Source organism: Pseudoalteromonas sp. M8, assembly GCF_018141365.1.
Classification (GTDB): Bacteria; Pseudomonadota; Gammaproteobacteria; order Enterobacterales; family Alteromonadaceae; genus Pseudoalteromonas.
The window spans coordinates 1,543,015-1,600,685 of the sequence record NZ_CP047240.1 but is presented as its reverse complement, the minus strand read 5'-3'; the positions used below and the strand labels follow the sequence as shown (position 1 = coordinate 1,600,685).

Genomic DNA, 57,671 nt, shown 5'->3' with positions numbered 1-57,671 from the left:
TACCACTTCGGTTGGCGATACAATATTCGCCATCGCGGGGTTAACCTCGGAGTCAAGATATTCAAACGACACATCCATAACCGGTGCCCAGGCTTCTTTGTAATCTTCAAAGATGATCTTAAGTAGCATCTGAACGATACGACGTTCTGTAGGTGTAAACTCACGCCCCTCGATCTTGGCATGATAACGACCATCTCCACCAAAAAAGTTGTCTACAAGGATAAAAACCAACCGGGCTTCCATGGTTATCAGGCCAGTACCTTTTAGTGGCCTAAAGCGCACCATATTCAAGCTGGTAGGAACGAACAGAGTATGAATATACTCGCCAAACTTAAGCATTTGCACACCATTGATAGACACTTCAGCGGTGCGGCGCATCATGTTGAAAAGGCTTATCCGCATATGGCGGGCAAATCGTTCATTAACGATTTCAAGCGTCGGCATCCGCCCACGCACAATCCTATCTTGAGACGAAAAGTCATACTGTAAGGCACCAGCGCCTTCGCCGTCACCACTATCACCGATTTCGTCTTCTTCGACTTCATCTACACCATGGAGTAGCGCATCAATTTCGTCTTGGGATAATAAATCGCTCACAAATACTACCTTATTGCATTACAAAGCCAGTAAACAACACACGCTCGATTACTTTGCTACCTTCAACCCCTTCCATCGCAGCTTGGACTTTATCTAGCGCCGTTAAGCGCAAAGTTTCTTTACCTGCACTTGTGCTTAACTCATCAGCGGTAGTCGTTGAAAACACGCTAAGTAAAGTACCTTCAATCAAGGGAATATGCTTCTTTGCTACTTCTTCATTAACATCACCGCGAACCAGCAGCTGAACTTTAATTTGCACAATTCTATCGCGACTTGCACCAGGTACATTGAAAACAAAGGGACGGGGCATGGCAACGTACAGTGCACTCCCCATTTGCGCAGCGCTACCTTGCTCCGCTTTAACTTCGCTTGCTGTCGTTTCTTCTGCTAAGGATTCTTCTGGCGCATCTGAGCCTGAAAATAAGAAAAATCCTGCGACACCGCCGAGCACCAATACCGCAGCGACAATAATGATAATCAGCTTTTTCTTGGAACCACCCGTTTCTTCTATTTCTAAGTCGGTTTCTTCAGCCATAGCAAGCCCTTATGATCTTTATTAATTACAATAATAGCAGGTGTTAGGCATAGTAATCTATTGCAGAATCAGTATTTCTCTTTTGTGATGGTTGTGGATTGTCAGAAACCCCCGATTCATCACCTAGAGTTTGCTGTCCACTCGTATTGCCACCAGCAGTTTGCGACTCTGATTCAGTATTTCCACCTTGCTGATGTGATATTTGGCTGTCACCCAGTTCAATACCCTGCTCAGCTAACATTTCTCTTAGTCTTGGCAGTGATTGCTCTAGTAATTCTTTAGCTTGCTGATTTTGCACCACAATATTCACTTGAGCCTGCTCTGCATCGCTTTTTATTCGAATTTGCATCGCCCCAAGCTCTGGCGGGTCTAAGCGAATCTCAGCTTCCTTATTGTTAAGGTTAAGCATCAACCCTACCCGTTGATGCAGCTCTTTAGCGGCATCTTGACGTGCTATGTTAATCGCCTGTTGAAGATTAGCATCTGTCGCTTGCTTTGTCTGTGTTGTGCTTTGGTTTGTTGGCTGAGACTGTTGAATTTGCTGAACTTCTTTCAGTGTTTGGTTTAGTGAGCTAGTGTCTTGCGATACACTTACAGGACTTGCTTCAGGCTTAACTTGATTTGGTATCGCTGCTGCAGTATTAGCCGATTGACGCTCATTTTTAACCGCCTCTTTCGCGATGCTTGCTTCCGCTTGCATCAGCTTACTATTTTCTTTATCAACTACCTTTTCACTTATTTGTTTTTCTAAGCTCTGTTTTTCTGAATTTTGCTTTTCTGCTGCTAACTTTTCATCGCTAGCCAATTTATTTACAGCTATATTTTTTTCAGCACGTTCACCCTCTTTAACTACCACGGCCTGCTGCTCACTATTGTTAGACTTTTCTTGCGCGCTATTTACATTAAAAGACGCTTGGGTAGTATCTTTAACATCCGTAGCAGCTTCTTGCGGGGTGTTTGTTGAAGTTTGTGTTACGACAGAGGATGGCACAAATGCTTTAAATTTCTGTACATTTTCGATATCAACACCTTTACCAATTAATTGAGCTACGGCTTTTTGTACACTTGGTGACGCATCATAAATATCCAGCTTACCAGCCATCACGGCTTTTAATTCTTGTTGTTGCTGTACGGTCAACTTTTCTACCATGGTTTGCACATCTGTAGTGCTTTTTGTACTTACTGCGTTTTTGTCTTTCGCGGTTTGTGTACTCGCCTCAGAAATGATTTGCTTTGTTTCTGATTGCTTAGCTTCAGATGAAGAAACAGATTGAGCAAGCTCTGATTTCTTAGCGGCTAAGAGTCCTTTCTGTTGCGCGGTTTCAGACTCACTTTCAACTTGAGACTCGACTGGCTTATTAGCGCTTGGATCCCGTTTTTCTATGTTTGTATTGGTAACCAAGGCTTGAGTGCTAGTATCCTTTTGCAACTTAGGCTGTAATGTTTGTTCTTTAGCTTCTGAACTGTCATTCAATAACGAAGGTTTAGCAACCTCACCTTCTGAGTCTTGGCTGTCCATAGAAGTTGCCTGCTGTAATAACGAGGTTGGCTTAGTGCCGGCGTTTTCAGTTTGGCCTTTCCCCCCTCGAATGAGTGGACTGGCTTCGTCTTGTAGCTGCTCCTGAGATAGTGCACTATCGCTAGCTACAACCTCTTCATCAGCCGCAGAAGCATTGCCCAACGCTTCTTTGACTGATTGCGCAATTGCTGTTGGGGTTTGGCTCAATGAAGTGCTCTGCTGTTTTGCAGCGTTGATCTGAGCATATAAGTCATTATCCGGGGGATCAGGAAGCGGTTTGTCCGCAACTACCAGGCCTTTGTCAGTGTAGCTAACAGTAGAAGTTGGTACTTCCCCTTGCAGCTTAGAGGAAGAGACTTGTGCTTTACTATCTGACTGCGGAGCATCATCTGATGCGACTTCGCTATCTATTGGCGCATCCAGCTCTGAGGTTACAGGATCTGCAGACTCTTTTACCTGCTTGTTTGCACTCTCTTGCTCGGCTAACTCAGCCATTAAAGCACTAAACCCAGAGCTGTCCTCAGAACCCTCAGCATCTGTCTCTTGGGATTTTTCTTTAATATCAACCTCGTTACTGCCTCGTTGCAGTATGGATGCAAGCATTAGATTCATCTTAAAGCTACCTCATAAAGTGGCAATGTCCTGCCGTTGTAATACACCATTAAAAACCAACACTATGAATATTAGTGACTTTTACGAGTGAACTACCTAAATAATAAAACGCTAATTATTACGAAGCATATTTCGAGCCAACTTACCAAGCACGCTCTCTTCGTACAAACTGATTCGTTGCAAACTCATCAAGCATCTTTTGCTCTGCTTTGGCTAGACGAGTTTGCTTCGCGAGAGCTTGCTTCTCGATAAGCTTTTCAATTGCCTTCGTTTTAGCCTGCTGTGCTAGCCATAGCTTGCGGCGTTGTTCAACCACCTGCTTCGCGGTGTTGACCGTTTTTGCTTGCTGATCAATAGCCTGCTCAATCTTATTAATAAAGTTATGGTATTGATTGAAACCGCCACTAGACAGACCAACTTGTGCTTTACTATGAAGCTGCATGCTGTATTCCAGACGGAAATCGTTTAGTCCCGATAACCGTTGTTGGTTTGTTGCTAAGTGCTGCTGCGCTTGAACAAAATTCGCTCGAAGGTTATCTTCTTTGTCTTTTTCTAGCTTAAGCAATAAAGTCAGTTTGTTATTTGCCATTATGCTTGTCCTAGTAGCTTAGCGAGGCCTTGTAAACACTCGTCATAATTGATCACGTCTTTCATGCCTTGCTGAAGGAAGTTATTCACAGCAGGCATCATGCTTATCGCCTGATCTAGCATCTGGTCACTTCCGCGTTGATAAGCACCTAAGGTGATCATGTCTTTATTTTGCTGGTACATTGAATAGACTTGCTTGAGCACTCTGGCTTGCTGCATGTGTGCCTCTGACACCACTTGCGGCATGACTCGACTAATGGACTTTTCAATATCTATCGCTGGATAATGACCACTATCGGCAAGCTCTCGTGATAACACAATATGACCATCCAAAATAGCTCGCGCGGCATCGGCAATAGGGTCTTGCATATCATCACCTTCACTCAATACCGTAAAGAATGCGGTAATTGAGCCTTGTCCCTCACCACCATTACCTGCGCGTTCAACCAACGCTGGGAGCTTTGCAAACACGGAAGGCGGATACCCTTTTGTGGCTGGCGGCTCGCCTACAGCAAGCGCTATCTCACGTTGTGCCATGGCATAGCGCGTCACCGAATCCAGTAACAACAGTACATTTAATCCTTGATCGCGAAAATACTCCGCAATAGTCACAGCACTCTCACAGCCTTTTAAGCGCATCAGCGGTGAGGCATCGGCGGGAGCGGCAACCACTACGGAGCGGCGTCTACCCTCGACGCCCAAAATCTCATCGATAAATTCTTTCACCTCACGACCACGTTCACCAACCAAGCCAACGACAATAACATCCGCTTCACTGCCTCGTGTCATCATGCCAAGCAATACCGATTTACCCACACCACTCCCTGCAAACAGCCCCATACGTTGGCCTTGACCCACTGTCACGATCGAATTTATCGCACGCACGCCTACATCCATTGGTGAGTCAATTGGGCGTCTTGCAAGTGGGTTGATTTGCGCTGCGGCAAATTTTAGATGCTTCTCAGCGTCAATGGCACCAAGACCATCTAGTGGTCTACCAAGTCCATCAACTACACGGCCAAGTAGACCCATTCCGACAGGTAATCCAGCATCCTTAACTTTTGGGATCACTCGCGCTCCAGGAAGGACGCCTGTAATATGGTCGTTTGGCATAAGATAAAGCGTTTCTTGATTGAAACCGATGACTTCTGCATCAATAAAGCCGCCCAGCGTCTCGATTTTACATTGACTGCCGACGGGAGCACTTAGCCCCCTAGCTTCAAGGGTGAGGCCAACCACACGGGTGAGGCTGCCAGCAACCGCAACCCCATATGGTTTGATAAATTTCTGATACTTACTGATGCGCTCGCTCATTGCAGCAGATGTCGACATGTTCGCAATTACCTTAGGAAAGCATCGTTATCTTGATTTGATTGCTTCGCTTATCTTGATAACAGTGCAGTATTATTGGTTTATACCGCTATCCTGCAAAAATGATTCCAACACTTCGCTAATACGGTTTTTAAGCGTCATATCAATGGATGACTGTGGTGTTTTCACCTCGCAGCCACCTCTGTCCAACGTCGGCTCTGGAAGTAACTGCCAATGCTGTGATTGTATATGTTCCTCGCCGTACATGGCTTGCACTAAAGCTAAATCTTCGGGGTGCAAATGGATGCGTACTGATTGATCTTTGACAGGCAGCGCGTCCATCGCTTTTTTCAACGCGTTTAAAATGAGCTCAGGCGTGGTCTTGAGCTCTTTAAAAATAACCTGCTCTGCCAATAAATTGACGAGTACAACCAGCTGCTTTTCACACTCATCATCAACCTTTTTCAGTGGCGTTTGCATGCCATCTAAAATAGTGGATAGCGCTTTCATCCTTTCTTCAATGAGAGGTTGTGCTTCCTCAAGTCCCTTTTCTTTACCTATTTCTACGCCTTCTTTATAACCGGCTTCTTTACCTTCAGAAACTCCTTTGTCAAAGCCTTCAATATAGCCTTGTTCGTGGCCTTGCTTTATTCCTTCGTCGTAGGCATCCTGACGGATCTGCTCTAATTCTTCAATGGTCAAAGTAGGGAATTCAGGCTCTTGCTGCTCAGGTTCTGCGCTCACCTCTCTCTTAGTATACAACTCTTCCAACGGCGTACCGAAGGCCGTAGAACGACCTCGGTATTTTTCGGGCTTATCCGTAACATCTGGAATGGGCCAGTTTTCTAATAACTCATCCAGTGCTTCGGTGCTGACTGGGCGGCCTTTATACAACTTTTTATCGACCATGGTTTATAGGAACTCCTCACCACCGCCGCCACCAAGCATAATTTCACCTGAGTCAGCCAAACGTCTAGCCGTTGCCAAAATTTCTTTTTGTGCAGCTTCCACTTCACTGATCCGCACTGGAGGCATAGCCTCAAGGTCATCTTGCATCATCTCAGCAGCACGCTTAGACATATTCTTCATAATCTTTTCTTTTAAAGATTCGTCCGCGCCTTTAATTGCTTTCATCAGTACGTCTTGCTGTACTTCACGCAGAATAGCCTGGATACCTCTGTCTTCGACATCCATCAAGTTTTCAAACACAAACATGAGGTCTTGAATTTGTTGCGACATTTCTTCGTCATGTTCTCGGATTGAATCCATCAACTGACCTTCAATATTGGTATCCAAGTAGTTCATGATATCTGCAGCGGCTTTTAAGCCACCCATTTTCGCTGCTTGTGCACCAGCTTGACCAGCGAACTGCTTCTCCATGATCTCGTTGAGTTCTTGCAGTGCCGCAGGTTGTACTTCTTCTAAGTTTGCAATACGCATTGTTAAATCTAAGCGTACTTTCTCAGGAAACTGAGACAAGATTTCGGCGGATTGCTCAGGCTCGAGATAAGACAATACAATCGTTTGGATCTGCGGGTGTTCGTTGCGGATAATATTGGCAACTTGCTTCGAGTCCATCCACTTCAACGAATCCAACCCTTTTGCACCAGATCCCATCACAATTTGGTCAATAAGACTTGCCGCTTTGTCTTCACCAAGCGCTGCAGTTAGCGCTTTCTTAATAAAGTCTTCAGATTGGAAACCTATCGTACTAAAGCTTTGAATTTGTTCGATAAACAAATTATGCACAGCTGCAATTTTAGCCTGAGATAGGTCATCCATGGAGGCCATCGCCATACCGACCTTTTGCACTTGCTTCGGCTCTAGGTGTTTTAAAATCTGAGCCGCATCTTCTTCAGTCAAACTAAGCAGTAAGATGGCAGCCTTGTCGACGCCATCTAGCTTGTCAACGTCAAAGGCTGCGGGCAATTGTTTTTGTTCTTGATCAGTCATCTTCTGTCAACCACGCTTTCACAACTTGTGATGAGAGTTCTGGTTCGTTAGCAACTAAGGCACGTACTGCTTTGAGTAAGTCCTCGTCGCCATGTAAGTCTGGCAATTGTAATCTACCGTCAGAAGAGAAGCCAACCGCAGACTCATCGAATTCGTTATTTAGCATATCGAGTGTACTGTCACCTAAATCTACACCACTGGTCAACGCATCTTCATCAAAATCTTCAAGCGTATCATCTGGGTAAATTAGACGCTTAAGCATAGGTCTTACTACCGCTAAGATTAGCACAATGATCACTAAGGTACCTGCTGCAAGACGGATTGTCTTTTGGAACCAATCTTGCTCCCAAAGTGGTATCTCTTGCATTTCAGTGAGGTCTTCACGCACGAATGGCACAGTCACTACCTCTAGTGCATCACCTCGCTGCATATCAAAGCCCACACCACCTTGTAGCAAACGACGGATGTTATTTAGCTCTTCTTGCGTACGCGGCGCCATTGCCATGTTACCTTCAGCATCAGGTTTTGCGAGGTAGTCAACGGCCACACTCACACTGATCCGGCGAATAACACCTGTTTGCTGACGTTTATGGCTAATAGTGGTGTCTAATTCATAGTTACGGGTTGCTTCTTTTTGATTACTGCTTGGTGTTGCACTTTGACCATTGCCGCCTTGCCCAGCAACCTCTGGGATATTTGAGTTCACTGGAGGCTGATTAGTCAGCGCACCCGGAATACCGACAGCTAAACCACCAATATTATTTTCTTCATACGTTGTTTCGCTGCGAACCGCAGGTAAATCTGGGTTATAACGTTTTTGCGTTTCTTCAACTGCGCTGAAATCCATCGTTAAGTCAACCTGCGCGGTAAAGTTACCAAGACCTACAGTTGGGATCAGGATACTATCAATTTTTTCTAGATATTCTTGTTCACGCTTACGTTCGATTTCATACTCTTTTCTCGAGCGCGCAGCTAAAGAGTCTTGAGAACCAGAGTTGAGTAGACGACCGTTTTGATCGGTGACAGTCACGCGTGAAGGCTCTAGGCCTTGTACCGCTGATGCCACAATGTCTACGATTGAATCAACTTCTTCGCCGCCAAGCGTTTTGCCACGTTTAAGGGTAATAACTACGGTTGCAGAGGGCTTTTTCTCGCGACGTGCAAAGACGTTTTCTTTTGGAATTGCAAGTAACACTTTTGCACGATTTACGTCTTGTAACTCTTCAATTGTTCTCGCAAGTTGTTGCTCACGGCTATGTTTTAAGCGCTCTCTTTCAAGACGTTGGCTAACACCAAAACCCATATCTTGCATCAGAATATCAGTGCCAGAACTCGGAGACTGGGTAAAACCGTCACGCGCCATGCGTAGTTTTATGTCTTGATAGTCCGACTCAGCGACTAAAATGATATTACCATCTAATTGGTATTCAATTTTCTGTTGGTCTAAAAAGTCTAACGTTTCGACGAGTTCTTCTGTTGGGTATTTACCAAGTGGGCGCATATCTGGTTGGCGCGCCCAAATGATAATAAAGATTGCGATTGCTAAACAAATAGCAAGGGCAATAACCAGAGTAACCTGGCGCAACATATCAACACCGCTTAGCGCACTGAAGTAGCCTGATTTTTGCTCTTGTTGCTCATCCGATCCGCTGTCATTATTCAGCGCTGCATCGGAAAGCGTAAGATCTGTTGATTGATTAGTAGCCACGATTACTCTCCACAGTCACTCAATTAAACTGGCATGCTCATGATTTCTTTATAGGCCTCAACAAGTTTATTACGAACTTGCACTGTTGCCTCAAAAGCGACCGACGATTTTTGTTTCGCTATCATAGCTTCTGCAAGAGAAACGCTTCTGTCACCCATTTCAACAGCGGTGACTTTTTGTTTCGCTTCTTGTTGTAAGCCATGAACCGTATTAAGTGCGTCTGAGAGTAAATCGCCAAACTGAGCCGACGAAGATGCCGCCGTCTTAACCGGCTGCACTGATGGCTGTGTGTTTCTCGTCGCTTCTGCAGCCATTGCCTGCATTTCTTGAAATAGCGCTGATGATTGTACTTTCATGATGCTTTACTCAAAATAACTCTTAGTTACCTGTAATAAAGCAGAAAACGTGCCAACTTAAAATCGTTAATTTTCAGTATGTTGAAATATTTTTAGCATGTCGAAAAATTGGCAGTGCATAGAAGTGAAAACTAGGCGCCTAAGATCTGCTGATCTTTAATAGGCGCCTGAGTAAATTTGAATTAGCAGATAAAGCTTAACCTGAGGTTTGGAAAAGCAATAAGCTAACTCATTGTTTATAAACTCAGGTAACTTAGGTTAAGCGGGTAGTGCAATCCCTAAATCTCGCATTTTTGCCAGCTTATAGCGAAGTGTGCGAGGACTCATACCTAACACCTCCGCCACCTCTTTACGTTTACCATTAAACTTTGCTAGCGTATCTAAAATAATTTGGTGTTCTTTATCCTGTAACTCATCTTTATAGCTAATGATTTCATCCTCACCTTGAGAGCGCTCCATTAAAGCTGATGCTTCATGATTTACAAGTGGTGCAGACTCAATCAAAGCCATCGGTGAGAAATTTTCGATAAAAATATCATCTTCTTGAATTTCATTACCTTGGAACAAAATCAGGGCACGTTGAATAACGTTGTCTAGCTCTCTTACGTTTCCAGGCCAACTGTGTGAACTGAGCTTGCGCTTTGCACCGCTGCTTAATATAGGTGTTGGCTTGCCTGCTTTTTGCGTATGTCTTACCAACAAATGCTCGGCTAACACTGCGATATCACCCGCTCTGTCCTTCAGTGGCAACCACTCTAGTGGGAAAACATTGAGGCGATAATATAAATCTTCTCTAAATACCCCATCCTCCACCGCTTCTTTTAAATCGCGGTTACTGGTTGCCAACACTCTGACGTCCAGTGAAATGGTTTTTCTGCTACCTAAACGCTCTACCTCGCGCTCTTGTAACACGCGAAGTAATTTTGCTTGTAATCCCAAATCCATCTCTGTGATCTCATCAAGCAAAATCGTTCCCTTTTGTGCTTGCTCAAATTTTCCAGGACACGCCTGAATGGCACCTGTAAATGCCCCCTTTTCGTAACCAAACAGGGTCGCTTCGAGCATATTTTCTGGGATTGCAGCGCAGTTAATTGCGATAAAGGGCTCATCTGCTCTGTCGGATTTATCGTGAATATAGCGAGCCAACACTTCTTTACCTGAACCGCTCGGTCCAAGTACCATAACGCTGGCATCCGACTTAGCTACTTTTGCAGCCAGTTCAAGTAGTTTAATACTCTTTGGATCGGCAACAATGGGGCCGTCTGTCTCTTTTTCCTTCTCAGGTAGATAACGTCCAACCATATTAAGCAATACTTCAGGCGCAAATGGCTTAGCCATATAGTCGATGGCACCCAATCTCATCGCTTCAACCGCATCATCAATGGTCGCGTATGCTGTCATCATCAATACCGGTAATTCGGGATAGTTGAGTTTAATGGTCTTTAACAAGTCAAGCCCACTCATGGCACCCATTTGCACGTCACTCACCACCAAAGAAAAGGTTTCTTGCTTTAGCAATAAAACGGCTTGTTCCGCACAACTTGCTTCTACGCACTCGATATTTGAAAGCTGCAATGTATCAATGAGTGCTTCTCTTAAACCAGCATCATCTTCAACAACTAAAACTCTGTTACTCATAGTTCCTCCGCCTCAATTAGTGGTAGTACCAAGCTAAAACGCGCACCCTTGCCTTCAATATTGTCTGCCTGTGCAAACCCTTTGTGTGCGTTAGCGACCGAATTAACCACCGCAAGTCCTAACCCAGTCCCCTGCGACTTAGTTGTAAAAAATGGTTCAAACAACTTGTCGACTAAGGTTTCATCAATACCAGGACCATTATCAACAACTGAGATACGTACATACTCGCCACACGGCTCGCGCTCTGCATTAAGTTCAATGTGTGCCGCACTGCCAATTATTTGAATACTGTTGTGGATCAGGTTTTGGATCGCACTTGCAAGCGCCGTACGATTACCTAATATTTCGATATCTGGCTCGGGTAAAAATGCTTCCAACTTTGCTTGGTTAAGCTCAACCATAGCGTCAGCACCCGCTTTGACTTCACTCAATAACTGTTGCATTGACACTCGCTCAACCACTTGTTGTTCACCGCTTTTAGCGAACAACAGCATGTCATTAACTTGGCTTTCTAAGTCTTTTAACCGAGACATCAACTTATCGTGAAACTTTTCTCGAGAAGCCGAAGGAAGATTAGCTGCACCTAGGTTTGCACCATATAACATCGCAGCCGATAACGGCGTACGCACTTGATGCGCCAATGAGGCAACCATTTTTCCTAACGCACTTAATCTTTGCATATGCGCAACACGACTTTGGAGCCGGCGCGTCTCGGTGAGATCTGTCATCAAAATGAGTTGCCCAGGTTCCGGTGTTAGCGCGGTAATATCTAACTTAATTCTTCTGCCATCTTTAAGAGAGACTTCATGACCATCGTCCTGCTGTGGTCGAAATGAACGCTGAATAACGCTAAACCACTTTTCACCTTCGAGTGGTTCACCCAACATATCCATCGCAATTTGATTCGCCTTGGCAATCATACCTTGACCATCAAGTACCACGACACCTGCTGGCATAGTATCAACAAGATGGCTTAACCAACTCGCCTGCTGCCTAAGGTCGCTTAGCTCACCGACGTAGGCTTCTTGCAGCAAACAAGGATTGTAGCGATTCGTCGTTGGTACAAATTGTGGATTAATAACATGTGCTAATGCCATTTTTCCGCTCTCTTAAAAATAAACTCAATGGATAAAAGCAAAAAACGATCCAACTTTATATTCCTTTTAAAACATAGAGTTATATAACACTTAACAATATCAATTTATTGACACTGTTTTTATATACAGCATTGTGCTAGAGTTTTTGAAAGCCAAATGTGATGCCGCAATGAGTAGTTGGCGTAATAAATCATTTAGCTTATTCATATTCACAATTTGATAGAAGAGAGCCAACAATGACAATACGATGCGGCTGGGTGGACGAGAGCAAACCCGATTATGTTGAATACCATGATAAGGAATGGGGAAGACCTGTACTGGATGACCAGAGCTTGTTTGAGTTTATCACATTGGAATCTGCACAAGCTGGCTTAAGCTGGTATACCATTTTGAAAAAACGTGAAGGCTATAGAAAAGCATTCCACGATTTTGATGTACACAAAGTGAGCCAGATGACAGAGCAAGATATCGAGCGGCTATTAGCATTTGACGGAATTATTAGAAACCGCGCAAAAATCGCAGCAACGATAAACAACGCTAAGCGATTTATTGAAATTCAGCAAGAGTTTGGCAGCTTTGCAAAATACCAGTGGCAATTTGTTAATTACAAGCCTGTTATCAACCCCATGCGTGACAAACACGATGCCGTTGCCACCACTGAACTCAGCGACAAATTTGCCAAGGACTTAAAAAAACGTGGGTTTAAGTTTTTAGGCTCAACGACCGTGTATGCACATATGCAAGCTTGCGGCATGGTTAACGACCATGCCGATAACTGTTTTTGCAAACAAACCATTATTGCCGGTTATCAAGACTTGGATTTTACTCAACTTTAAACAATAAAGTACAAGGCCGCGTATTAAGCGGCCTTGCTGAGTTGAGCCGGTAGTAATTGATAAACTATCAGTCACGATTGAGATTATACTTTTTCATCTTCTCAACTAATGTTGTACGGCGAACGCCCAAGATTTCAGCCGCTCGAGCAACCACATAATCGTAGCGCTCCAAAGCTTGAGTGATCAAATCAATTTCAAGCTCTGCTAAATATTCTTTTAACTCTATCCCCTCGTCCGGCAGTAAGCCAACATTCGGTGCTTGCGGCGCAAAATCTTCCGCGACCATGTCCTCTTCGTCGTCACTAAAACCATCACTAAATAGTTCATTGAACGCATCTTTTTCTAATAGTTCTTCTGGATATTCAGGCTCAAACGCTTCGACTTCTATATAGCGGTACTTTTGTGGTAAATCCGTCACATCTACAACCTTGTCTGGGAACATAATCACCATTCGTTCCACAAGGTTTGCAAGCTCTCGAATATTCCCAGGCCAAGCGTGCGACTTTAAGCTGTCTACGGCTCTATCGGTAAACTTAACCGAATTGCCCGTTTGCTCATTTACTCTACGCGTTAGTTCTTTTAGCAGTAGCGCAATATCTTCCGCACGCTCGTTTAAAGAGGGGTTTTCAATGGGGAATACATTGAGTCTATAAAATAAGTCTTCGCGAAACTTGCCATCTTCAATCATGGTTTCAAGATTCCGGTGCGTCGCGGCAATCACACGAACATCTGCCTGAATAGGCTTTGTGCCCCCGACTCGTTCATAGGTGCGTTCTTGCAAAACTCGTAACAATTTCACCTGCATTTGCAGTGGCATATCACCGATTTCATCGAGAAAAAGCGTACCTCCTTGCGCAAGTTCAAAACGCCCTTTTCTGGCTGAAATCGCGCCAGTAAACGCACCTTTTTCATGACCAAAAAGCTCGCTTTCTAACAGCTCTCCAGGGATAGCACCACAGTTAACTGGCACAAATGGTCCCTGCGCACGTTTAGACAATAAGTGTACGTTACGTGCAACCACTTCCTTACCGGTTCCCGATTCACCCAAAATAAGGACATTGGCGTCGGTTTTAGCCACTTGAGAAATCAAGAAACGAACGTTTTTAACCGCTTCGGTTTCCCCAACTAAACCATCAAAGCTCTTATTTAGTAGCTTGTTCTCTTTATTTGGAAGCATGCGTAAATATTGCTGACAGTCATGTAGCAATTGCATCGTGACTTCTTGCCCAAAGGGTTCGGTGATGAGCCCTATTACATTCGGTAATGCAAGTAGCGGCCTGAGCGTTTCACCTATTAATAAAAACGGGACGGCGGGATGAGATTTTATCAACGCTTCGTGTGTTAAGCTTTGCAAAGCGCCTAGCACAAAAATTGGTTCTTGGTTGTTATCAAGGATCTTGGGCTCATAACGCTCTTCGGCCAGCACTTCATTTGCTTGACCGACAAAACTAAGTGCCGCACCTAATCCGATCGCTCTTTTGTTGTTGTTATCTAAGATCAAGACCATTGCTTGAGAACCAATCTACTTAAAATTTTTTCAATAGTTAGATTGTAAGAGAGATTAAGGGGGATGCAATACCTAAGTGGCAACTTTTTGACATTAACGCCAAAAAATCGCCACTAGAGCTGTTCTATATCAATACTTTGGTATTAATTTATAATAAACCTAGTACCGATGATGAAGACTGATTAGCTTGACCACGCAAAGCAATAGAAGCTTGCGATAAAATATCGTTGGCAACTTGATCGCTCACCGCTTGCGCGTAATCGGTGTCTTGAATTCGATTTTGGCTCGCCGCAATGTTCTCACGTTGGTTACTTGCAGAGCGAATTGTACTAGATACCGCATTTTCAAATGCGCCAAGCCCAGCGCGTTGGCTGTTTAAATCTTCAGAGACTGTATCTGCCGCATCAATGGCAGCTTGGGCACCCGCTTGCGTCGAAATGTCTACACTCAATATTGCATTGGCAAAACCACCATCAGTCTGCTGTAGCGACTGAGTGGTATTAGCGTCAGGACCTACCTGAAAACTACGAGACTCACCGTCAAAAATTTGTGCGCCACCAAATGTAGTATTTTCAAACGTTTCACTGATTTGCGTTTGCAGCTGCGACACTTCCTCTTGCAATGCTTGACGGTCACTATCTGTCAGCGCCCCATTACCGGCTTGAATCGATAATTCTCTAATCCGGGAAACTGCATCATTCACACCAGATAATGCCGAGTCAGCGGTTTGCGAATACGAGATACCATCGTATGCGTTACGAATGGATTGACTGTAGCCGTCCTGCTGAGACGTCAAACGGTTAATGATCTGCAAAGCCGCAGCATCGTCTGCAGCAGAATTAACCTTCTTACCAGAAGCCAGTTGCTGATTGAGTTTATTAGCAGTTTGCTCCGTGCGATTAAAAAAAGCAGTACTTTGTGATTGGATTTTCATATTTACCCCCATTCACTATCATTAGTTTAAATCTACGTTATTGTGAGCAAAAAGTCATCATAGTCGTTAAATTTCCTGCAATGGCTGGCATAAATACTGCAAAACCGATAGAAGTGATATAAAGTATTGAGTAGTAGCTAATTTATTGTATCGATAAGATATCTAAAGCAGTTTCGATACCCGATACTGTAAAGTTTTGATTGCACCTGTAGGTGGACACCCTATGTTTGATAATAAAACCATTTTAATAACCGGCGGCACAGGCTCTTTTGGCAAGAAATATGTCAAAACATTGTTAGATCGTTATAAGCCAAAGAAAATCATCATATTTTCGCGCGATGAGCTAAAACAGTTCGAAATGCAACAAGAATTTGACCAACCCTGTATGCGATATTTCATCGGTGATGTACGCGATAAAGACAGGCTGCGCCGAGCAATGCGCGGAGTTAACTATGTGATTCACGCCGCAGCGTTAAAACAAGTGCCTGCCGCTGAGTACAACCCAATGGAATGCATTAAAACTAATATTAATGGTGCAGAGAATGTGATTGATGCAGCCCTTGATAATAACGTAGAAAAAGTCATTGCTCTCTCGACTGATAAAGCTGCAAACCCTATAAACTTATATGGTGCGACAAAACTTGCTTCTGATAAGTTATTTGTTGCTGCTAACAATATTGCAGGCGGTCACAAAACGACTTTTTCTGTTGTTAGGTATGGTAACGTTGTCTGCTCGCGTGGCTCTGTAGTGCCTATTTTCCAAAAATTTATCGACCAAGGTCATGACCATATTCCCATTACCCATGAGGAAATGACTCGCTTTTGGATTAGCCTGCAACAAGGTGTTGACTTTGTCTTAACTAACTTTGAACGTATGTTAGGTGGCGAAATTTTCGTACCCAAGATACCCTCAATTAGAATTACCGACTTAGCAGAAGCAATGGCTCCTCACCTTCCAAAAAAAGTAACTGGTATTAGGCCTGGCGAAAAACTGCATGAAGTTATGTGCCCTTCCGATCTTTGTTTTGATACATATGAGTATGACGACCACTTTATCATCGCCCCAGGTATAAAGTTTAGTAGTAGAAGCAATGACTTCACGACTAATGCTTTAGGGGAAAAAGGCAGACCTGTGCAATCGGGTTTTGAATACAACTCCCTTGATAATAACCACTACCTAAGCGTAGATGAGATTGTTGAATTTAATAAAAATGCGCTGCTGTGAACGATAAATTATGATCCCTTACGGTAAACAAGATATCAGTGAGCAAGATGTTGAAGCGGTGATTGAAGTTTTACACTCTCAATGGCTCACTCAAGGTCCAAAAGTGCCTGAGTTTGAAAAAGTTATAGCGGATTATTGTGAAGCTAAATATGCGTGTGCAACCAATAGTGCAACATCGGCGTTACATATTGCTTGTTTAGCAATTGGAGTTGGTAAAGGCGATTATGTTTGGACGTCACCAATTTCGTTTGTTGCGTCGGCTAACTGCGCTCTTTACTGTGGCGCACACATTGATTTTGTCGATATTGAGTTAGAGACGGGCAATATGTCAGTTGAAAAGTTGGCTGAGAAACTGGTTGAAGCCAAACGACTCAATAAACTCCCCAAAGTCATCATTCCTGTACATCTAGCGGGCCAATCTTGCGACATGGAAAACATCCATAAGCTGGCAAAAAAATATAGTATTCGAATTATCGAAGATGCTTCACATGCAATTGGAGCAAAGTACCTGGGCAAAGCGGTAGGGGGATGTCAGTATTCAGACATAACAATCTTTAGCTTTCATCCCGTCAAAATTGTGACATCTGCCGAGGGTGGCATGGCAACAACCAATTGCGCATATTTAAATAAATCAATGCAGCGTTTAAGAAGCCATGGCGTAACCAATAAACAAGAAGATATGACCGAACCTAGCCATGGCCCTTGGTATTATCAACAACTAGAGCTTGGCTTTAATTATCGAATGACTGAACTACAAGCTGCTCTTGGAATTAGTCAAGTCAAAAGGTTAGACGAGTTCGTAACCATTAGAAATCAATACGCTAAACACTACATGCAACACCTCGTTGGGCTGCCCGTCGAACACTTAGCGCAAGACTCTAACTGTTATTCTAGCTACCACCTATTTATTATTCGATTACACAAGCAAGCTAAAATGGCTCATAACGCACTGATATGCCACCTTAGAAAGAGGGGAATATGCGCTCATATGCACTATATTCCTATTCATCTACAACCCTATTACAAAGCGCTTGGTTTTTCAGCTGGCGATTTTCCTAATGCTGAAATGTACTACCAGCAGGCTATCACCATCCCTCTATTTCCAACGATGACGAAGCCAGAGCAAACATTAGTTATAAAGGAATTACAGCAAGCATTATGCGATTAGCTTTAGGTACTGTTCAGTTTGGTCTGGACTATGGTGTGAATAATCCTCAAGGTAAGACCCTCGATAGTGAGCTTGATTCCATACTTAACTTGGCAGCGAAGCATAACATTGACTTATTAGATACTGCCACAGCATATGGTAACGCCATTGAGCGCTTGGGTAAAAGAGACCTATCCCCATTCAAAGTGGTGAGTAAACTCAAACCGATACAAGGCGAGCGTTTAGCTACCGTTGACATAGACAACTGCTTGCAAGAGGTCGAAAACACAGTCAAACAACTCAATGTTACCCAGCTGCATGCCATTATGCTGCATAATGCCGGAGATTTATCAAAGCCTGAATGTGATGTACTACTTCAAGAATTAAAGCGTTCACAGTTTGCTACCAAGGTTGGTGCATCTTTTTATTCGCAACAACCTATTTTAAATTTGTGTAAAAGCAATCAGCTAGACATCGTGCAATTGCCACTTAATGTAGCAGATCAAAGCGCCTTAAATACTGGGCTGCTAAATCAGTTAAAGCAAAATGGTTGTGAAGTGCATATACGCTCAGTTTTTCTACAAGGGTTGTTGCTAATGACAAGTATACCTGACTACTTCGAACCGTGGAAAAACTGGTTTAGACATTACAAGCAGCTGATCGCCTCGCTCGATACCAATCCAATAGAGTTATGTCTAGGGATTGCAAAACACTTAAATAGTGTTGATAGAATTGTAATTGGTGCTAATTCTCTTGGGCAACTTGCCGATATTATTAATAGCTATAACAAATGTGATATTGATCATAGTCAACTTGTTAGCCTAGCTACAGAAGATGAAAACTTTATAAATCCGGTCAATTGGAAATTATAGGTGCGAAACAAATTGAAACTTAATAAATGTAATAAAATGCTGGGAAAAGCAAAGCAGCTGATCCCTGGTGGAACTCAACTCCTATCTAAAAGACCTGACATGTTCTCTCCAGATGCGTGGCCAACCTACTATCAAAAGGCAACAGGAGCAACAATATGGGATCTGGACGGTAATGAATATATTGATATGAGCATAGCAGGGATCGGTGCAAATGTACTAGGTTATGCAACAGAAGAAGTTAACCAAGCAGTGATTGATGCGATCAACAACGGCGTAAGTAGCTCGCTTAATTGTCCTGAAGAGGTTGAATTAGCCGAGCTGTTAACACAACTCCACCCTTGGGCTGAACAAGTCAAATACACCCGCAGTGGTGGGGAGGCTATGTCGGTTGCAGTAAGAATTGCTAGAGCAGCAACAGGCAAAGAAAAGATCGCATTTTGTGGTTACCATGGTTGGAGCGACTGGTACATAGCCGCTAATGTCAGCTCAGATAAAGCTTTAAATGAGCATCTCATTCCAGGGTTAGCGCCCAAAGGAGTGCCCAAAAGCTTGGCAGGTACCTCCATACCATTTGGTTATAACAATATTGAAGAGCTTGAAAAAATCATGGCACGACATGGGCATGAAATGGCTGGTGTTGTAATGGAACCTTTTCGCAATTATATGCCTGATGAAGACTATTGGCCAAAAGTAGAGCAGCTTTGTAAAGACTACAGCGTACCTTTGATTATCGATGAAATATCTATGGGTTTTAGGCTCAACTGTGGTGGTGCGCACCTAAAGTTGGGTATAACACCAGATATTGCCGTATTTTCCAAAGCACTTGGAAATGGCCACGCTATCGCCGCTATCATCGGCAAAAAAAAATGGATGGAGCACAGCCAAGATTCGTTTATATCTAGTACCATGTGGACAGAACGTGTAGGTCCAGCCGCTGCGCTGGCGACCATCCGTACTTTTGAGCAAAACCAAGTGGAAAAACATTTAGCGCATATGGGCGAACAAGTCATGTCTGGTTGGCAAGAATTAGCAAATAAGCACGGCTTAAAAATTTCAATCGGTGGCATCCCTGCCCTCGCCCACTTTGGTTTGCAATACGATAACTTTATGACTTTGAAGTCTTACTTTGTACAGCTTATGTTAAAACAAGGCTATCTAGCATCAAACTTATATTATGCAATGTATGCACACACTCAGACTCATATAGATGGTTACTTATCGGCAGTGGATAATGCTTTTGAAAAACTAAAAAAGGCCATTGACAGTGGACTCTTTGAAACACAAGTAACACCAGCAACAAGTGGATTTAAACGACTAAATTAGGCAAAAAGTTATGAAGTTAAGAATTGCCGGCAAACAAATTAGCAACGAATCTCCTTGTTATATTGTTGCTGAAATGTCAGGTAACCATGGTGGTAACATCGATGATGCTCTAGAGATTTTACGCCAAGCTAAAGCTGCAGGCGTTGATGCTGTTAAACTGCAAACCTATCGAGCATCAACCATTACCCTAAACGCCAACACTGAGGACTTTCAGTTACCTACTACAAGCCCTTGGGCAAAGCATAAAAACCTCTATGAGCTTTATGAAGAAGCTCATACTCCTTGGCAGTGGCATGAACAACTATTTGCAGAAGCGAAGAAACTTGGCCTAACCCTTTTTTCTTCGCCATTTGATGCAACCGCTGTAGAACTACTTGAATCTCTCGATGCCCCTGCGTATAAAGTTGCTTCTCCTGAGATAACCGATCTAGCTTTGCTAGAATGTGTCGCTAAAACTAAAAAACCCGTTATTTTATCCACCGGAGTTGCCGAATTGCATGATATTGAGTTGGCAGTATCAACTTTAAAAAAGCATGGCTGCTCACAGTACATTCTCTTGAAGTGTACAAGTGCTTACCCCACCCCTTATGAAGAGGTTAACCTAAATACAATTGTTGATATGAAGCAGAGGTTTTCTTGTCCTGTAGGTATTTCTGACCATACACAGGGAGATACTGTACCAATTGCAGCCGTAGCGTTGGGTGCTAAGTTCATTGAAAAGCATATAAAGCTGGATGATGATAATGAATCTGTCGATAGTTTTTTTTCATTAACGGCAACAGAGTTTGCAAACTTGGTAAAAAACGTTCGCAATACTGAAAGTGCGCTTGGCCAAGTAACCTATGAGCTAACCAAGACGGCTCGTCAAAGTTTAAGGGGAAGACGCTCTTTATACTACAGCAAAGATATTAAACAAGGTGAAACTATCACTCTGGAGAATATCAAAAGTGTGCGCCCGAGCCTTGGGTTACACCCAAAATACTTACCCAATATGCTGGGAAAGAAGGCCAAGCGTGAACTGTCGTTTGCAACAAGAGCATCGTTAGATGATGTCACTGACCAATGAACACACATGCACCATATTGTTTGCGCCTATATGTGGCAGAGCAGTCGGCTTTGGGCATGTTAGTCGCTGCTTAAGTATTGCCACATATAGCAAACATAACAAAAGCTATTTGCTCTTGCCAGAAGGCTTGGACATAGTTGATGAGCGCTTAACTAATGTCACTATTATCCACAGTATCGAGCAACTAACACAATGTGACATTATTATAAGTGATCAACTGGATGCTCCAGTACTCACGATACAACAAGCTAAAAAACAATTTTCCTGCTATGTTGTCAGTTTAGACCACTACCAAAATACAGCCCCCGCAGACTTGATAATCAACTTGAAGTCGCTTCCTGCCAAGCTTGGTGAAGCGCAATGCAAAGCTGTCGCGGGGCTAGAATTCGCAATCATTGCACCAAAGTTCGAAAACTACCGAACCCCCAAAAAGGTTCAACAACAAATTCACAATGTATTGATTATGTACGGCGGTAGCGATCCAAACCAGTACACGCTTTCTACGCTGGAATTCCTGTTATCACTGGATAAAAAGTTAAATATCACAGTAATCTTAGGCCCACTAAACCCGCTTTACAAGCAGGTTTGTGACATGCAAAACTCAAAGAAAGCAACTGTGAATATTCACAGCGCACCTGTCCAGTTAGCACACTATATGTCAAATCAAGATTTAGCATTTTGTGGTTGTGGTACGTCACTTTTTGAGCTGTCATACCTTGGTACACCCTGTATCGTACGCGCACAGAATGAGCGAGAAAAAATGTTTATCAATGATATCGCTCACTATGAACTAGCAATTGATGCTGATGATGACTATCAAAAAGCATGGCAACAAGTACAAGATTTTCAGATAAGGCAAAAAATGACAGTTTCACAGCAAAATACCATTGATGGCTACGGGGTGAACAGAATCCTAAAATTATGCGAACAGCTAATTGCTGATAAGCAAACTCAAAAAGTGGAGCACTATGAGTAAATGGTTTGTAGCAGTTACAGCTGGTCGCTGGCAACTGTGTGGAATAGTAGCAGCAAAGCGCCTTGGCTATAAAGTAGTTGCCATTGATAGTGATGAAAGTGCACTTGGTTTTAAATATGCCGATGAAGTAATTTGTAAGCCGTTTTGCGCTATACAAGAAATATTGACAGCCCTTAGCAATAAATCTATAGCCGGTTGCCTAAGCATATGCTCTGATGCAGGTATGACATTGGCAGGGTTGATAATCGACCATTTCAATTTACCAGGCCCAGGTCTTGTTATAAGTCAGCGGTTAACAAGTAAAAAACTACAAAGGTCAGCTTGGCAGAATATCCCATCATTGGCCAACCCAAGTTTTATATGTAGCTCAAACTTTGATGCTCTTGTTGAACAAGCCCATCAAATCCCTTTCCCCGCTATCATTAAGCCTGTAGATTCAGCTGGCAGTCGGGGGGTACAAAAATTAACTGATAAAGCACAATTAACAGAGCATGTTTTTCAAAGTGCACTGCAACACTCCAAAAGCCAAGAAGTTATATTAGAGGCATTTGTGACAGGTGAAGAGTATACCGTCGAGTCATTACAAATAAATGGGCAAAGTACCATTCTTGCAATCACCGAAAAAAGTAAATTACCACAAAGTAACTATACGGTAGCGTACAAACTAGAAACAGCGACATTTTCAGAGCAATTATTAGATAAAATTCACAACGCGATTAATAACGCATACAGTAGCCTTGGCTATTTTGATGGCATTGGCCACGCAGAAATATTACTAGATGCTCAAAATAATATCACCATTGTTGAAGTGGCTGGTAGAGGGGGCGGCTTTTTAGTCTTCGAGTCTTTAATTCCTAAAGTTACGGGTTTGGAAATCGTGCCATTGACAATAAGAATTGCGTGTGGTGAGCAACCAAAGCTTGAAACGTTTACACCTAAACACGCTATTTTAGAGTTTTTCCCAAGCAGTGAAGGAACAATAAGCGCTATTGCCAATTTTGAACAGCTAGCAAATATTGAAGGTTGTGAAGGAGGTAACTTCTTTGAAATTGGTGATAAGGTGACATCAGCTAATTGCGATGGAGCCAGATTAGGATATTTATTAACATCTGGCGTTAACAGTGAGCACACTCAAAAACTGCACCAAACAGCCCTAACAACGATAAGTTATGAGGTAACACCCAATGAAAGTAATTGATGCTCATTTACACTTGAACTCATGGCAATTCCCAAAATTAGATGAGGCCATAAACGAACTCGAACATCAAATGACCAGTGCAAACATTAGCAAAGCGGTGCTACTTCACCTACAAATTCAGCCTTGGAGTAAAGAAGAGTTAGCTAAAGCGCTTAGCGGCAAAGGCAAATTTATTCCCTTTGTTAATATTCACCCTATGGATGAAGATGCTAAACAAGCGCTTTCACTTTCAATTAGTAAGCTTGGTTATCAAGGGCTCAAACTGCACCCGAGGCTACAAAAATATTCACCCGATGATGAGAGAGTCATTACATTATGCCGATATTCAGGAGAGCTAAACGCACCTGTATTATTAGATGCATTTCCAGATGGCACAGCTTTGATGCAAGGCTTTGATCCTCTTGCTTTTGCCCGGCTAGCTAAAGCCTGTCCAGACACCTCATTTATCTGGGCTCATATGGGCGGACATAAAGTCATTGATTTTATGATGCTGGCAAAGCGCTTACCGAATGTATTTATGGATTGCTCTTATTCACTATTGTATTACCGAGGCAGCAGCGTGGTAGATGACCTAATGTATGCGATGAAAAGCATGAGATACGATCGCATTTTTTATGGCTCTGACTACCCTGATCGTTCATTAAGCGATTCTTTAACACAAAGCTTAGAACAGTTCAAAAAATATAATGTTCAAGGCGAAGCACTCGAAAAGATACTGGTACAAAACTTTGAGGATTTGATCCGTGACTGAATTGAACAATGAAGATTACGAGCAAATCAAAAACTTTTACAACGACCGCTTCTATGCCCAAGGTGATTGTATTGGCTCTGTTGGCTGGCGAGATCAAGCCACCCAATTTTTACGATTTGAACGGTTAATCAATACATTAAAACTAGATAACAAAACTATTTTAGATATTGGCTGTGGTTTAGGTGACTTGGTGCATTTTCTCGATGCTAACCAAGTACAAAACTACCGATATGTCGGAATAGACATCGCAGACAAAATGATAGAACAAGCAAGCTCTCGGTTTTCAGGGCGGGATAATGTTGAGTTTTTCGCTGGTGATATATTTGAGTTCGCTGATGCAAACGAGCATAAACAAATTGATATAGCGCTCAGCTCTGGCATGCTAAGTTATAAAATTAGCGATAATTTGGCTCATGCTCAGCGAGTCATCACTAAAACTTTCTCTATAGTACATGAGACGATGGCATTCAATTTCTTATCTGATCAAGTTGATTACCAACTCGATAAAAACTTTCACTACAATAGCTTAGATATCTTAGGCTGGATCAAACCTTTAACAAATAAATTCGTATTGGATCAAAACTATCCATTATGGGAATTCACATTGCAAGTTTTTAAACCCGGGAGAAACATATGAGTATTAAAGCTAAAATTGTGGACTACATAAAGAGTAATCGGGTTTCTACAACAGAGGTTGCAGATGCTTTGGGAAAGACTGGTGCATTAGAACAAGTGTTACCTGTAACGCCAGAGCAACATAAAGTCGGTATAGTCCGCTGCATTTTTGCCAGTCATGGGTCTAATTATCATGTTCATGACCAAGTCCGCGCGATAGAAAAGGACGAAATCGCGCTCGTACTGACCCATGAATGTGACAATAAAGCAGTACTGGGTGAGTTAGTGAGTAAGTATTGTTTGCTTTATAAAGAAGCACAAGCACTTGTGGTGGATGGTTTTTTGAGAGATATAGCAGCCGTCAAAAGGCAAAGAATGAGTATTTGGTGTACAGGCACCACACCAATTGGCTGCGTTAATCAAGATCAAGGCTCATTCCCTGAAGCAAAGCAACAAGCATATCTAAACAAATATGAAGGTGCAATTGCTGTGTGTGATGATGGTGGCGTAGTTATCATTGAGCAAGATAGAATTAATGAAGAAACATTAGAGAGCTTACACACAATTGAAATACAAGAAGATATTTGGTTTTTTTGTTTAGATACTCTTAAATGGGATACTAAAAAAATTGTCTGTGAAAAGGCTTATTTAGAGGAGAAGTCATTGCTCAGTGAAGTGCACATACAACAGCTTAAGTCATTAAAGGGCTCGTAAATGAATAATCAGTTAAGTTTGATGGGAGAATCTACTAATATTGCTCTTGCCAACCGTGTTAGAGAAATGATTGCCGATGGTAAACCTGTACTACAATTACAAACTGGCGACCCCGATTTTGCAACCCCACAGCCCATAGTGCAAACGCTCATCAAAGCACTTCATGATGGCAATACACATTACTGTGCAAGCTCAGGCTTAGCTCAGCTAAAAAGCGCGGTTGCAATGAAGTTAATAGAAAAAAATAAATTTAAACAAGCGCATAGCACCAACGTAAGTATTACGCATGGAGCAGTTCAAGCGATTCAATTATCGTTGGCTAGTATTATAAACCCTGGTGATGAAGTTGTATTAATTGCCCCCTTTTGGCTCGCGTACCAAAGTGATGCGCTACTTGCAGGGGCAAAGGTCAAGATTTTAAAAACTCAGATGTCCGCTGGCTTCATTCCTGACCTCACAGAATTAGCATCGCTATTGAGCACTAAAACAAAAGCCATCATAATTAATAGCCCAAATAACCCCACTGGAGCCGTGTACCCAATTTCACTACTTAAAGAGCTCGCTGAGATTTGCAGAAAAAGGGATATATACATCATTAGTGATGAAGTCTACGAAGACATTATATTCAACACGACCCATACCAGCATTCAAACCGTTGCCCCTGATTATCAGAAGATCATCTCAGTATTTAGTTTCTCGAAGTCATATGCAATGACAGGATGGCGTGTAGGCTATCTATATTCCAACGCCGAGATTGCTAAACAAGTTAATAAATTACTACAATTTCAAAGTACCTGCCTCAACCCAGCTTCACAGCTTGCCGCAGTATGTGCATTACAAGACCCTCAAGTAGCAAAATTGCAAACCGAGCAAGTCGATACATATGCTCATCGAAGAGCTAAAATTCTTGATAAAATTCAGGGCACTTGGTTAGAGAAAAGTACCAGCATTTCGCAAGGCACATTCTATATCTGGGTAAATATCAGCCGCTTTAATCTCAGCGCTATCGAGTTTTGTGAGTTGCTGTTAGAGCAACATAAGCTGTCGCTTACGCCCGGCAACGCATTTGGCGAAAACTATCATGATTTTATTCGTTTTACTTTCTCAACAAATCTGAGCGATATCATGACAGCACTCGATATACTTATAGCCTTGGAAATTTAATCATGTTTGCATACATACCTGCTCGAATCGGCTCAAAGCGAGTACCGAAAAAAAATATAAAGCACCTTGCTGGCAAGCCCATTATTTGCCACGTCATTGAAAACCTGCTCCAGTGTCCCAACCTGCAAGGTGTAGCTGTCTCCACCGACAGTGATGAGGTAAAACAACTAGTTGATAAATACGATAAAGTGGTCACACTATCATCAAGAATATCAACGTTAAGTGATGATGAAACTGGGTTTATGGACCTTGTTAAATATGACTTGGATCGCTTTGGCCAACACTTTAGCTCAACTGATGTGCTTTTTACCTTGGCAACTTCCGCACTTATAAAACCCCATGACTATTCCGCTGGAATTGATAAATTCAATCAAGGTCAACACAACTTAGTCATGAGCGTCACCGAGTATCTTCATCATCCTATGTTGGCACTCATCGAAGATGAGACAGGCCACTTATCTCCATTGCATCCTGATGCCTACCTAGCGCAGACGAAAAGCTTGCCTAAGTCATATATTGATAGCGGTAACTTTTACGTGTTTAATTATAAAACAATGAAGCAACACAATATGTTCTTAGAGCACACACCTATCGCCCCGATTGTGCTACAAGCAAATAGAGCGATTGATGTTGATACCATGGATGACTGGCATCGACTTGAAGAAAGCTATAGTGAATACGAAACATCGAGATAGAATGTCATCTACTGTGTTGCTAGAAGGAGCTCTCCAATCAAAGCCCATAACTAGTTTGCAAATAGCAAATCATGGAAAAGCTCCTTCTATCTAGAGCAAACAAAGCTCACCAGCTCAATTCGCTACACGTTTAAGCTCAAACGTTTGATACAAGATATAGCAATTAATAGATTAGCAAAATATAAAATTGAAATGCCATACAAAAAATCTGTAGCTCAAGAAATTCTGCTTTTAATATAGAAGCTATCTACCACTGATAGCTTAAACAGTAATATGGACTAATTACAGCACCAAAACTAAGTTTAAACCATCCTCTATCAGGACTATTTACCCCTTCAAAGTCAACTACTTCAATACCTAATTTCGCAAGTATTGTAAATGCTTGCCATAAAACAGCAGTCCCTGTGGAAGTATTTCTATATGCAAAATCATTCGCACCAAAAAGGTAATATGCAGTATTTCCGAGCCAAACAAACACCGCCATACTCGCTAAGCTTCCACATTCAGTTTTTGCTTCAACCATCAGTGCATTTTCAGATTTTAATAATTTCGTTAGGAGCCTGCGCATTTGCGGCAGGATATTTTCATCTAATTTAATTTTTTGCCGTTCAAAAGTTCTGCAATATAAATTCAAAAATGCTTCTACATCTACAGACTCGTTGACGACAACTTGGTCTCGGTAAGAGTAACGAACTGCTTGCCTCCTTGATACAGACGCTTGTTCATATAACCTATACATTGAAGGTCGCTTAAGCTCTTTGAACTCTTTGATATCAGCTTTACATGTATACCGGATCGACTCCACGTACATAGGCTTATCATCATGATAGTGTACCCACTGGAAAGGCCGAATATCCTGTAAGAGTGGGGATAATGTAACCTGAACACTTGAGTAATTATCAACCAAAAACTCGGCAATACATTGCAAGGCTTTAAACTCTTCAGAGCTCTTCTGAGCTTGGTTTAAGTCTTTTAATTCTTTTACAAATATCCCATCGTGAACAACTAACTCATGCCCTATGACATTCTGTGAGAGACTATCAAGGGCTAACAAGCATCCCGCGACTACCTCATCTCCTTTCTTACATATAAAAGCTGAAAAATTTCCAACTAAAGAGTTAATAAAACAAGACAAAGCAAATGGGGTTGAATTATTTGAAGATCTAACTAAAGAATCCCAACTTTCATCGATAGCGCAAGCAACCATTCTATACTTGTCCAATTTAGCCATGCTTTCCCTCTACTTCTTTAATCAAACCTTCTTCTAACAACATGTGAATAATTGAGATTAATTCAAGTGCATTTACATCAATTTTTTCAGCAATGGATATCAAATCATGTTTGCCGTCGCAATAAGCAATAAAGTTAGTCAAAGTTCTGATATCCGTATAGTCAAGTGACATACTGCTTAAAGTTGGATACAGCCCTCTTTTACCCAACTGCGGCTCACAAAGTACTGTCACCTCATATGTCGAGTTGGCTTCAATTAAACATATAGCACGAAAAACAGACTCTAAACCTCCAGCTAGTCCACTCTCCGTTACAAGGTTTAAGTCGTCCAAAGAGGTATGATACTCAGGATAATCTCCATACCTTGTTCTCATTATTGAGCCAATAGGTAAGTCAACTCCTGGTGCACAATATTGCCTTTCATCGCTCCCTCTAGATAAATAATTATATAAACGATAATTTGGTGCAAAGTGTTTATACATATGTATTGCTGCGCGGTCAGACAGTGTGCACTCTGCCCTTGATTGTAGATAAGAAAAATTCCTATCGTCTCCAATGCAAGTTAAAACATAACCTGCCATAGTTTTGTTCTTAATCTCTTCGAGCCTTTCTGACAAGAATGTAATTGCTCCGATTGTTTCTGGGACAAAAACAAAGCGATAGCTGTATTTTCTAGAGCTTAATTTCTGCAATTCCCTAAATAGCGCCATAGATACAACAGGCCCAGATAGTTCATTATTGGCCATTGAAGGGTGGCAAATATATGTAGAAATTAACACCTCCTCCTCAGTCTCTCCTTTTAAATAGAGCTCTCCATAATTTAGCTCGCCATCAAAGTGTTCAGAGTCAATGTGTACTTTATAGATCCCCTCACCAAGTTGCTTTCTTTGCTTGTCAGTGAGACAAAAACCCCATCTTGGAGCATAATATGAGGTAACATAAGGTATGGCGTCTGGTTGCTCAGGCAATGAGTAAAGATGCTCCTGCAATTCACCTAAAGTTAGTTCTTCGTCAACAGCTATGGAATAGCTCATTACATGCAGGTTATTGTGCTTGAAGTCTATTATTTTGTCACCATTCGGGCCAACTACGAAAGCATCCTTGATTAGCCACTCCTGAGGAACAGTCCAATCAAACACATCCGTGCCAGTTGGCACTGAATGCACTTGAAGATTCGGCAGTTCATTTTTGATAAACTCAAGTGTTTCCCTAACACCCTCGCCAGTTATACTTCTGCAAATTGGAAATAGCTGCTTGGCCCAATGGTGCATTTCGCTAGCAATACTCATGAAATAACTTGATGATTTAATCATTCTTAATGCTCCAAGACATTAACAGCCCTCCCTCACTATCAATTTTTGACAGAGGTCTCTGCTCAAGTTTGAAGCCTATCTTTTGATAAACAGATATTGCACGCGTATTATTTTTACTAACTCCCAAAACCATTAATTCGGTGTCAAACTCCGAGCTGGCATACTCTGCAAATGCACAAATCACCTCGGCAGCAACACCTTTTCCTTGATAAGATTTCTCACCAATTAGGATCCCCATCTCAACAATACTTTTATCCTTTTTTAAGAACTCAAATTTCACATTGCCTATGTGTACACCTTCAGCTTTATCAAATATTCCTAGCAGAAAGCAGTTCTCATCAAGTCTGAATTGCTCAATATAATCTCTTAGCTCATCAATACTAAAATTAGTATTAGTTAGATACCTAGCTTCACTGCCTTTTAGCCAAGATAAGTATCGCTTTGTTGCGTGCTCTTGCGTTAGCTCATTCAAGAAAAATCTTTTTGTGGAAATCATAAAACCTACTTCTTTAATACTATGTTCCACCCTGAAGTTTTTTGGTCAGTGCCATAGACTTCTATGCTTGTATGCTCTAAATGAATGAGCTCAAAATCTTCCGTTAATTGTTTAATTATATCGCTATCGAAGAAGTGTACTTTACCAACTCCAGAAAACGGTCCCTCTTTATAACCTGTTCTGACATAACCATCATCATCAACCGGAGCACCGCCACTGTACTGGCTGTGTTTTGTACTAAACCAATCTGTGATGATAATAAATCCACCATCATTGAGGTGCGCATGCGCTAACTTTAAATATCTTTTGATTGAGGACGTGTCGTTGTGAACTGAAGCGCCCCTATCTACAATCAAGTCAAAATTTTCTTTAAAAGGTATAGAGCTTGTAAAGTCAGCCACTGCTAGCGTATTAACTAATTGTGGAAACTTCTGTTTCAGTGATGAGATAATATATTCACTACCATCTAGACCATAAACTTTATCGGTGTAGGCTAAGAAAAAAGGTAAGTTAGCTCCAGCTCCACACCCTACCTCCAAAACTTTACAAGCCCTTTCAGTAGTTACCAAATCAGTATGCCTAAGACATAAGCTTACAAGTTGACTCCATGGCCATACGGAAAAATGTTTGTTGTTTTTGTATAAGTCGTTCCACTCTGGTGAAAATCCCATGTTGTCTCCTAATTAAAAAATGCGCGCCTCAATCTCATGGTTAATGGCTTTAATTACGTCAGATTGAAGCCAGACAGAACCACTATGCCGCCCAGCAATAATAACATTTTCGAGCTCTGCTTCTACCTTACCTCGAATTTCATTAGATAATTTCTGTAATTTTTTGTCCGGTACTGGGAAAGTACTATGAATTACTTGTTTTGATTCGTCAGTTAGGTGATGCTCTTCTCCGATAATTTCCATGTCACGCAATTCCTTCAAAATTTCTTCACTACTAATGCGTTGACTTTCTTCAGGACTAGATAAAACTTCGACGGTCACCCTGCTATCATGAGCCGTACATCCTGTAAAGTTATTGTAAAAGGTTAGCCTAAACGATCTATAGTTCTTGTCCCAATTCCAAACGTAGTGATTCTTACAATTGAATAAAGGTTTATCAAAAGAGTAATGGAAAAGGTTTGCTGTTCTTAAAAGAGGTTTATAACTAAAACTACACTCGATATTACTAAGCTTTAGTAATATTGATGGTGGGACAGTCCAAATTACTAGATCGCTGCTGTAAATTTTACCATCAGAAGTGATTATACTAGTTACTTTCTTTTTAGACACATCAAGTTTCTTAATTTCAGTTGAGGTAAGGATATTAACCCCATTTTTAACTGCCCTTTCATGCATCTTATCTATCCAAAACTGTATTCCTTTTTTATCCTTAGGATATAAGTAACATTCTTGAGTGGTTATTTTTTCTGAATAATATTTACTAGAACTATAAGCAAGCTTTTCATCATATTTAGGTATTTTCTTTAAACTTTCAGTCGTTATGTCATCTAAAGCCACTACTCTATTAAGACCAAAATAACCAACTCTCGGCTGGATAGATAATAAATCAACATCATCTCCATAGAGTTTATAAACAGTTGGCTTAAACAGCTCATGGTATAAGTATTCACCAAGGTGAGACTTTGCATATTCGCTGAAGGTATCACTAGTGGTAATTGTTTCAGCAGAAATTAGCTGGCCAAGTGCTTTGTGATATTCACAGTCAGGTAAATTACGAATATCAACGACTTGAGTATCGAATGTCCACTTATTAAATGCAAAGTTACCCGAGTTCAAGTAAGAAAACTGATACCAGTTGTTTTCGAAGTCAGTTTCGTCAAATAAAATATCATCTATGCTGTCAACACCAGTCTTAGACGCAAAGTGCGTACCCTGATCGTAGTAAACCCCACTTTCCGATTGAAAACAATTAAGAAGCCCGCCACAACTTGGACTCCCCTCAATCAAAGTGATGTTGAGGTTTTTATTCTTAGCAAGCTTATTTACTGCAAATAAGCCTGAAAGTCCTCCCCCGACCACTACAACATTCTGCTTTTGCATTAGTAATTACCTCAAGCTATACCTCAAAAATATGATCGCTAGACTTATTCCAATTCTCCCGATAGAGGTCGGGGGCTGAAGCCAAAAAGTCACACCAGACTGCCTTTAACTCTTGATAATAAGGCAAAATGCTTTGCGAACTTCCGTAGTTAAATAACATGTTGATAATTATCGAGCTCAAGTAAAGCGCCTCTCCCTCCAAAACCATATAATGATGGCTGAACTGAGTTTCTTTCAAGGACGTTAGTAAATGCACTTGTTTTATAACTTGTTCATACGCTTCTGTTCTTGAATTGACTGGTTCGGAAAGAATATCAATTAGGGTATCGCAAAGTTTCTCAAAACCTTCAAAATCTAAATGCTTTTCAATCTTAAAGTCTTCATCAGGAATGTAGAAAAGGCTATTTTTCACGTACTCGACCACGTCGTGCTTACTAACATTTTGATTTTCTATTATCAAATCAGACGAACGTAATGATAAAGTACCTTCGATTTTCGCCCCACCGCTGCAGTTATAGCAATATACTCCTTTCGCTCTTTCTGTTTTCAAAAGACGTTCCATTTGCACTTTACCTGAGTAGAGAAAATGATCAGCAATTACGTCTTGGCCAAAATTGCCAGAAATGAGCATTTTCGAACCAATTTGTAGCGGCTGATAAACTGTATCCCCTTCTCTATTGTAATACATGCTTGACTTCGAGTGGTGATGTGAAGGGTCAACATAGCCGTTATCTACACCGAATAAATAGATATTTTTAAAGCCTAAAGTAACAACATGGCTCAACGCCATATTCCCCACCAGGGGGTTGCAAAATGGCAAGGTAGCACTAGCAGTTTTTCCTTCTAAAATTTCTGAAACTTGATGTAAGCTAGTACCAGCCTCCCGCCCCTTTAATCCAGCGCCAACCCAAGAGAAAAGTTCGGCTACATCTTGGTGCATAACATTCACTGTAAGTAAAGCCATTTGCTTTCTGGCGCTTTCTGGCAAGAAAGCCTTGAGAAAATCATATGTAGCACGAGAACGCTCTAAAGCAGCATGAAAGTCAGGAATAATACCATTATTAATTAATGCAGTACTCGCCGAGTTGCAGGAAACAATGATGACCTTCTCTCTAATGCTCTTTAAAAGGTCTAATTCAGAATCCAAAGATGGGCCGTTGGCAACAACTAAGACCGGAAAATGCTTATAATTATTTACTATTGAACTATGAGCATGACAAAAAGGAATTCGTCTATTTACATTTTCGCAACTATGCGCCAAACTCATAAAAGCGTCATCTATAAAGCCCCACCCCATAAAAAATTCGTGGAAATTATCCCGCAGCTTATAAATGATGTTATCAATAGACTGTGATGGGTAATGTTGAAAAAACCAAGAGTTTGAGATTGTAAATGGGCCTTGGTCTTGCGCTCTGCTATGTAGATTCTGGTATATTTCATCCTCGGAGACTCCTATACTTATATAAAGAAAAGAGCCAGCCTCATTTATACACTCGAGGTAATTTGACCAGTCAAAGGTGAATAAACTCGCGTAAAAATAGTCCTCTTCAGGCTCGAATAGATTAATATATGTACTCGGGACATTTTTTAAAATATTCTCGAGGTGGTAGCCTAAACCAATCCCAAATATTACAACGCTAGGTACTTTACCGTCGATAACGCGATTTTCAGTTAATTCTTTTTGCGCTTTTGAATATACCTTACCAGCTTTTTTTAAAAGCTCAACATGAAGAAAGTCATATTTATTCTCCATTTTTTCGAGGTAATCATAACTTATCTTGGAAAAAATAGGTGACTCTAACGCATTACTCACTTGGCTGTTAACTTGCTTAGCTGGTGTTTTGGAGTACATTGGGACTTTAGTAGCATAATCTACTATATTGGCATCACCATTATCTTCGATAAAAAGCTCAAATTCACCCTTAGGGAGAAAGTTAACAAATTTTTCATAAATTTCTGGCAAGTATTTTTTAAAGGCAATTAAATTTTTCTCATATAATAGATTTGCCTTTTTGGTAAATTCAAGCTCAAGAGAGTGCTTATTTAAAGACTGACTCAGCTTGTCTTTAATATTTTGTAACTCTACTTCAATATCATTGGTGTTATGTTTCATATTCTTTACTAGAGGTGTTAGATTGACTTATATACTTTTACAGCTTTGGAACTTTGAATCACTGATTTAAGTTCTTTCTTAATAGATGCTTGCTTGAGCGTTGCTGTATGTATTGCTTTCTCCAGCTCCTGATAGACAACCCGAAGGGAAACTAACACTTCAGGGGTAAGACTATTTTGATCTGATATGGATTTTAATAAAATATCAAGTGCTGAGAACTTTTCCATAGCATCTTTAATATTTCCTTCTGTAATACAGTTACCTACCTCAACGATCCCTTGATTGATATGCTTTACCTTATCCTGCATCAGCACTACTGCCATTTTGCTTAAGCGTTTCTTGTCTTACCTCTACTGGAATAGCATCCCACGCCGACTTAATTTCTTTGAGTAAGTTAGAAACTTCATCAATTATGTCGGGATCATTTTTGACACTCGCTTCAAGAAGCCTGTCTAGCATATAGCTATACAATGCGTACAAATTTTCGGTAACCTCACCACCGACATTAAAATCTAACGACCCTCTTAATGCATCGATTATTGCGGAAGCTTTTGATATATGTTCGGCCTTCGCTTCTAAATGCTTTTTTTCGATGGTGACTTTGGCGAGCACCATTTTCTCAATCGCACCAGACATCAACATCTGAATAATTTCATAACGATCAGCACCCGCCACCCGAGTTTTAAGCGCTTCTCTCTGATAATTCTTCACTTTTGCATTATACATGTTAAATCCTCTCAATTACTTGGACTTAGTAAAGCCTGGAAGATTAGAAAGTTGAGCCCCCAAATAAGATTGAGTTTGCTTCATTTGCGCGATAAGCACATCTAGCCCTGCATATTTTTGGCGTAAGCTGGCTTCAAATGACTTCATACGTTCTTGATGATTTATGACATCGTCCTCTAAATCATCAAGTTGAGAATTTAAATTAGTCTCACGTTGTTTCATAAGTCCATCTGAATCGACGTAGTTTCCGAGCAACTCTTCTAATTTTTTGGCCACACCATTTTCTCCTGCAAATGCTGTACCAATATCATCGTAATTATCATCCATAGCTTCATTCAAGCTGCGAACTAGTGATGACTTTTCTAAATAACCTTTTTTATTAACGCCAAGCCCTATGTCAAATACTGATTCAAATGGCCCAGCATCAGTCAGCGTAGAACCCAAAGTAGAAACCAGCTGATCACTCAATGCTCTCATCGAAGCATCACCATTTAGAGGCTTTCCGACTCGAGTTTGCAAGCCAATCATTCCAACGAGATTATTGTAATTTGTAATCAGCTCATCGACGAGCTTAGTGACTGACTCTCTGTCATAATCTACGTCCAATTTAGCTGTTAATTTTGTGCCAGATGTATCCTCAGGGCTAACCTCGAGTGCCCTTATCGTCATATCTTGAACAGCATCTTTAAATGTATTTGTATCGCTATTAACTACGAGGCCATCTACCGTTATGATTGCATCTTGAGCTTTGTCCGCATCAGCAATTACCATGCCACCGGAAGGATTTGTTGTCGCGTCATATGTCTCAATAGCGTCAAGCTCAGCAGTATCACTTGTAATCACGAGATCGTTTCCATCGCCACTGACATTTGACGTAAAAACAAGTTTGGAGCCTACATCAGGATCACCCGTGTTAATAATATTGGCAGTGATACCGAAGTTGGTGTCTGATGCATTTATAGCATCTCTTAACTCAGCCAGAGTCATTCCAGCAGTTACTTCTAAATCAAATGATTTATCCGCACCTGCTGAGAAAGACAAAGTACCACCACTTGCACTAACAACTGCGTCGGCTGAAGCAAAAGCACCGTCCGCAGAAACAGCTCGGCTTCCTTGCGCCAATTGTTCTACAGCAATCTTGAAATTACCCGTAGAAATATCTGACGTTGGTGTCACGCTGATTATTTCAGCACCATCTGGTTGACGAATATTCGCGATTCGCTTGCCAAAGTTATCGATGTCCGCTAGTTTTTCAATTGTGTCTTTAAGTTTTGAAATGGCAGATTTTACTTCACCGATAGAAGACAACTCAACTTTCAGTGATTCTTGCTTTGCAGCAAACCTTTGCATCTTGGGTACGTTTTCCGCATCCACAGAAGCTTTTATAATTGACTCTAAATCAAGCCCTGAGCCAACACCCGCAGATGTAATAAGTGGCATAATCTACCTCCAAATCTATATCAGGCGGTTTTATCAAATAACACGCCACGCTTTGTAAGTTTATCGGCAAACTCTTCTAAAGCCTTAGCGACCTCCCTAAACTCTTTTGAAGGAATTTCCCTAATTACTTCATTGCTAGACTTATCTAAAACAAGAACAACAGGGGGATCACCCTCCTCATCAAGTTGAAACTGTAAGTTCGTAGCCGTAACGGGGATAACATCGTTTAATTTCGCTAAATTGTCTTTAACTTCTGATATTAACTGTTCATTACTGCTAGCACCTTTGCCATTATGCTCAGGTGAATCCTCAGGTTTTACTCTATCTGGAGTAATACCGCGTTCATTGTTTAATTCTTGTTTTGGTTGCTTAATCAGTTGGCTATCAACTGAATAGTTTAGCCCTTGAGAAATTTGAACATCACTCATCTAGACCTCCTGTAAAGCCTATAAAGAGTATACGCCAAGTTTAAAGAGATCGAAACTTAGCGTAAGTGCTACTGATAATTAGCCAAGTAAAGATAAGGCTACCTGAGGCCTCTGATTTGCCTGACTAAGAATCGAGCTGCTTGCCTGCTGCAAGATCTGCATCTTTGTTAAATTTGCAGTTTCTATGGCAAAGTCAGTATCTCTGATACGTGACTGTGCTGCTGAAAGGTTTTCAGATACATTACTTTGGTTTCTAATAGTTGATTGGAAGCGATTTTGAACAGCACCTAATTCGGCACGTTTTTTGTCTACAACGGCGATCAAAGCCTCCATACCCGCGAATACTTTTTGTGCATTAGACTGCGATGATACTGAAATATTATCAGCTTGAAATACAGCAGTATAAGTAAATGAACTACCTACAACTGCACTACTACCTACAGAACTTAGCTCACTCAAAGATGCCAACGAGGTACCCGCCGTACCCGTAACAGCACTTGCAACTGATGCCAATCCAGACAAAGTAAACCCACCACTTGCTGTTAATGAGTTAGCCCCATTAGCAGTTGTACCAACAGTTTCCATGCTGAATGAAATAGTCTGAACCGCATCAGCACCAACTTGAAAGCTGGCATTATATGTGCCATCCAGTAAATTCTGTCCACCGAAAGTAGTATCTGCTGCAACTCTATTTACTTCCTCAGATAAAGATCTTATTTCCTCCTGAATTGCTAAGCGGTCTTCATCTGTATTGGAGCCGTTAGAAGCCTGTTGTGCCAACGTCCTAATCCTCTGAAACATTTGCGTTGTTTCATCTAACGCCCCCTCTGCAGTTTGTGATAGAGAGATACCATCATTGGCATTTCGAATCCCCTGATTCAATCCATTAATTTGACTAGACAGTCGGTTAGATATTTGCATACCAGCAGCATCGTCACTGGCACTATTTATCCGAAACCCTGATGACAACCTTTTAAATGAAGTGTCTAATGAATTAGAAGAATTCATTAGTTGTCTCTGTGCATTTAGAGAACTCACATTCGTGTTTACATATATAGCCATAATAGCCTCCGCTTTATAATGGTTAAACTATTACTACGGAATACCCCTACCCAGCAGTAATAGTAAGTTAGAGTCCTAAAGTTATAGTTCTCTAACTCTGTTATCGTCATATAAAGTGAAAGCTTTAGTCTAAATGAAAAAAAGTTTAAATTTTTTAGCCTTGCAGAAGACTTAATGCAGCCTGCGGTCGCTGATTAGCTTGGCCTAATATCGTCTGGCTGGCCTGTTGTAGAATTTGATTTTTCGTAAGCTTCGCTGTTTCTAGCGCAAAATCAGCATCTTTTATTCTAGATTTCGCTGAAGATAAATTTTCTGATATGTTTGCTTGGTTTCTAATCGTAGATTGAAACCTATTTTGAACCGCACCTAATTCTGCTCGTTTCTTATCTACTACCGCAATCAGGGCATCCATACCAGCTAGGACTCTTTGAGCGTTGGACTGTGATGACACACTTATATTATCAGCTTGAAATACGCCAGTATATGTAAAAGAGCTTCCTACAACAGCACTACTACCAACTGAGCTCAGATCCGAAAGGGAAGCAATTGAGGTACCTGCAGTACCAGTTACTGAACTCGCAACACTGGCAATTCCTGACAAGGTGAAACCGCCACCAGCGGAAAGGGAATTGGGTCCATTCGCTGTAGAACCGACATTTTGCATACTAAAGCCAATAGTCTGGACTGCATCCGCCCCAACTTGGAAGCTAGCCTTGTAAGAACCATCTAAAAGGTTTTGACCGCCAAAGGTGGTATCGCTTGCGACACGGTTTACTTCATTAGACAGCTGTCGAATTTCCTCTTGAATTGCTAACCGGTCTTCATCTGTATTGGAACCATTTGCTGCCTGCTGAGATAGCGTACGGATACGCTGGAACATAGAAGTGATTTCATCCATTGCACCTTCAGCTGTTTGTGCCAATGAGATCCCGTCATTCGCATTTCGGTTACCTTGGTTCAACCCCATAATCTGAGATTGAAGACGGTCAGAAATTTGCAAACCAGCCGCATCGTCAGCAGCACTATTAATACGCATACCAGATGACAGGCGTTTGAAAGATGTATCTAGTTCATTGCCCGAGTTAGTTAGCTGTCTCTGTGCATTAATAGCACTAACGTTTGTATTTACATATAAAGCCATAATTCACTCTCTTTTTGTCAAATCAATATCTAATTGATAGATAGTTAAATGACAAAGCGGCACTTATGCATCGGGTATTCAACCAACTAAGGCAACCAATTGCCACTTTGACGCCAGAATTTACTGTAACTAGTAGCAAGCAAATAGCGGGCCAAAAATCCAAAGCTATGATTAAATAACACAGGGAACTTAAAAATAGGTATTAAATACTTTGTTTATCGAGAAACGACTAACTAGCATTTCGGCATCTAGCCGCGGCTTTTTTGATGGGTGGAGAGGCTTCAGCTCAAAGTGTAGGGAAATAAAAAGAGGCCAGTTGGCCTCTTTAGATAAATTTGAGAGTGAGTGTCATTTTTCTAGCATAAAGTTGGCATACTTAATGCTTTAATTAACGTGTTCATTGTTTTAATGAACGCTATTGGATTTAAGCACCTCCGCTTTATCATCCAATTTGGTGCCTAAGCAAATACCCCATTCGGCTTAGGCACCTTTACCTTCCAACTGTTATCCTAGAAGACTTAAAGCAGCCTGAGGACGTTGGTTAGCCTGACTTAGGATTGTTTGGCTAGCCTGTTGAAGGATCTGCATTTTGGTTAAGCTTGCAGTTTCCTGAGCGAAGTCAGTATCTTTGATACGTGATTTTGCTGCAGATAGGTTTTCAGAAATATTAGATTGATTTCGGATTGTTGATTGAAATCTATTCTGAACTGCACCTAACTCCGCACGCTTTTTATCAACAACAGCTATTAACGCGTCCATACCAGCTAAAACTCGCTGTGCATTTGATTGTGATGAAACTGAAATATTTTCAGCTTGGAAAACTCCAGCGTAGGTGAAAGAACTACCAACCGTCGCGCTACTGCCGACTGAGCTTAATTCTGATAATGATGCCAGAGAAGTACCGGCAGTACCAGTAACAGAACTTGCAATACTCGCAATACCAGATAGTGTAAAACCACCACTTGCTGATAATGAGTTCGCTCCATTAGCGCTTGTACCCACTGTCTGCATGCTAAAACCAATTGTTTGAACCGCATCCGCGCCTACTTGAAAACTAGCTTTATATGAGCCATCAAGCAAATTCTGACCACCAAAAGTTGTATCTGCAGCAACTCGATTCACCTCGTCTGACAGTGAACGAATCTCTTCTTGAATCGCCAAACGATCTTCGTCTGTATTTGAGCCGTTTGATGCTTGTTGTGCCAGTGTACGAATACGTTGGAACATTGACGTTACTTCATCCATCGCACCTTCAGCAGTTTGTGCTAAAGATATGCCGTCGTTCGCGTTACGGTTACCTTGGTTAAGACCATTGATTTGTGAACTCAAACGGTCAGAAATTTGTAGGCCTGCAGCATCATCAGCAGCGCTGTTGATACGAAAACCAGATGATAGACGCTTGAATGATGTATCTAGTGAGTTACCAGAATTCATTAATTGTCTTTGTGCGTTCAATGAACTTACGTTAGTATTTACATAAAGTGCCATGATGGTTCTCCCACTTTAAATCGAGTCTTTCACTCTCAAACTTAGATTCTTTTCCAACCTTTGAATGTTTTTCACTCTCCGGCTTGGTTAATTAAGTTATCGGTCGGCAAAAAATTTCCTTTAGTATTTTTTTTAAAAAAAAATTATCGTCATGATTTCTATATGCTTTTATTATTGCTCAACCAAATATGGCAAAGTTTTGACGCACCTAGGTTACGATCAGAGGATTAGGTAAAAATGTATTATTACTCAGCTTATTACAATGAAAAGTTGAGTTTAGAGCGGTGTGAGAGTAAATGGCCCGTAAAGGCCATCTTTTAACGAATATAGTCTAATAGAGAAAGGTTAGTTAGGCGGCCAAATGTTGCCTGAGATGCCTGCAGCGCAGTTTCGTGCTTGGTGAGTTCTGAAATCGCAGAATAAAAGTCGACTTCAATTAAAGCCGCTTTATTCGCTTTGTTATCAACGTCCAAGTCTGAATTTGCATCAGATACAAGCTTTGCAGCATTTAACCTGCCGCCGAGTCCTGCTTGCCCTTGTGATATCTTGATTTTGGCATTGTCTAGTCCAGAGATCCCATCTGCAAGTACCTGTTTGTAATCGTCACCCGTAATACTGGGGTCTCTCAATGACGTAATCATAGATTCTAATGTATTTAGAATGTTTTCCTTCTGGGGCTTTTCTAAATCAAAGCTTATTTGGCCTGGTGCAGCACCAGCGAAGTCAAACTCCATACCAGCGACTTTAATAGTTCCGCCTTCTGCAGTCCCGGTTGAAATAACCGTTCCCCCCTGCTCAAGCTGGTAAGTATTTGGCGTACCCGCTGTCACTACTAAGTCAAAGGTGTTTGCACCTACAGGCGCACTTGGATCGGCGTTGTAATTTGCTTTATGAAACTTATCAAACACAGCTTGCTCATCTACATAAACCGATGCAGAAGTAATTCCACCAGAAACCACACCTGTATTTGACGTAATATTCAGTCGCTTCTCTGCACTTTCAAATACATCAAAACCGTTATCACTTGAGCGTATTTCAACCCCTTCAGAAACTTTTATTTTATGCTGTCCTTGGTCACCGTTATATACGTACTTTCCAGTGGCAGAATCAAAGCTGTAGGTTTGAGTATTATCTTGGTAGCCGGAAAATATAAACTTACCATCCTCACTTTTTGAGTTCATTAAATCCAAGATAGTATCTTGGATGGACTCTAGCTCATCAGCAATCGCTTCACGGTCAACGTCAGATAACCCACCGTTACCTGCCTGTATTGACTTGGTATAAGCGCTATCAATGGCCGTTTTAATATTTTCAAGCACTGATTCTTGAGTATCTAATCTCGAAGACAACATAGTCAGGTTCTTGGTAAACTGATCGTTTGCTTGGATCCGGTCGTCAAAAAGCATGGCTCTAGCAGTCGCTGAAGCATCATCGGAGGCACTCAGTACCCGCTTTTGCGTGTTCAGCTGCTGTGTTGCTTTATTCACGTCCTGCTGATTACGCAAAATAGAATTAAGATTAGAATTAAAAATTTGATTTTGAGATAAACGCATAATTACCTCGCTGCACTTAATAAGGTATCGAACACAGTTCTCGCTGCCGAAATGACTTGAGCCGAAGCCGAGTAAGACTGTTGAAAACGTAACAAGTTGGCCGCCTCTTCATCTAGGTTTACACCCGATAGAGACTCAAACCATGCACTCGACTGATTAGCCAGCGCTTCAAATGCCGCGCCATTGGTTTTCGCTTGATTGGTAATAACCCCTACACCTGTGACAATATCGGCATATGCTTCATTAAAGGTTTTATGGCTTTCGGTACTACCTGTAGACTCTACATTTTGCCTAACTAAATCCGACGATTTCAGACCATCGAGCGCCGCGCCATTACGATTGTCATCAAAACCACCAGTATTAAAACTAATCTCAAAACTATCACCGGTATTCGGTGTACCCTCGATATCGAAAGTGAAGCCAAGATTATCAAAAGGTGCAGGCGCTGCTCCCACTCCAGAGAGAATATCTTTACCATCCGCAGGAGCCGTAAAGGTATGCGTTGTACCTGAATTACTGGTTAACGTATATTCGTTAGCATTGGCTGTTTTAGTCAACGTATAAGGACCATCATTCAACGTTGGCGGCGTTCCTGCAGTAAACGCACTGGTCGTGGGATCGGTATCAGTGACGACTCCGGCTGAAATGGTCGCCGTACCATTATTGTCTGCTGATTTTTCAGTACGAATTGGCGACGCTAATGCGAGTGCTTCTGGTCTTTGAGTTGCAAGCTCCAACCCAGTTGCAGCCTGTTGATTTAATTTCACAAGAAATCTATCACCTGTTGCACCACTACCAGTTACGTTCATTTGTAAGCCAAAATAATCGCCGGTTCCCGTGATGACTCCACCTGCAATATTGCCAGTCGTCGGAGTACCGATAGGATTGCCTTTGGCATCTACAGCTGTTATTTCAACGGTTGTTGCACTGGTATAAGTAACTTGAAAATCGGTAGCTGGCAACTCATTGCCGCGCCCAGGCTCAAGTGTTGCCGTAAGCGCTGCGGTGCCTGTATTTTCGCTGTAAGCAAAGCCACCCACGGTAGGTATTTTAAATATATCTCCACCTATGTTGCCATCTAAGTCCATTCCCAATCTATTTTGCTGATTAAAAGCATCTGCCAATGCGAGGCCAATTTGACCTAGTTGGTTTTGTGCCGGGATCAACACTTCATCTCTAAACGCCAGTAACCCACCGATTTTGCCTTTCAAGCTGCCGCTATCTAACTCGAGCTGTACAACATTTTTATCTTTAATGTCTAGGATTAGTTCTTTATGGTTAGGATCTGGGTTGCCTTTCATCGCGAATAAATTGAAGGCTCCACCTTGCATCACAAGTGCATCCCCAGTGCCTAAAAATACGAGCTTCTCGCCATTTTCACCATCGAGTGTTTCTATATCTACAAGTTCAGCGAGTTCCTTGATAGCTTGATCTCGCTCGTTAAGTACACTGTGATCGACATTGTTCAGATTGAGTGCTGATTTACTCGCTACTTGTTTATTTAACTCGCTGATTTTTTGAACAAGGTTGTTAGCTTCTTCTGAGAAAATATCCAATTGCTCGTTCACAATACTGTTTTGATCAACAACTATTCCTGACAGTCTATCCATTTGATCAACAAGACCTTGAGCGCCCGTCATAAATAAAGAGCGGTTAGTTGTCGATGAAGGCAAGTTAATCGCGCTTTGTAAATTGTTAAACATCGAGTTGATGCTTTTGCTCAGACTGTTTGAGTCTTGTGCAAACAACGTATCAACACGGCTTGCCTCAGTGACAAACTGCTCATAGTAAGATTGATTAGAAATATCACGATTTAATTGCTGCTGCGCAAATTGGTTGATCAAACGCACCGTTTCACCACGACCAACCATGCCACCTATCATCGTTCCGTGCTCAGTCCGTTCACGGATATACCCTTTGGTATTTAGGTTAGCAATGTTTTTACTGGTGGTTTGTAGTAACTCGGAGTTAGCCCTAACCCCTGCTGCACCAATATTTAATAGATCAAATGACATCTCATCTGACTCCCTTTGTTAGCGCACCGGATAAGAAATCGGATACATCAATACGCTTTAAAACTGACTTAATTTTGTTGGCATAATTCGGATCGGTCGCATAGCCTGCATTTTGAAGTTCACTTAAATAGGCGTGACTATCACCAGCCTTATTTAAGGCTTGCTCGTATCTCGGATTACCTTTTAGGAAACTGACATAATCATCAAAGCTTTGTTCAAGCGACTTATAAGCACGGAAATCGGCTTGCTTTTGCACCGGTAACCCTTGCTCAAATTCAAGTGTCGATTTTCTGGCGCTTTCACCACTCCAGCGGCTATCCGCTTTAATATTGAATAGATTAAAACTGCTACTACCATCCTTTTTGCTGATGATGTGTTTACCCCAACCGGTTTCCAGTGCAGCTTGTGCAACCATTACCGCAGGGTTCAAGCCCAACTTTTTCGCCGCTGTTTGAGCGTATTCCCAAATTCTGTCGACGAATTCCTCAGGAGAACCAAAGCCTGTTTGTTCATCGCTTGAGGCATCAGCCTTTACATTGACAACCTGCGGTTCGGGTTTATTCACACTCTCACTCGCTGTCGCCTGCTTTTTAAAGGAAATATCGCCGTCAGCTCTCATTACTGAGGCAGGCTTATACTTTTCAGAGTTAGGAGACAACTGCTGCACAATCAGATCTGCCAGTCCTAAGCTGCCTTGCTCAGATAAGTGCATCGAAAGTTGCTGATCATGCATTTCTTCAAAAAATTTGACACCACTAGAGTTAAATGGACTGTCTTTATCCTCTAGCGCCTCATTCGCTTTACGCATGCTTTGTAACAACATTTGCGTAAAGATAGACTCAAACTGTTGTGCCGCCTTCTTCAATGCCTGATCTGAGGCACCTTGATCGCCAGCACCTTTCAGCGCCTCTTTACGGATCGAATCAAGGTTTCCTAGGTCAAAAAAGCTTTGATTTTTCAATTGGTCGGTGTTCATACACTCAGCACTGTTTGACGTTAATAACTATACAAATATAAATGCAAAATCCGAGCCAAAAAAAAGCCCCACAATTGCGGGGCTAACTAGTTGATTAATAATGGAACATCAAATGACGACTAATTGACCATTTATCGCGCCTGCTTCTTTTAGCGCTTCAAGGATCGCCATTAAATCGCCAGGTGCTGCGCCAACCTGGTTAATTGCCCTAACCAAGTCATCAAGACTCACGCCTGGGTCAAACACAAACGCTCGAGAGTCATCCTGATTTACGTCGATAATGCTTTGCTGCGTCACTGTTGTTTCGCCATTCGCCAGCGCATTAGGTTGTGACACATTTTGCTGCTCAGCAATTGTTACGGTAAGGCCGCCATGAGTAATTGCCGCAGGCTGCAACTTGACATTTTTGCCGATAACGATAGTGCCAGTGCGCGAGTTAACGATGATCTTCGCAGCGGTATCCGCTGGTTTGAATTCAAGATTCTCTAGCGTAGATAAATACGCAACGCGCTGAGACGGATCTCTTGGTGCAATTACTCGAACTGAGGCTGCATCCATAGGTTTTGCACTATTTGGTCCAACAAGGCCATTGATAGTATCGGCCAAGCGTTTTGCAGTAGTAAAGTCTGGTCTATTCAAGTTAAAGGTAATGTAATCACCCTGAGTAAACGGACTTGGTACCGCTCGCTCCACTGTCGCGCCGTTTGCCACCCGACCAACAGTCGGCGTATTGATCACAACTCGACTCCCATCGGCACCATCAGCACCCAAACCACCAACAATCAAACTTCCTTGCGCAATTGCATATACGTTACCATCGACCCCTTTTAGAAAGGTCTGAAGTAAAGTACCGCCTCGTAAACTACCAGCACTACCAATAGATGAAACGGTAACGTCAATGGTTTGGCCGGGCTTAACAAAAGGTGGCAAGTCTGCGTGAACCGCAACAGCCGCAACATTTTTAATTTTTGGCTTTAAGCTTGCGGGCATCGTGATCCCAAAGCTATTCAACATCGCTTTAAAGCTTTGCTCGGTAAATCTGGTTTGCTCACCGGTACCAGGCAAGCCTACAACTAGGCCGTAGCCAACCAGTTGGTTTGAACGAACACCTTCAACCATACTGACGTCTTTAACTCGCTCAGCAGAAGCCAAAGAAGAAAAACCAACCAACGTAATGGCCGCACCGATAAGCAAAATATTCTTAAGCATATTGTTCATTTTCAGCACCTTAAAACGGCATCAGCGCGCTCATAAAGAAACTCGTTAACCAACCTGCACTTTGCACTTCTTGTTGGTCACCTTTACCTGAATATTGAATTCTGGCATTTGCCACTCGATTAGACTCAACAGTGTTATCTGCGGTCACATCCTGAGGTCTTACCAACCCTTCTAAGCGAATAAATTCCTCGCCAGTATTGAGGGTTAACCACTTTTCACCGCGGATCACTAAATTACCGTTAGGCAATACTCGGGTTACATTGACTGATATATTCCCGAATAAGCTATTTGACTGATTAGACTTCGAATCACCAGAGAAAGAAGAACTGGATTTAGCACCAAACTGTATCGCTTCCTTTCCGATATTGATGGCATTGCCACCAAGACCAATCACAGGGTCTAAGCTCGAATCACTGGATTTATCCAGCTCAGAATTTGCAGCTTTGGTCGCCTGAGTCGTTTCTCTGAGTACGATGGTAATAATATCGCCGACTCTTAACGCTTTTTTGTCAGCATAAAGATCATTGGAGAACTGCGTATTAAATAATGACCCTGTTGCCACCATTTGGGCTTGATTATCCTCGGGATAGATAGGCGCATAATACGGATCGTCACGCACCACATTTTTATTTTGTGTTGTACTACATCCAGATAATGCAGCGACCGTTACGATGGCTAAATATAATGCACGCATAATACCCCCTACCCAATTACAGCTGTTGATTAATGTAGCTCAGCATCTGATCTACCGTTGAAATCACTTTTGAGTTCATCTCATACACGCGTTGTGTCTCAATTAGATTTACAAGCTCTTCGGTCACATTAACGTTTGACGTTTCAAGTGCGCCTTGCACAATCTTACCTAGCCCTTCAACGCTTGGATTACCTTGTACTGGTGCACCACTTACCGCAGTTTCTGTGTACAAGTTTTGTCCAATCGGTTCAAGACCTGATGGATTAATAAAGTCACTGATCGTCAACTGTCCGATAACAACGTTTTCAGCTTGTCCTGCAACGCGCACCGATACTTCACCATCTTGAGAAATAGTAATTGACTGTGCATCGTCGGGTACGTTCATCTCAGGTAACACAGGAAAACCCGCACCTGAGGTAACAATTCGACCTTCTTCATCCGTCGTGAACTGACCGTTTCTTGAATACGCAGTTGTACCATCTGGCATCTGAATCTCAAAAAAGCCCGGGCCTTGGATCATCCAATCCAAAGAGTTTTCGGTACTTAACATATTACCTTGAGAAAAGTTCTTTTGGTTGGCGACTACTTTGGCACCTGCACCAAGCATCAAACCAGACGGTAATTCTGTATCTTGAGAGCTGCGGCCACCTGGCTGATTGATGTTTTGATATAATAAGTCTTCGAATATCGCCCGACTCTTTTTGTAGCCGACGGTACTGGCGTTCGCCAAGTTGTTCGAAATAACTGAAATATCAGTTTGCTGAGCATCTAAGCCTGTTTTACTTATCCACAATGCCGGATTCATGATCTCTACCTCACTCTTAAACTATGCGTAGGAGCGAAGTGTGTCGCTCATCTATTTCTTCAGCTGTTTTCATCAGCTTAATTTGCATTTCAAATTGTCTTTGATGGTTGATCATATCCACCATCTCATGAACGGGATTGACGTTGGACATCTCTAAGAAGCCACTCATCACTTTTGCGGTTGGTGATATTTCACAAAAGCCACAGATCCCATCTTCTAGCTTATCTTCTTTTGGTCTATAAAGGCCGTCATTGCCTTTTTGCAGCTTATTATTATCTGCTTCAATAATTTTCAGCCGATCAACCACTTCAAGAAAGTTAGCAGGAGCGCCTTGTGGACGCACTTGAATAGAGCCATCGTCACTAAACACCACTTTATCAACGGGGATAGGTAAGACAATAGGTCCACCTTCGCCAATAAGTTGACGCCCATGAGCTGTGACCAACGCACCGTCATTACGAATATTGAGCGTGCCGACTTTGGTGTAAGCTTCTTCACCCGAGGCATCAACAACACTGATCCATGATTTATCATCTACTGCAATATCTAGCTCACGGCCAGTTTCAACGATTGCGCCACCGGTCATATTCGTACCTGGACGTTCTTGCATAGCAAAAACCCGAGAGGGTAACCCTTCTCCGAATGCCTGCATTGAACGCGCTTGAGCAAAATCTGCTTTGAAGCCAGTCGTGTTGGCATTAGCAAGGTTATTCGCTTTGAGTGCCACACCGCGTAAGCTCTGCTTAGCGCCTGACATTGCGATATACACCATTTTATCCATGACGATGACCTATAAAATTCAAACTTAATCTAGTTAATGCAAACACAGTGCCAAAGTGATGAGATGTTTTTGACGGGCATAAAAAAGGCTGCCTTTGTAGCAGCCTTTGGAGGGCATAATATATTATCGGATCTGTAATATATTTTGTTGTAATGTTGAGTTAACCTCAAGCGCTCGAGAGTTCGCTTGGAAGTTACGCTGGGCACTGATAAGGTCAACTAACTCGTTTGTGAGGTTGACGTTCGATTGCTCTAACGCCGATGAACTAATACCACCAAGCGTACCTGTGTTTGGCTCGCCTGCTAGGGGCTCACCGGAAGATAGACTTTTCTTCCACTCAGTATTACCAATCGCTTGGAGGCCTTGAGAATTCGGGAAGCGTACGAGCGCGACTTGCCCTAGGAAAGTCGAGTCACCGTTAGTGTATGAAGCTACTACTTTGCCATCAGTACCAATATCAATACCAGCTAGTCGACCTACGGTTGCACCGTCTTGTTCCAGAGCTTTCACTTCAAATCGACCTGATGAATATTGTGTCGGTAACTTCTGAGCCGTGTTTGCTTCATCACGCCAGTTAACAACAATATCATTCGGGAAGGTTGCGCCGTTTTCTAACAAGTTTGACATACCGATAGTTGGGTCAACTGCATCTTGAGGTCCAGCAAGACTTAAGGGGTTAAATGTCGAGCCAGTATTGTTGTTAAAAACAAGCGGCGTAGCTGAAGGATCGGCAGCCGTCTGTGATGGAATACCGCTAGCATCGAAACGGAACACACTAACTGGCGTATAAGGAACAGGTGGTGTTGCTGCTGGATCAATTTGCTGCGCATTATGGTTAAAAGGTTTATCGTCCATTGTTGCGTAAGTTGACCATTCATTATCCGCCGTTTTTCTGAAGAATAGCTGCAGTGTATGTGATTCACCCAGTGAGTCATATACCGTAATTGCCGTTCTTGAGTTATACGATGCACTTTGCGTAGGATCGAATGCAATCGTAGGTGGCTGCGCCGTTGCATCTAGATTAAATGATGTATAAATTTGCGATGTTGCTCGAGGAGACCCTGATGCATCTGGAATTTGAATTGGCGATGTTGTGCTTAGACTCAAAGACGTTGTATCACCCGTTGATGGATCAACAGGGAAGCCTTGCAAGTAGTCACCTTTTGCATTCACGATAAAGTTGTCTTTATTTAATTTAAATGCACCAGCTCGAGAATACGTAAAATCCTGTGATTGAAGAGAATTTGACATGGCAAAATAGCCTTCGCCCTCAATCGCCAAGTCTAGCGAGTTCTGCGTGAACTTTAATGACCCTTGGTGAAACTGCTGCGCTACCATAGTAGTTTGTACACCATCACCATTTTTCGTTTTGCCAGAGCTAAAAACCGAAGACGCGTAAACATCAGCAAATTCTGCGCGAGATTCTTTAAAACCCGTCGTGTTCACGTTAGCAATGTTATTTGCTGTTACGTCCAAGTCTTTTTGCGCGGCGGCAATACCTGTCAGTGCTATATTGAAACTCATACTCTCACCTCTAAGTTCTTAAGGTTAATTCTTTAAAACTACTATGCTATTTCAGCAATATCAGTTAAGCGCACCGCGCCTTCTTTGGTATTAATGACGATGCCGTTAGCACCATTAACATTAACACTGTCAATATTTCTAAATGTGGCCGAAGGTAAAGTCTGATATTCACCTTCAATCATGCCTTCGGCTTTTATGGTGTATTCCCCAGGGGCATCATCTCGCCATCTTTATTCTTACCATCCCACTCAAAACGCACAGCGCCCACACTTTGCTCACCAAACTCAAGCGTCTTAACAATCGCTCCAGATTCGTCATAAATACCCACAGATAAATTCTGCACAGGCTCTTGGACAATCACCGAGCCCTTTGTAAGTGCATCATCACCATGTTCTAACGTCGTTGATTCGAGTAATGCTTTTTTACCAATCAGCGTTGATGCTTGAAGCGCTGAGTTAGAAGTCATTGATGCAGCTAACGAGTCAAAGTTCTCATTTAACTTTGAAATCCCCTCGGCCATGGTAAAACTTGTCATCTGCGCGATCATTTGATCGTTGTCCGCAGGCTTACTTGGATCTTGGAAAGAGAGCTGTTGAGTAAGCAGCGAGAAGAAATCTTCTTGCGATAGCTCATCTCTGGGCTTTTTCTCCTCGGCCTGTTTCTGCCTGTCCCAGTAGAGTGAATCTACACCCGTTGAAGAAGTGGCATTTACATTATTACTCATCAGCTGTTACTCCCAATTTAGCGCTGGCCTAGTTGCAATGTTTTACTAAGCATTTGCTTTGCAGCATCTGCAACTTGAACATTGGTTTGGTAAGAGCGAGAAGCAGAAATCATGTTTGCCATCTCCTCTACCACATTCACATTCGGTTTATAAATGTAGCCATTTGCGTCAGCACTTGGGTGGTTTGGGTTATATTCAACTTGAAGCGGCTTATCGCTCTCAACCACACCTAATACTTTTACTCCAACTGACGATCCCGCGACATTGCTCTGGGAAGCTGAAGCTTTGGAAAGTTCAGCGGCAAATACAGGGTGTCTAGCGCGATAAACATTATCTTGACTAGAACTCACTGAGTTTGCGTTCGAGATATTACTTGCGGTGGTATTTAGTCGCACATTCTGTGCACTCATCCCTGAACCCGCAATATCGAAAACGTTATATAAACTCATAATTATGCCCCTTGTCCGCCGAGTGCCTTCTTAAGGCCACTGAACTTACCACCAAGAAATTGCAAACTGGCTTGGTACTCTAATGCATTCTGTACATACAAATTTCGTTCCACTTGTATGTCTACTGAGTTACCATCACCTGTATCTGCTTGATTTGGCGAACGATATAGTTCAGATGAGTTACTCATTTTAGTACCACCACTGAGGTGTTTTGCATCTGTTCTAACCATATCATTGCCGCTTCTTTGCATTGTCTTTGCCGCTTTCAAAGCACTAGCAAAGTCGATATCTTTAGCTTTGTATCCTGGAGTGTCTGCGTTTGCGATATTGCTTGCTAGAATTTCAGCGCGTTGTGAGCGAAGCAGCATAGTATGCTGATGTATACCCAACGCTTTATCGAAACTAATTGCCATTATCTGACTCCAAAAAATTGACTCAGGTATGACAAAGCAATCTTTAGGCCAGTTTTAAGGTTAAATTTATCCCTTAAATTTCATACAATTAAACTATATTTTTGGAATAATTAAACTTAAATCAGTGTTGAGTCGGTAACGTAAATAAGAGCAAATATTCGAATAATTGCCAACTTGGCTGAAGCAATTTGAGGCTAAAAGGTAGGAGATAGTTATTAGAATTACGTTACAAATTGCAAATACTAGCTATAGCGACTATCCCTGCCGCTATATGTGAGTATTAAGTCTTTTTCTGATAGATAATCCCAGGATTACAACGGATCATATTAAAGTCGTCACTCAACCCCGCCATCGATTCCGACGCCCCTAAAAACAAATAGCCATTCGGGTTTAACGACTGAGCAAATTGCGAAATGATTTTGGCTTTCACTTCAGGTGAAAAATAGATCAGGACGTTACGGCAGAAAATAACATCAAACTTACCCATCAACGCGTAAGAATCTAGCAAGTTTAAATGTCTAAAGCTGACCATTTTACGGATAGGTTCAACTACCTTAGCCATTCCATTACCGCTATCCATAAAAAACTTCTTTCTGCGCTCAGGCGACAACCCTCTCGCCAACGCCAACGCGTCATATTCAGCATTCTTACACATATCAAGCATCGTGTTAGAAATGTCTGTACCAACGATCTGAACACCCATTTTCAGCGCGCCTGGGCTTTTACTCACATATTCACTCGCAGACATCGCAATTGAATATGGCTCTTGTCCTGATGAACTTGCCGCCGACCAAATCTTAACTGGACGTCTCAAGTCTTTAAACTCTGGTAAGATTTTCGATTTAATTAGCTCGAACGGATAAGTATCCCTAAACCAAAGTGTTTCATTCGTTGTCATCGCATCCACCACAGCGGCACGCAATTGCCGCTCATGGGGACTGAGTGTTTTAGCTACTAAAGACGATAGTGTTTCCACACCAAAGCGAGCCATCAGAGGAGCGAGTCGGCTTTTGACCAAGTACAATTTATTGTCACCCAGTACAATACCGCACTGTTGCTCCAAAAAGGTTCTAAATTGGTCGTACTCTTTTTGCTCTAAATGCTTATTTTCCAAGTGCTACCACCAGCTTTAATCACAATGAACCCATTTTTTAACCGCTGAAGCTAATTCATCTGGGTTAAACTTAGCAATAAAATCATCAGCGCCAACCTTCTCAATCATGGCCTGATTAAATACACCACTCAGTGAAGTATGGAGTATCACATGCAATGGCGCTAATTTTGGATCAGCTTTTATTTCAGCCGTTAGCGTATAACCATCCATTTCTGGCATTTCAACGTCAGAAATCAATAGCCCAACTCGCTCGGTGACATTATTTTGACAGTCCATTTCGGCAATTTCACGAAGCCTGATAAGTGCTTCTTTACCATTCTTTGCCAGCTCAGTCTGAACACCTAATGGCTCCAATGCACGTTTGACCTGATTACGAGCAACCGCAGAGTCATCAGCGATAAAGACAATACGTTCGCCTAAATCTTTTTGCATTTCACCATCAGAGACAATGTCAGCACTGACTTCCGTGTTGATCGGGCAAATTTCATTGAGGATCTTTTCTACGTCTAATATTTCAACTAGCTCGTTTTCAATTTCTGTAACCGCTGTCAAATAGGAATAACGGCCTGCCCCAGATGGCGGGGGCATTATTTTTTCCCAGTTCATATTCACAATGCGTTCTACCGCACTGACTAAAAAGCCTTGAACTGAACGGTTGTATTCCGCAATTACAATAAAACAATTGCGAATATCTTGAATAGGAGGCCCACCAACCGCAAGTGACATGTCAATTACGGATATTGTTTGGCCTCGAATATGAGCAACCCCTCGAATCAAAGGGTTTGACTTGGGCATGCTTGTCAATGCTGGACATTGAAGCACTTCTCGGACTTTGAAAACGTTAATGCCGAAGCGCTGTCGACCTTGAAGTCGAAAAAGTAATAGCTCGAGACGGTTTTGTCCAACCAGCTGTGTACGTTGGTTAACCGAGTCTAAAATACCTGCCATTTCAATCTCCTACTGTATAAACCGCTAATCGGAACGATCTTTGCTTCGACTCTGATATGGTTTACCACCCTTGATTAGGTGCAGTTATTAAAGCAGAATCTTTATACCTTGTTTCACCCCATAAGCATAGTCGAAACATCATGAGTTTGTTAAAAAAAACCCATTACATTCAGTTTTTTTGTTTGTTCGCTTATTTTATAGGCGTTGACTATGGTTATTGTCAGCAATATGACAACAAAACTTTAGAACAAAGCGCAATAGAATTTGTTGAACCAAATGTAGAGCAAGATCCCGACAGCCAGCTATCACTAACTGCTATACCACTTGATTCAAGAATTCCAGCAAGAGATTGTCAATCGCCGTTGCAATATAGTACAGCAATGACTCCGCCTTTTGACACTCAAGTGACAGTACAAATTAGATGCAACGATACCCTCAGCTGGACTCAATACGTCCACGTGCGTATCGATCACCTCTTCCCTATTTTAGTTAGCGCGACCATGTTAGAAAAAGGCCGTGTTATTCAGGATGACGATGTGAAAATAGAGTATCAGCCGAAACGTTTTCGTAGGGTTTCCTATATAGAAGATAAGTCGATACTAATAGGCAGTAGAAGCAAACGTAATATCAGAGAAGGTCAAGCCTTTACTCAGGCTCATATTTGTATGGTCTGCAAAGGCGATACTGTGACGATTATTGCTAAATCAGGTGGGCTTGTGATCAAAACTCAAGGAGAAGCGCAGCAAGATGGCAACCGTGGTGAACTTATTAATATTAAAAACGCTCGCTCTGGCAAAACCTTACGTGCTAGAGTAATAGAAGTGGAAACAGTAGAGGTGAATTTATAAAAAATTTGCTAAAGTAATACTATTAAACGCCGATAACAAGGCTGAGAGTATAATTTTATTGGGTCTACAATCATGGTTAATCAAGTTAACGGTCAGAATCAGTCTACATCCGTTGCTAATAATGTTAAGCAACAGAAGGCTGAATTGCAAAGAAATGATGCTAATAGTGCGTCAGTTAAATCACCAGCTACACCGAAAGCAGCTGCGGATTCAGTGAGCCTGACTCCACAAGCGCAACAGCTGAAAACGGTCAACGAAAAAGCGCAGCAGTCATCAGGCTTTGACGACAAGAAAGTCGAAGAACTGAAAAAAGCGATTGCAGAAGGCAAGTATCAAGTTGACGCGGAAAAACTAGCCAAAAACATAGCTGCATTTGAGTTCGAAATATATGGATGATTTGGTTCGGCTCTGCCACCACAAACTTTCAGAACAAATCTCGACGCTAGAAGCGATGACCCAGCTTCTGGCTCGTGAGCTTGACGAGCTCGCGTCTCGGCGTGGCGACAACTTAAAAGAAATCGCTCGTGAAAAGCTAACTCTCATTTCAAAACTGCAAAAGCTCGACAATGAATTGTCAAAAACTGAGTCTCACGTCTTTGAAAGCAGTGAAGTAGCCCCGCTCGTTGCTAAAGTGCGAGCACTACTCAGTGAGTGCCAAACCAAAAATGAAATCAATGCTAAAACGGCTCATCAGGCTAATGTAAGCACACGTGAACTAAAAGGGATCTTAATTGGCGCACCAACTTCGATTACATATGGTCAAGATGGCAGCGTGAAAAGTAGCGACAGTGAATTGGTACGTAACCTAAAGGCGTAGCCACGCCTGTCGTATTTTAGTATTGAAGAACAATCGAAGTGAAACGCATTAAGTAAGCGATATGTGATGAGTGCTTACTTAAAGCTATAAGATATCTTCTTAATTTTCTGCGGCTTGACTTGAGTAATATACAAATCATAAACGCGTTTCATATCAAGCTCTAACTCCGTCGCGTAAGTATCACCAACTGCGTAACTTTTCAGCACCTTAGCCCCACGAACAAGTCCATTTACTTGGCTCTTAAGACCGTCGTTTTGCGCAACCGCTCCTTTTACCGTAATAGTGGATGTCAAATTCTGGCCATACAGTTGCTCAGCCAATTCACGATACGCTTCTAATTTTGACACTTTAATGGCCATTAGCTGCTTCTCACCCGCAGTTTTACCCGGCTGAGCACTCAAAGGAGCGTACCCCACAGCCCGTAAAACAGGAAAAGTTTCCGGTTGCACTGTTTCATATTCAATATGCTTATCAACGAGGCTTGAACAGCCGCTGAGCCCTGCTAGCGAACAAACCATAACAACTGAACTGATAGAATTAGTGATACGCATTTCACCCCACTCCGCTACAATATATACCAATCAAAATTAAGCACTTCCCCAACATCTTGGTCTCGCAAGGGTTGTTGTGGTTTCATTGAGTATTGGCAAGAAATAAAATTAACTTTCATAATGTGTGATTATGCACGAACCTTGCCAAAATTTGGCACAGGTATTGCTGAGTTGAAGAGTAGTTTTTGATCTGGGCATTTAAACATGAAAAAGCAATTCGCGACCAGTCTATCACTGTTGTGTATCACCTTGGTTCATCCAGCTTATGCTGAATGGTTTGAAGTTACCGGCATGGCTGACGTTAAAAATGGCGACCATCAAAAAGCCAAAAGAAAGGCGGTAAATGACGCCATCACACAAGCTTTGCTGTTTTCTGGCGCTTCGGTGAGTAGTGTGCAAACCGTCACCGATGGTGTGCTCACCCAAGATCAACTTAAGATCCGCTCAAATGCTGAAATCCAAAGTGCCAACGTAATTGCTGAAGCAAAAGTTGGTGACTCATGGCAGGTGACATTACATATCGATATTACCCCACAGAGTGCTCAGTGCCCTACTAGTGCTTACGACAAACAGGTTGCAGTCACACAAAGTCAGTTAAAAAATAAACACCAAGCAACACTAGGTCAAATTTTTGACATAAATAAAGCGGTGAGCGAGCGCCTATACCAGACAATGTCTGAACAAAAGTTGAGCTTAGAACCTGTTCCCTATTTCGCACAGACCATAGACGTTAACCGCTTTTTCAGCCAGCGGTTTGATTATAATGAACAGCTAATCGAGACCATTACGGCAAATACGAACAGCCAATTTGTATTACTGAGTCAAATTACTGATATTGCTGGTGTCGATAAACTTAATAGCGACTTCGCATTTTGGCAAAGTGATAAATATTTAAGAAGCTTCAAGGTAGACTTTGCGCTGTTTGATGCACTTTCTCATGAAAGGGTGTGGCAAAAGCAATATGCCACTCAAGGCGTGTGGCCGTTTAAGAAAACCAAACTAATTGATGTGTACAGTGAGCGCTTTTGGCAGACAGATTATGCTGATGAGATCCAAACCACGCTGACACAAATCGCAACTGATTTAAACGCAGCGGTGGCCTGCTTACCAACCAACGGCAAAATCCTACATATCGATGATGAACAAGTCGTTATTAATTTGGGCCGCATGCATGGCTTAGAGAATGGCCAGATCCTTAACGTAGCGCATAGTAATCCGCTGACTAATGTCGATGGTAAAATATTTATGCATCAAATTAAAACCATTAATAAACTGCAAGTGATCCAGGTGAATGCGCAAAACGCCATTGCGGTAAATATCAGTAATCGCCCACTTCACAATGTGCAAATTAATGATTTGGTTGAAATTCAAATAGAAAATGAAAATGAGTTTGAACTGTAAGGTTAAGACTACCTATGACGCAGACAAGATTTTCGACGACTTTACACACTCTACATCATGCTTCCGCCGCCCATTTACTTTGGTAATTCCACGCAAAAGTGATACCAATGGCGTCCCCAGTAGGAATCGAACCTACATCTAAGCCTTAGGAGGGCCTTGTTTTATCCATTAAACTATGGGGACAATCTCTAAAGTCAGATAACGATCGCTTTTTTTGACCTTCACTAGCGGGATCTGCGGTACTTAATACCAATGAAAGTCGAGAATTGTTGATTCTCTGTTGTACTGCATCTCAGTGACTTCACTTTAGTATACTGATCTTAATGAACTTTTAAAGATTAATAGTCAATTTATTCGCGGTAATAAATGAGGTGGTTCAGTAGGTGAATACGCAGCAGTTAAGACCCACTACTGC

General features: G+C 41.9%; 56 protein-coding genes, 1 tRNA gene and 1 pseudogene (1 of these 58 running past the window's edge). 17 read left to right on the top strand and 41 right to left on the bottom strand.

The genetic code is table 11. From position 1 onward, the window contains the following. The 11 genes from fliM to GSF13_RS11790 form a co-directional block, all read right to left on the bottom strand. A protein-coding gene (gene fliM / locus GSF13_RS11840; protein ID WP_010606361.1) for a flagellar motor switch protein FliM crosses the window boundary here: on the bottom strand, positions 1–597 show its 5' portion. The gene continues 498 nt to the left of window position 1, outside the view; only the first 597 of its 1,095 coding nucleotides appear in the window; it begins with the start codon at positions 595–597; the stop codon falls past the left edge of the window. 10 nt (positions 598–607) lie between these two features. Continuing rightward, complete coding sequence (gene fliL, locus GSF13_RS11835) at positions 608–1,132, bottom strand: flagellar basal body-associated protein FliL (protein ID WP_010606360.1); 525 nt, start codon at positions 1,130–1,132, stop codon at positions 608–610. A gap of 43 nt (positions 1,133–1,175) precedes the next feature. Beyond that, positions 1,176–3,263 (bottom strand): flagellar hook-length control protein FliK, encoded by a 2,088-nt coding sequence (locus GSF13_RS11830; RefSeq protein ID WP_211868475.1) that lies wholly within the window; start codon positions 3,261–3,263, stop codon positions 1,176–1,178. A gap of 142 nt (positions 3,264–3,405) precedes the next feature. Continuing rightward, positions 3,406–3,852, bottom strand: a complete 447-nt coding sequence (gene fliJ, locus GSF13_RS11825) for a flagellar export protein FliJ (protein ID WP_010369144.1) — start codon at positions 3,850–3,852, stop codon at positions 3,406–3,408. Continuing rightward, positions 3,852–5,183 carry a flagellar protein export ATPase FliI gene (gene fliI, locus GSF13_RS11820; RefSeq protein WP_211868473.1) on the bottom strand — a complete coding sequence of 444 codons (1,332 nt, stop codon included), beginning with the start codon at positions 5,181–5,183 and terminating at the stop codon, positions 3,852–3,854. Before fliI ends, fliJ begins: the two co-directional genes overlap by 1 nt. Positions 5,184–5,255: 72 nt before the next feature. After that, positions 5,256–6,071 carry a flagellar assembly protein FliH gene (gene fliH, locus GSF13_RS11815; protein ID WP_211868471.1) on the bottom strand — a complete coding sequence of 272 codons (816 nt, stop codon included), beginning with the start codon at positions 6,069–6,071 and terminating at the stop codon, positions 5,256–5,258. A gap of 3 nt (positions 6,072–6,074) precedes the next feature. Next, complete coding sequence (fliG, locus tag GSF13_RS11810; RefSeq protein ID WP_010369151.1) at positions 6,075–7,115, bottom strand: flagellar motor switch protein FliG; 1,041 nt, start codon at positions 7,113–7,115, stop codon at positions 6,075–6,077. After that, positions 7,108–8,826 (bottom strand): flagellar basal-body MS-ring/collar protein FliF, encoded by a 1,719-nt coding sequence (gene fliF, locus GSF13_RS11805; protein ID WP_086003757.1) that lies wholly within the window; start codon positions 8,824–8,826, stop codon positions 7,108–7,110. Before fliF ends, fliG begins: the two co-directional genes overlap by 8 nt. A gap of 20 nt (positions 8,827–8,846) precedes the next feature. After that, the gene (gene fliE / locus GSF13_RS11800; RefSeq protein WP_010369155.1) at positions 8,847–9,179 is read right to left on the bottom strand and encodes a flagellar hook-basal body complex protein FliE; all 333 of its coding nucleotides are present in this window, start codon (positions 9,177–9,179) and stop codon (positions 8,847–8,849) included. 258 nt (positions 9,180–9,437) lie between these two features. After that, complete coding sequence (locus GSF13_RS11795; protein WP_010606354.1) at positions 9,438–10,817, bottom strand: sigma-54 dependent transcriptional regulator; 1,380 nt, start codon at positions 10,815–10,817, stop codon at positions 9,438–9,440. Beyond that, entirely contained in the window at positions 10,814–11,914 is a 1,101-nt protein-coding gene (locus GSF13_RS11790) for an ATP-binding protein (RefSeq protein ID WP_174168552.1), read from the bottom strand. Before GSF13_RS11790 ends, GSF13_RS11795 begins: the two co-directional genes overlap by 4 nt. Positions 11,915–12,150: 236 nt before the next feature. On the opposite strand from GSF13_RS11790, the gene GSF13_RS11785 reads away from it, so the two are divergent. Next, positions 12,151–12,750, top strand: a complete 600-nt coding sequence (locus GSF13_RS11785; protein WP_206471582.1) for a DNA-3-methyladenine glycosylase I — start codon at positions 12,151–12,153, stop codon at positions 12,748–12,750. A 67-nt stretch (positions 12,751–12,817) separates the two neighbouring features. Here GSF13_RS11785 and GSF13_RS11780 read toward each other — a convergent pair whose 3' ends face one another. Beyond that, positions 12,818–14,257, bottom strand: coding sequence for a sigma-54 dependent transcriptional regulator (locus tag GSF13_RS11780; protein WP_069018753.1), 1,440 nt, complete (start codon positions 14,255–14,257; stop codon positions 12,818–12,820). Between the two features lie 148 nt (positions 14,258–14,405). Then, positions 14,406–15,191, bottom strand: coding sequence for a flagellin (locus tag GSF13_RS11775; protein WP_211868469.1), 786 nt, complete (start codon positions 15,189–15,191; stop codon positions 14,406–14,408). 223 nt (positions 15,192–15,414) lie between these two features. On the opposite strand from GSF13_RS11775, the gene pseB reads away from it, so the two are divergent. From pseB to GSF13_RS11715, 12 genes are read left to right on the top strand one after another with little or no spacing between them, the layout of a single operon-like run. Beyond that, a complete protein-coding gene (pseB, locus tag GSF13_RS11770; protein WP_211868467.1) occupies positions 15,415–16,416 on the top strand; it encodes a UDP-N-acetylglucosamine 4,6-dehydratase (inverting) in 1,002 nt (333 codons plus the stop codon). A 10-nt stretch (positions 16,417–16,426) separates the two neighbouring features. Further along, on the top strand, positions 16,427–17,584 hold the full coding sequence (gene pseC / locus GSF13_RS11765) for a UDP-4-amino-4,6-dideoxy-N-acetyl-beta-L-altrosamine transaminase (protein WP_211868465.1): 1,158 nt from the start codon (positions 16,427–16,429) through the stop codon (positions 17,582–17,584). Beyond that, positions 17,575–18,435 (top strand): aldo/keto reductase, encoded by an 861-nt coding sequence (locus GSF13_RS11760; RefSeq protein ID WP_211868463.1) that lies wholly within the window; start codon positions 17,575–17,577, stop codon positions 18,433–18,435. Before pseC ends, GSF13_RS11760 begins: the two co-directional genes overlap by 10 nt. 12 nt (positions 18,436–18,447) lie before the next feature. Continuing rightward, positions 18,448–19,758 (top strand): aminotransferase class III-fold pyridoxal phosphate-dependent enzyme, encoded by a 1,311-nt coding sequence (locus tag GSF13_RS11755; RefSeq protein ID WP_211868461.1) that lies wholly within the window; start codon positions 18,448–18,450, stop codon positions 19,756–19,758. 10 nt (positions 19,759–19,768) lie between these two features. Then, positions 19,769–20,824, top strand: a complete 1,056-nt coding sequence (pseI, locus tag GSF13_RS11750; RefSeq protein WP_095728214.1) for a pseudaminic acid synthase — start codon at positions 19,769–19,771, stop codon at positions 20,822–20,824. Continuing rightward, complete coding sequence (locus GSF13_RS11745) at positions 20,805–21,800, top strand: hypothetical protein (RefSeq protein ID WP_211868459.1); 996 nt, start codon at positions 20,805–20,807, stop codon at positions 21,798–21,800. The genes pseI and GSF13_RS11745 overlap by 20 nt, the downstream gene beginning before the upstream one ends. Then, positions 21,793–22,998, top strand: coding sequence for an ATP-grasp domain-containing protein (locus tag GSF13_RS11740; RefSeq protein ID WP_211868456.1), 1,206 nt, complete (start codon positions 21,793–21,795; stop codon positions 22,996–22,998). The genes GSF13_RS11745 and GSF13_RS11740 overlap by 8 nt, the downstream gene beginning before the upstream one ends. Further along, the gene (locus GSF13_RS11735) at positions 22,985–23,749 is read left to right on the top strand and encodes an amidohydrolase family protein (protein WP_211868454.1); all 765 of its coding nucleotides are present in this window, start codon (positions 22,985–22,987) and stop codon (positions 23,747–23,749) included. The genes GSF13_RS11740 and GSF13_RS11735 overlap by 14 nt, the downstream gene beginning before the upstream one ends. After that, positions 23,742–24,386: a class I SAM-dependent methyltransferase gene (locus GSF13_RS11730; RefSeq protein WP_211868452.1), complete on the top strand. Its 645-nt coding sequence runs from the start codon at positions 23,742–23,744 to the stop codon at positions 24,384–24,386. Before GSF13_RS11735 ends, GSF13_RS11730 begins: the two co-directional genes overlap by 8 nt. Next, on the top strand, positions 24,383–25,078 hold the full coding sequence (locus GSF13_RS11725) for a hypothetical protein (RefSeq protein WP_211868450.1): 696 nt from the start codon (positions 24,383–24,385) through the stop codon (positions 25,076–25,078). The genes GSF13_RS11730 and GSF13_RS11725 overlap by 4 nt, the downstream gene beginning before the upstream one ends. Continuing rightward, positions 25,079–26,242, top strand: a complete 1,164-nt coding sequence (locus tag GSF13_RS11720; RefSeq protein ID WP_211868448.1) for an aminotransferase class I/II-fold pyridoxal phosphate-dependent enzyme — start codon at positions 25,079–25,081, stop codon at positions 26,240–26,242. Positions 26,243–26,244: 2 nt separating this feature from the next. Continuing rightward, complete coding sequence (locus GSF13_RS11715) at positions 26,245–26,937, top strand: acylneuraminate cytidylyltransferase family protein (RefSeq protein ID WP_211868446.1); 693 nt, start codon at positions 26,245–26,247, stop codon at positions 26,935–26,937. Positions 26,938–27,184: 247 nt separating this feature from the next. On the opposite strand, the gene GSF13_RS11710 is transcribed toward GSF13_RS11715, so the two are convergent. The 26 genes and pseudogenes from GSF13_RS11710 to GSF13_RS11585 all read right to left on the bottom strand — a co-directional run bounded on the left by GSF13_RS11710 (position 27,185) and on the right by GSF13_RS11585 (position 53,639). Then, positions 27,185–28,168, bottom strand: a complete 984-nt coding sequence (locus GSF13_RS11710; RefSeq protein WP_211868444.1) for a GNAT family N-acetyltransferase — start codon at positions 28,166–28,168, stop codon at positions 27,185–27,187. After that, positions 28,161–29,480 carry a DUF4910 domain-containing protein gene (locus GSF13_RS11705; RefSeq protein WP_211868441.1) on the bottom strand — a complete coding sequence of 440 codons (1,320 nt, stop codon included), beginning with the start codon at positions 29,478–29,480 and terminating at the stop codon, positions 28,161–28,163. The genes GSF13_RS11710 and GSF13_RS11705 overlap by 8 nt, the downstream gene beginning before the upstream one ends. Then, a complete protein-coding gene (locus GSF13_RS11700; protein WP_211868439.1) occupies positions 29,473–29,976 on the bottom strand; it encodes a GNAT family N-acetyltransferase in 504 nt (167 codons plus the stop codon). The genes GSF13_RS11705 and GSF13_RS11700 overlap by 8 nt, the downstream gene beginning before the upstream one ends. 5 nt (positions 29,977–29,981) lie before the next feature. After that, positions 29,982–30,647, bottom strand: a complete 666-nt coding sequence (locus GSF13_RS11695; protein WP_211868437.1) for a class I SAM-dependent methyltransferase — start codon at positions 30,645–30,647, stop codon at positions 29,982–29,984. A 12-nt stretch (positions 30,648–30,659) separates the two neighbouring features. Then, positions 30,660–32,027, bottom strand: coding sequence for an FAD-dependent oxidoreductase (locus GSF13_RS11690; RefSeq protein WP_211868435.1), 1,368 nt, complete (start codon positions 32,025–32,027; stop codon positions 30,660–30,662). Positions 32,028–32,043: 16 nt separating this feature from the next. After that, positions 32,044–34,140 carry a 6-hydroxymethylpterin diphosphokinase MptE-like protein gene (locus GSF13_RS11685; protein WP_211868425.1) on the bottom strand — a complete coding sequence of 699 codons (2,097 nt, stop codon included), beginning with the start codon at positions 34,138–34,140 and terminating at the stop codon, positions 32,044–32,046. Positions 34,141–34,157: 17 nt separating this feature from the next. After that, complete coding sequence (locus tag GSF13_RS11680) at positions 34,158–34,463, bottom strand: hypothetical protein (RefSeq protein WP_211868423.1); 306 nt, start codon at positions 34,461–34,463, stop codon at positions 34,158–34,160. Next, positions 34,438–34,866 carry a flagellar export chaperone FliS gene (gene fliS, locus GSF13_RS11675; protein ID WP_095728198.1) on the bottom strand — a complete coding sequence of 143 codons (429 nt, stop codon included), beginning with the start codon at positions 34,864–34,866 and terminating at the stop codon, positions 34,438–34,440. The genes GSF13_RS11680 and fliS overlap by 26 nt, the downstream gene beginning before the upstream one ends. Before the next feature lie 15 nt (positions 34,867–34,881). Further along, positions 34,882–36,306 (bottom strand): flagellar filament capping protein FliD, encoded by a 1,425-nt coding sequence (gene fliD / locus GSF13_RS11670; protein WP_211868421.1) that lies wholly within the window; start codon positions 36,304–36,306, stop codon positions 34,882–34,884. Positions 36,307–36,326: 20 nt separating this feature from the next. Beyond that, a complete protein-coding gene (locus tag GSF13_RS11665; RefSeq protein WP_211868419.1) occupies positions 36,327–36,734 on the bottom strand; it encodes a flagellar protein FlaG in 408 nt (135 codons plus the stop codon). 78 nt (positions 36,735–36,812) lie between these two features. After that, positions 36,813–37,796 carry a flagellin gene (locus GSF13_RS11660; protein ID WP_211868417.1) on the bottom strand — a complete coding sequence of 328 codons (984 nt, stop codon included), beginning with the start codon at positions 37,794–37,796 and terminating at the stop codon, positions 36,813–36,815. 154 nt (positions 37,797–37,950) lie between these two features. Further along, the gene (locus GSF13_RS11655) at positions 37,951–38,937 is read right to left on the bottom strand and encodes a flagellin (RefSeq protein ID WP_095728194.1); all 987 of its coding nucleotides are present in this window, start codon (positions 38,935–38,937) and stop codon (positions 37,951–37,953) included. 504 nt (positions 38,938–39,441) lie between these two features. Then, positions 39,442–40,425 (bottom strand): flagellin, encoded by a 984-nt coding sequence (locus GSF13_RS11650; protein WP_211868415.1) that lies wholly within the window; start codon positions 40,423–40,425, stop codon positions 39,442–39,444. Positions 40,426–40,742: 317 nt separating this feature from the next. Then, positions 40,743–41,978, bottom strand: a complete 1,236-nt coding sequence (gene flgL, locus GSF13_RS11645) for a flagellar hook-associated protein FlgL (protein ID WP_211868413.1) — start codon at positions 41,976–41,978, stop codon at positions 40,743–40,745. Between the two features lie 2 nt (positions 41,979–41,980). Next, positions 41,981–43,993, bottom strand: coding sequence for a flagellar hook-associated protein FlgK (gene flgK / locus GSF13_RS11640; RefSeq protein WP_211868411.1), 2,013 nt, complete (start codon positions 43,991–43,993; stop codon positions 41,981–41,983). A 1-nt stretch (position 43,994) separates the two neighbouring features. Continuing rightward, positions 43,995–44,969 (bottom strand): flagellar assembly peptidoglycan hydrolase FlgJ, encoded by a 975-nt coding sequence (gene flgJ / locus GSF13_RS11635; protein ID WP_102056457.1) that lies wholly within the window; start codon positions 44,967–44,969, stop codon positions 43,995–43,997. 108 nt (positions 44,970–45,077) lie between these two features. Further along, positions 45,078–46,088 (bottom strand): flagellar basal body P-ring protein FlgI, encoded by a 1,011-nt coding sequence (locus GSF13_RS11630; RefSeq protein ID WP_253105307.1) that lies wholly within the window; start codon positions 46,086–46,088, stop codon positions 45,078–45,080. Between the two features lie 109 nt (positions 46,089–46,197). Beyond that, positions 46,198–46,881, bottom strand: coding sequence for a flagellar basal body L-ring protein FlgH (gene flgH / locus GSF13_RS11625; RefSeq protein WP_010606306.1), 684 nt, complete (start codon positions 46,879–46,881; stop codon positions 46,198–46,200). A gap of 16 nt (positions 46,882–46,897) precedes the next feature. Then, on the bottom strand, positions 46,898–47,686 hold the full coding sequence (gene flgG / locus GSF13_RS11620; RefSeq protein WP_010606305.1) for a flagellar basal-body rod protein FlgG: 789 nt from the start codon (positions 47,684–47,686) through the stop codon (positions 46,898–46,900). Between the two features lie 16 nt (positions 47,687–47,702). Next, positions 47,703–48,467 carry a flagellar basal body rod protein FlgF gene (locus tag GSF13_RS11615; protein WP_211868409.1) on the bottom strand — a complete coding sequence of 255 codons (765 nt, stop codon included), beginning with the start codon at positions 48,465–48,467 and terminating at the stop codon, positions 47,703–47,705. Positions 48,468–48,590: 123 nt separating this feature from the next. Then, the gene (gene flgE / locus GSF13_RS11610) at positions 48,591–49,991 is read right to left on the bottom strand and encodes a flagellar hook protein FlgE (RefSeq protein WP_010606304.1); all 1,401 of its coding nucleotides are present in this window, start codon (positions 49,989–49,991) and stop codon (positions 48,591–48,593) included. A 41-nt stretch (positions 49,992–50,032) separates the two neighbouring features. After that, a pseudogene (locus GSF13_RS11605) lies at positions 50,033–50,715 on the bottom strand (flagellar hook assembly protein FlgD). Positions 50,716–50,732: 17 nt separating this feature from the next. Continuing rightward, complete coding sequence (gene flgC / locus GSF13_RS11600) at positions 50,733–51,164, bottom strand: flagellar basal body rod protein FlgC (RefSeq protein ID WP_010606302.1); 432 nt, start codon at positions 51,162–51,164, stop codon at positions 50,733–50,735. Positions 51,165–51,166: 2 nt separating this feature from the next. Next, positions 51,167–51,577, bottom strand: a complete 411-nt coding sequence (gene flgB / locus GSF13_RS11595) for a flagellar basal body rod protein FlgB (protein ID WP_010369289.1) — start codon at positions 51,575–51,577, stop codon at positions 51,167–51,169. Between the two features lie 280 nt (positions 51,578–51,857). Then, positions 51,858–52,691: a protein-glutamate O-methyltransferase CheR gene (locus GSF13_RS11590; protein ID WP_010369291.1), complete on the bottom strand. Its 834-nt coding sequence runs from the start codon at positions 52,689–52,691 to the stop codon at positions 51,858–51,860. Between the two features lie 15 nt (positions 52,692–52,706). Continuing rightward, positions 52,707–53,639: a chemotaxis protein CheV gene (locus tag GSF13_RS11585; RefSeq protein WP_010606301.1), complete on the bottom strand. Its 933-nt coding sequence runs from the start codon at positions 53,637–53,639 to the stop codon at positions 52,707–52,709. Between the two features lie 140 nt (positions 53,640–53,779). Between GSF13_RS11585 and flgA the strand changes: the two genes are divergently transcribed. The 3 genes from flgA (at position 53,780) to GSF13_RS11570 (ending at position 55,304) form a co-directional block, all read left to right on the top strand. Continuing rightward, on the top strand, positions 53,780–54,487 hold the full coding sequence (flgA, locus tag GSF13_RS11580) for a flagellar basal body P-ring formation chaperone FlgA (RefSeq protein WP_010606300.1): 708 nt from the start codon (positions 53,780–53,782) through the stop codon (positions 54,485–54,487). Positions 54,488–54,559: 72 nt separating this feature from the next. Continuing rightward, positions 54,560–54,883, top strand: a complete 324-nt coding sequence (gene flgM / locus GSF13_RS11575; protein WP_010369298.1) for a flagellar biosynthesis anti-sigma factor FlgM — start codon at positions 54,560–54,562, stop codon at positions 54,881–54,883. After that, positions 54,876–55,304: a flagellar protein FlgN gene (locus GSF13_RS11570; protein ID WP_102056453.1), complete on the top strand. Its 429-nt coding sequence runs from the start codon at positions 54,876–54,878 to the stop codon at positions 55,302–55,304. The genes flgM and GSF13_RS11570 overlap by 8 nt, the downstream gene beginning before the upstream one ends. Before the next feature lie 74 nt (positions 55,305–55,378). Here the strand turns inward: GSF13_RS11570 and GSF13_RS11565 are convergent, their stop codons facing one another. Next, entirely contained in the window at positions 55,379–55,855 is a 477-nt protein-coding gene (locus GSF13_RS11565) for an LPP20 family lipoprotein (protein WP_010606298.1), read from the bottom strand. Positions 55,856–56,059: 204 nt separating this feature from the next. Between GSF13_RS11565 and GSF13_RS11560 the strand changes: the two genes are divergently transcribed. Beyond that, complete coding sequence (locus tag GSF13_RS11560; RefSeq protein ID WP_206471555.1) at positions 56,060–57,256, top strand: flagellar assembly protein T N-terminal domain-containing protein; 1,197 nt, start codon at positions 56,060–56,062, stop codon at positions 57,254–57,256. Positions 57,257–57,364: 108 nt separating this feature from the next. Here the strand turns inward: GSF13_RS11560 and GSF13_RS11555 are convergent. Further along, positions 57,365–57,439 (bottom strand) — tRNA-Arg (locus GSF13_RS11555). Between the last annotated feature and the right edge of the window lie 232 nt (positions 57,440–57,671).

What these genes read in the sequence shown, in the direction of transcription:
- GSF13_RS11720 (WP_211868448.1), top strand. Translation starts at nt 25,079, where the DNA reads ATGAATAATCAGTTAAGTTTGATGGGAGAATCTACTAATATTGCTCTT.
- GSF13_RS11740 (WP_211868456.1), top strand. Translation starts at nt 21,793, where the DNA reads ATGAGTAAATGGTTTGTAGCAGTTACAGCTGGTCGCTGGCAACTGTGT.
- GSF13_RS11655 (WP_095728194.1), bottom strand. Translation starts at nt 38,937, where the DNA reads ATGGCTTTATATGTAAATACAAACGTTAGTGCTATTAATGCACAGAGA.
- fliJ (WP_010369144.1), bottom strand. Translation starts at nt 3,852, where the DNA reads ATGGCAAATAACAAACTGACTTTATTGCTTAAGCTAGAAAAAGACAAA.
- GSF13_RS11725 (WP_211868450.1), top strand. Translation starts at nt 24,383, where the DNA reads ATGAGTATTAAAGCTAAAATTGTGGACTACATAAAGAGTAATCGGGTT.
- GSF13_RS11760 (WP_211868463.1), top strand. Translation starts at nt 17,575, where the DNA reads ATGCGATTAGCTTTAGGTACTGTTCAGTTTGGTCTGGACTATGGTGTG.
- GSF13_RS11665 (WP_211868419.1), bottom strand. Translation starts at nt 36,734, where the DNA reads ATGAGTGATGTTCAAATTTCTCAAGGGCTAAACTATTCAGTTGATAGC.
- GSF13_RS11780 (WP_069018753.1), bottom strand. Translation starts at nt 14,257, where the DNA reads ATGGTCTTGATCTTAGATAACAACAACAAAAGAGCGATCGGATTAGGT.
- GSF13_RS11615 (WP_211868409.1), bottom strand. Translation starts at nt 48,467, where the DNA reads ATGGATAAAATGGTGTATATCGCAATGTCAGGCGCTAAGCAGAGCTTA.
- flgE (WP_010606304.1), bottom strand. Translation starts at nt 49,991, where the DNA reads ATGAGTTTCAATATAGCACTGACAGGTATTGCCGCCGCGCAAAAAGAC.
- fliG (WP_010369151.1), bottom strand. Translation starts at nt 7,115, where the DNA reads ATGACTGATCAAGAACAAAAACAATTGCCCGCAGCCTTTGACGTTGAC.
- GSF13_RS11700 (WP_211868439.1), bottom strand. Translation starts at nt 29,976, where the DNA reads ATGATTTCCACAAAAAGATTTTTCTTGAATGAGCTAACGCAAGAGCAC.
- GSF13_RS11735 (WP_211868454.1), top strand. Translation starts at nt 22,985, where the DNA reads ATGAAAGTAATTGATGCTCATTTACACTTGAACTCATGGCAATTCCCA.
- GSF13_RS11690 (WP_211868435.1), bottom strand. Translation starts at nt 32,027, where the DNA reads ATGCAAAAGCAGAATGTTGTAGTGGTCGGGGGAGGACTTTCAGGCTTA.
- fliD (WP_211868421.1), bottom strand. Translation starts at nt 36,306, where the DNA reads ATGCCACTTATTACATCTGCGGGTGTTGGCTCAGGGCTTGATTTAGAG.
- GSF13_RS11795 (WP_010606354.1), bottom strand. Translation starts at nt 10,817, where the DNA reads ATGAGTAACAGAGTTTTAGTTGTTGAAGATGATGCTGGTTTAAGAGAA.
- GSF13_RS11570 (WP_102056453.1), top strand. Translation starts at nt 54,876, where the DNA reads ATGGATGATTTGGTTCGGCTCTGCCACCACAAACTTTCAGAACAAATC.
- flgG (WP_010606305.1), bottom strand. Translation starts at nt 47,686, where the DNA reads ATGAATCCGGCATTGTGGATAAGTAAAACAGGCTTAGATGCTCAGCAA.
- flgH (WP_010606306.1), bottom strand. Translation starts at nt 46,881, where the DNA reads ATGCGTGCATTATATTTAGCCATCGTAACGGTCGCTGCATTATCTGGA.
- flgM (WP_010369298.1), top strand. Translation starts at nt 54,560, where the DNA reads ATGGTTAATCAAGTTAACGGTCAGAATCAGTCTACATCCGTTGCTAAT.
- pseC (WP_211868465.1), top strand. Translation starts at nt 16,427, where the DNA reads ATGATCCCTTACGGTAAACAAGATATCAGTGAGCAAGATGTTGAAGCG.
- flgC (WP_010606302.1), bottom strand. Translation starts at nt 51,164, where the DNA reads ATGAGTTTATATAACGTTTTCGATATTGCGGGTTCAGGGATGAGTGCA.
- fliI (WP_211868473.1), bottom strand. Translation starts at nt 5,183, where the DNA reads ATGTCGACATCTGCTGCAATGAGCGAGCGCATCAGTAAGTATCAGAAA.
- GSF13_RS11650 (WP_211868415.1), bottom strand. Translation starts at nt 40,425, where the DNA reads ATGGCACTTTATGTAAATACTAACGTAAGTTCATTGAACGCACAAAGA.
- GSF13_RS11630 (WP_253105307.1), bottom strand. Translation starts at nt 46,088, where the DNA reads ATGGTTGAAGGTGTTCGTTCAAACCAACTGGTTGGCTACGGCCTAGTT.
- GSF13_RS11785 (WP_206471582.1), top strand. Translation starts at nt 12,151, where the DNA reads ATGACAATACGATGCGGCTGGGTGGACGAGAGCAAACCCGATTATGTT.
- flgJ (WP_102056457.1), bottom strand. Translation starts at nt 44,969, where the DNA reads ATGAACACCGACCAATTGAAAAATCAAAGCTTTTTTGACCTAGGAAAC.
- flgA (WP_010606300.1), top strand. Translation starts at nt 53,780, where the DNA reads ATGAGTTTGTTAAAAAAAACCCATTACATTCAGTTTTTTTGTTTGTTC.
- GSF13_RS11830 (WP_211868475.1), bottom strand. Translation starts at nt 3,263, where the DNA reads ATGAATCTAATGCTTGCATCCATACTGCAACGAGGCAGTAACGAGGTT.
- flgB (WP_010369289.1), bottom strand. Translation starts at nt 51,577, where the DNA reads ATGGCAATTAGTTTCGATAAAGCGTTGGGTATACATCAGCATACTATG.
- GSF13_RS11565 (WP_010606298.1), bottom strand. Translation starts at nt 55,855, where the DNA reads ATGCGTATCACTAATTCTATCAGTTCAGTTGTTATGGTTTGTTCGCTA.
- GSF13_RS11745 (WP_211868459.1), top strand. Translation starts at nt 20,805, where the DNA reads ATGATGTCACTGACCAATGAACACACATGCACCATATTGTTTGCGCCT.
- GSF13_RS11680 (WP_211868423.1), bottom strand. Translation starts at nt 34,463, where the DNA reads ATGGCAGTAGTGCTGATGCAGGATAAGGTAAAGCATATCAATCAAGGG.
- fliS (WP_095728198.1), bottom strand. Translation starts at nt 34,866, where the DNA reads ATGTATAATGCAAAAGTGAAGAATTATCAGAGAGAAGCGCTTAAAACT.
- fliE (WP_010369155.1), bottom strand. Translation starts at nt 9,179, where the DNA reads ATGAAAGTACAATCATCAGCGCTATTTCAAGAAATGCAGGCAATGGCT.
- GSF13_RS11685 (WP_211868425.1), bottom strand. Translation starts at nt 34,140, where the DNA reads ATGAAACATAACACCAATGATATTGAAGTAGAGTTACAAAATATTAAA.
- GSF13_RS11585 (WP_010606301.1), bottom strand. Translation starts at nt 53,639, where the DNA reads ATGGCAGGTATTTTAGACTCGGTTAACCAACGTACACAGCTGGTTGGA.
- GSF13_RS11660 (WP_211868417.1), bottom strand. Translation starts at nt 37,796, where the DNA reads ATGGCTATATATGTAAACACGAATGTGAGTTCTCTAAATGCACAGAGA.
- GSF13_RS11705 (WP_211868441.1), bottom strand. Translation starts at nt 29,480, where the DNA reads ATGATTAAATCATCAAGTTATTTCATGAGTATTGCTAGCGAAATGCAC.
- flgK (WP_211868411.1), bottom strand. Translation starts at nt 43,993, where the DNA reads ATGTCATTTGATCTATTAAATATTGGTGCAGCAGGGGTTAGGGCTAAC.
- GSF13_RS11560 (WP_206471555.1), top strand. Translation starts at nt 56,060, where the DNA reads ATGAAAAAGCAATTCGCGACCAGTCTATCACTGTTGTGTATCACCTTG.
- pseB (WP_211868467.1), top strand. Translation starts at nt 15,415, where the DNA reads ATGTTTGATAATAAAACCATTTTAATAACCGGCGGCACAGGCTCTTTT.
- GSF13_RS11775 (WP_211868469.1), bottom strand. Translation starts at nt 15,191, where the DNA reads ATGAAAATCCAATCACAAAGTACTGCTTTTTTTAATCGCACGGAGCAA.
- GSF13_RS11715 (WP_211868446.1), top strand. Translation starts at nt 26,245, where the DNA reads ATGTTTGCATACATACCTGCTCGAATCGGCTCAAAGCGAGTACCGAAA.
- flgL (WP_211868413.1), bottom strand. Translation starts at nt 41,978, where the DNA reads ATGCGTTTATCTCAAAATCAAATTTTTAATTCTAATCTTAATTCTATT.
- GSF13_RS11790 (WP_174168552.1), bottom strand. Translation starts at nt 11,914, where the DNA reads ATGGCATTAGCACATGTTATTAATCCACAATTTGTACCAACGACGAAT.
- GSF13_RS11710 (WP_211868444.1), bottom strand. Translation starts at nt 28,168, where the DNA reads ATGGCTAAATTGGACAAGTATAGAATGGTTGCTTGCGCTATCGATGAA.
- GSF13_RS11695 (WP_211868437.1), bottom strand. Translation starts at nt 30,647, where the DNA reads ATGGGATTTTCACCAGAGTGGAACGACTTATACAAAAACAACAAACAT.
- fliL (WP_010606360.1), bottom strand. Translation starts at nt 1,132, where the DNA reads ATGGCTGAAGAAACCGACTTAGAAATAGAAGAAACGGGTGGTTCCAAG.
- fliH (WP_211868471.1), bottom strand. Translation starts at nt 6,071, where the DNA reads ATGGTCGATAAAAAGTTGTATAAAGGCCGCCCAGTCAGCACCGAAGCA.
- pseI (WP_095728214.1), top strand. Translation starts at nt 19,769, where the DNA reads ATGAAGTTAAGAATTGCCGGCAAACAAATTAGCAACGAATCTCCTTGT.